Genomic DNA, 56,509 nt, shown 5'->3' on the forward strand with positions numbered 1-56,509 from the left:
CACCCGAAACTGGGGGGTCACTGGTTCAGTGTCGCTTAACCCAGGAAAAGTGAAGGAAATCGAGCGTAATAAAAAGGCTGCTTAAGCTCAGCCATTTGGACAACTGGGTTGAAAATCACCGCACCCTGCGCCGCTTCAACCAGATACGTTGCACTCATTTCTGCTACCTGATCATTCATTGTCTGACTCCTGCTGCTGGAGTTGTTCCACTGCCTGGGCGCGCTCGCGCTCCAGCTCGCGTTTAAGCTCTGCTTCGCTCGGTAAATAGGGCAGGTACTTTGCCGCAAACAGCTGCTTTTGCTCGGCGAGCACCGAGTACTTCACTACCGCCTCGCTTTTTTCGCTGCATAGCACCAGGCCGATGGTGGGGTTGTCGTCGCTACCTTTGCGCTGCTCATCGTACAGGCGCACGTAGGTATCCATCTGGCCGATATCCTGATGCTTGAGCTTGCCGAGTTTTAGATCCACCAGCAAAAAGCACTTCAGTTTGAAGTTGTAGAATACCAAGTCGATGTAGAAATCTTCGTCGTCAAAGCGGATACGCTGCTGGCGCTCGACAAACGCAAAGCCTTTGCCCAGTTCCAGCAGAAACTGCTGCAGGTTGCTGATAATCGCCTGTTCTAACTGGCTTTCCTGGTAGGTTTTACCCTGCAGATTAAGGAAATCCAGAATGTAGGGGTCACGCAGGTAATCCTTAGCGGTTTCTGCCATCGGCTGGGTGTTGTCTTGCGCTTCCTGCTCCACCAGGGCTTTGTTCTGGCTGGCCAGAAGACGCTCGTAGTAGAGGGTGCTAATCTGGCGCTCTAGGGCTCTGGCGCTCCAGCTTTGGTTAATGGCCTCTTGCAAATACCAGTCCCGGGCTTGGGCATTGTCTATTCGCAGCAGGGTGCGATAGTGAGTCCAGCTCAATTCGGTACGCACTGCGTTCCGTTTTGGAAAACTTTGATAAAACTGGCGCATATTGCGTAGGTTGCGGACATCAAAGCCTTTACCCAGCCGTTCGGTGAGCTGATGCGAAAGCTGCTGGAGCTGCTGTTTACCGTATTCGGCACGGCTGCTGCCTTGCTGCTCATGCTCGATTATCAATCGGCCTATTTCCCAGTAGCTTTGTACCATGGCCGTATTCACGGCTTGGCGCACCTGCCCGCGTGCTTGCTCTATCTGCTGGGCAATCGCGCTAACCAGGCTATGCAATGCTGTTGGGTTCTGCTCCGTCATAGGCTTAGCCCCATGGCGCGTAAATGCTGCGCTACTTTGTCACTTAACTGCTCGACCGACTGGGTGATGGTGGGGAGCGGCTCGGCATAGCGCTCTTCCAGCTGTTTCACGCGGTTAGCTAGCTGCTGCGTCACGCGCTCGATCTCTGCCTCGATCTGGCTTTGCAGGGTGGCGAGCCATTTATCTTCGACGACAAGCGTTTTGATCTCGGCTTCGCTAAGCGTTGGGTAGTGCTTGAACACCGCAATATCCAGCGCTTCTTGGGCATCTTTGAGTGCTTTTTTAGCATTGGCTTCGGCATCAAAGCACTTTTTAGCCTGATTGAACGCTGCCTTTTCATCGGGGTCGGTGGCAAGCTTTAGGCGCGCTGTAACCGTGGCCTTGGTGACCTTGTCTTTCTCGTTCAACGCATCATTCAGCAGGCCATCTTCCCCGCTGTTTTCCTCTATATAGCTTTCCAGCGCTTGTGTGGCGGTGTCTACGGCGGCTTGCAGCGTATCAATGTGGGCTTGTTCGTCCGCAAAATAACGCGCAACGATCAGCGTGGGTGGAATAAGCTCGGCCTTGTATTTGGTTTTATTGATGATGAGGTCTGGCGTTTCTTTTAGCTTCTCACCTTTTTTCACCACCAGTTTGCGCATGACGCTACCGGCTGACCAGCCATCCTGTACCAGCACATAGACATCGTCCTGCATCTCTTCTGCCCAGTAGTCCATCAGGATCTGGTAGATGTCGTATTTACTCAACAAAGGCTGGCCGGTGTAGCTTTCCAGCAGGTCTTCGCTAATGGTGTGAATCAGCTCTTTGGGTTTGTCGCCAATGCTTATTTGCTTCAGGGCCGCACGCTCACGCCAGCGTGAAAAGGGCTGCAGGCTTTGGCGGGCAAACGCGGTAAATTCCGGGTGGTTGAGTATGCTGCTTTTTACTTCGGCAGCGGCCACCAGCGAGCGGCAGTATCCAGGGCGTTCATCAGCAAACAGCGTGGCCCGCATGGCGGGAAATACCTGCCAGTAGTCGTTTAGTGCATCTACATCACGCGTGGGGATACCGCCCTGCAAGTGGGCGCTGAGGTCGTGCAGGTCTTCCGGCTCGCTTGAATCGATGTAGCGCGGAATATTGAGGTTGTACTCATTAGCGGCGATTTCAGCTAAAGGCACCATGCGGCTATAGCGCGGCAGTGTTAGCTGCTTGGTAAAGACATCCACAACTTTGTGGATATCCTGGCTGCGCAGACGGTTTTTGTTGCCCTCTTTCATAAAGCCTTTGCTGGCATCGATCATAAAGATACCGCTACGCGCGTGGCTGTTCTCTTTATCAATCACAATAATGCAAGCGGGTATGCCGGTGCCATAAAACAGGTTGGCGGGCAGGCCAATAATGCCTTTGATGTAGCCCTGCTTGATGAGGTTTTCACGAATGCGGGCTTCGGCATTGCCCCGAAATAGCACGCCGTGGGGCAGAATAACTGCACCTTTGCCGGTGCTTTTCAGGCTTTTCAGTATGTGCAGTAGAAAGGTGTAGTCACCGTTCTTTTCTGGCGGTATGCCCCAGGTGAAGCGACCATATTCGTCTTCGTTGGGATTGAGGCCGCTCGTCCAGTTTTTGTTGGAGAACGGTGGATTGGCCACGGCAAAATCGAAGGTTTTCAGCTGGCCGTTAGTGTCCTTCCACTGAGGGGCACTCAGCGTGTTGTCTTGCCAGATTTTGGCCGTGGCGGTGTTGTGCAGGATCATGTTCATACGCGCGAGGGCGCTTGTCGCGTTGTCCATTTCCTGGCCGAAAATCGACAGGCCACGCGGGGCCTCATCACTGACTTTAAGCAGTAGTGAGCCCGAACCGCATGTCGGATCGTACACCGTGGCGTCCTGCGGTGTACTGGCACTAATGCCGATCACCTTCGCCAGAATGCGCGAGACTTCCGAAGGCGTATAGAACTGGCCCTTGGATTTACCGGATTCGGTGGCGAAGTGGCGCATCAGGTATTCGTAAGCATCGCCCAGTAGATCATCGCCATCGGCGCGGTTGGCGGACAGGTTCAGCCCTTCAAAGATGCCGATCAGCTTGGTGAGGCGATCCACCATCTCTTTGCCTTTACCCAGCCGGTCTTCATCATTGAAGTCGGCCACATCAATCACGCCTTTGAGTTCGTTCTGTTCGGCCAGTGCGCTGATGATTTTGTTAATACGGTCGCCAATTTCCTTATCGCCTTTTAGCGCGACCATATCGTCAAAGCTGGCTCCTTTAGGCACGATAATCATGCCATAGGGGTCACCTTTGTATTTGTCTGAAACGTATTTCATAAACAGCAGGGTCAGCACATAGTCTTTGTACTGGCTGGCATCCATACCGCCGCGCAGTTCATCACAGCTTGCCCAAAGGGATGAGTAGAGCTCGTTCTTCTTAATGGCCATTTGGGATCCTTACATTACGGTCGTGTCGGCGCCAAGCGAGCCGCCACACGCTTAAAATGTCGTGTACTTTGCAATCAAACAGCACATAAAGCTAATGGGGCGCTTCAGTATCAGCTTGGCGCTTTGAAAATTGGAGCTGATTATAACTTTTTGGGCGAGCGATAACGCTTGAGTGTGAGGCCGATTTCCCGTTAGTTCTTAATTTTATATGGCACAGCCAATGAGGTTTCTCCATGTTCACCCTACGCCACTTCACGTTAACCCTACTGCTCGCTGTGCTGAGCAGCCTGCCCATCAGCACCCAGGCAAATGAAACAACTTGGCAAGCACTCCAAGAAGGCGGCTTGGTGATTCTTATGCGCCACTCCCTGGCGCCTGGCATTGGTGACCCGCCGGGTTTTGAGATTTCCAGATGCGATACCCAGCGCAACCTTTCGGCCCAGGGGCGCGCCCATGCGCAAGCCGCGGGTCGTGAATTTCGTGCGCGGGGTATTCCCATTACGGCCGTGTATTCATCGCGTTGGTGCCGGGCGCTGGATACCGCTGAGCTGATGGCGCTGGGGCCTGTAACGCCTACCCCCTGGCTGGATTCATTCTTTCGCGGGCGCGGTGATCAGGCGGCCATCACCCAAACGGCTCAAGAGCAGATCGCTGCCTGGCAGGGGCCGGGCAATTTGTTGCTGGTCACTCATCAGGTGAACATCACGGCGTTGGTGGGCAGCGGTGTTGGCTCGGGTGAGATGATCGTGGTGCTCCCCACGAATAATTCGTTTCAAGTAGTGGGGCGGTTAAACGTTAGCGGTAACTAATTCGCTTCTTACCCATGTAAGCAGTTATAAAGTAAAAAAAGCGAAACCGTTTAGGAGACCTTGATGAAAGCCGTTGTGTTTGAGCAGTTTTCCGCCCCTCCCAGCATCCAGCAGGTGCCTGACCCTTCACCAGCGCCTCATGGGGTGGTGGTCAAGGTGATGGCCAACGGAGTATGCCGCAGCGACTGGCATGGCTGGGTGGGGCATGACACGGATATCCAGCTTCCCCATGTGCCAGGGCATGAGCTTGCTGGCGTTGTGGAAGCCGTGGGTAAAGACGTCAAAAAGTGGCGTATTGGTGACCGTGTGACGGTGCCCTTCGTTGGCGGTTGCGGTACTTGCCCTGAGTGCCACTCGGGCAATCATCAGGTGTGCGATAGCCAGTTTCAGCCCGGTTTTACGCACTGGGGCTCCTTTGCCGAGTATGTGGGCATTCACTACGCTGATGTGAATTTAGTAGCGCTGCCGGAAACCCTCGATTTCGCCACGGCGGCGAGCTTGGGTTGCCGTTTCGTCACTTCGTTTCGGGCAGTGGTGGATCAGGGCAAAACAGCGGCAGGCCAGTGGGTGGCGGTTCACGGCTGTGGCGGTGTTGGGCTTTCTGCTGTGATGATTGCCAATGCGATTGGCGCCAACGTGGTCGCTATCGATATTTCAGAAGAGGCGCTTGATCTGGCCCGTCAATTGGGCGCTACTGCCACCGTGAATGCCGCCAAGGTACCCAATGTGGTCGAAGCGGTGGCGGAGATAACCCGGGGCGGCGCTCACGTGTCGCTGGATGCGCTAGGCCACCCAACGACCTGCTTTAACTCCATCAGCAATCTGCGTAAACGTGGCAAGCATGTTCAGGTTGGGTTGATGTTAGCCGAGAACAGTACGCCCGCCATTCCCATGAGCAAGGTGATCGCCAACGAACTGGAGATACTGGGTAGCCATGGCATGCAGGCGCATCGCTATGACGCCATGCTGGCGATGATCGAGTCAGGAAAGCTGGCGCCTGAAAAGCTGATCGGTAAACGCATCACGCTCGAGCAGTCGATTGATGCGCTGATGAACATGGATAAGTTTGAAGGGGCGGGCGTGACGGTGGTGACCGAGTTTTGAGAAAACCGCTCAGCTTGTTAATAACAATTTCCTGCAACGAAACGAGGCAAATTATTCGCTCCTCATCTTTGGGTTGAGGTTTTACGCTGGGCAGTATTGATAAGGAGCAAAATATGCCATCAGACACTATTCAATCAGCACGCCGCGTGATCGCTCAGCATCCGGCCAAGCGCGATGATATCGGCGATTTAGTTACCCGGCGCCCGCTGCCGGGGCCGCAGCTTGAACAGCTCGATCCGTTTCTGTTTCTTAATCACCATGGCCCTCAAACCTACCCGGCTAACAATCAGGGGCTGCCGTTTGGCCCGCACCCGCACCGTGGCTTTGAAACGGTGACTTTTATTTTAGAAGGCTCGCTGGCACATGCAGACAGCGCTAAGCATCAAAGCGTGATCAATGCGGGCGGTGTGCAGTAGATGACCGCGGGCAGCGGCATTGTGCATGCGGAAATTTCGCCACCGGAGTTTCTGCGCGAAGGTGGCCCGCTGGAAATTCTCCAGCTATGGGTCAATCTGCCATCGCGTTTGAAAATGAGCGAGCCGCGCTATGTGGGGCTGCAGCAGGCGGACATACCTGCCATTGCGCTGCCCGGCGGCGGTGAGCTGAACCTGATCGCCGGTGAGTGGCAGGGCAGTGCTGGCCCTGTCGAAACGCTAACCGGCGTGTTCATGTCGACGCTGAAGTTGCCTGCCGGTGCCCATGAACAGCTGCCCGTTGCCCCTGGGCGGCAGGTGTTTCTTTACGTTGTGAATGGTGATGTCGAAGTGGGCGGTGAGCCGGTGCGGCCTCATCATTTAATCGAAGTGGATCGCGACGGCAGTAGCCTAGATATTGAAGCCAGCAGCGATGCGCGTCTACTGTTTGGTCACGGTGATGTAATCGACGAGCCGATCTACTCCCACGGGCCGTTTGTGATGAATACCCGCGAAGAGATCGTTCAGGCGGTCGAGGACTATCAGAACGGCAAATTTGGCGGCCTGGATGCTTAGGCTCTGTCTGAAAAGTCGGCGAGCGAAGGCCAGACAAGGCAAAAATCGGTGAAAAGACGGAGTTTACGTTGTGTAAATGAGTACTTTGAGACGATTTTTAACGCCGTATGGTCGAGCGCAGCCAGTTTTCAGGCTGAGCCTACTGTTTAAAGCGGCTCGCCGCGATAGTAGTGCCATAGAAACAGCGAACCCACGCTTCGCCAGGGCGCCCAGTGTTCGACTAGCTGGCGCGCCTGTTTGGGCGTGGGCTTGTCGTCCATGCCTTTTAGGCGGCCAAGCGCTACCCGCAGGGCAAGATCATCGGCGGGGAAGACATCCGGGCGTTTGAGCGAGAACATCAGGTAGATCTCGGCACTCCAGCGGCCAAAACCGCGCAGCGCGGTAATCGCAGCAATCACTTCCTCATCACTCAGGTGCTCAAGCCCATCGGCGCTAAAAGTGCCTGCAAGTTCCGCTTCCGCCAGCCCCTTGGCATACTCGATCTTACGCCAGGAGAGACCCGCATCGCGCAGTGCTTGGCCCTCCACGTCCATCACTGCCTTGGCGTGCAGCTCAGGCAACAGTGTATTGACGCGGCCCATGATGGCGCGGGCTGCTTCGGTGGATAGCTGTTGGCTGACGATCGTACTGAAAAACGTTGCAAAGCCTTGGTCGCGCTGGCGTGGGCCAGGAGGCCCGACCAATGGGTAGGCGCGGGCAATATCTGGGTCGGCCTGAGCTAATGCTTGCATGGCTTGTTCAATGGTTTCGGGCGTCATCATTGCCTCACGCGTTTAGTAAAAGCCTCACACTAGCAAAGCGAGCGTAGAAGTGGGAAACCGCGGCGCTTATCTTCTTTGCCCGCTAACTTTTTGAGCGCCGTGTGTTTCTACTTTCGTCTAATCCTGCGATCATTTAACGCTAACCGAGATGCCACCAGTGCGATATCCCAAGGAGATAAGCATGCAGGATACGACAGCATCGTCGTCTCAAGGGCTGGCGCGTAACCCGCGCTTGGCCGAATTTGTGTTGGCGCTGGGTGGCTTTGGAATCGGCACCAGCGAGTTCGTCATTATGGGCTTGATGAACCGCGTGGCGGGCGATTTAGCCGTGACCGTGCCCCAGGTGGGCTATGCAATCAGTAGCTACGCACTGGGTGTGGTGGTCGGCGCGCCGCTGATTTCGGCGCTGGCTGCACGGGCGCCCCGGCGGCTTCTGTTGATTGTACTGATGCTGGTATTTGCAGTAGGCAATATCGCCAGTGCCATGGCGCCAGGCTTTTGGTCATTTGTAGGCCTGCGTTTTCTGGCTGGCTTACCGCATGGGGCTTATTTTGGCATTGCAGCGCTGGTGGCGGCGGGGGCGGTGCCGGTCGACCAGCGGGCGCGGGCTATCTCGCGGGTGATGATGGGCTTAACGGTGGCGATTTTGATTGGAGCGCCGTTGGGCACCTGGACAGGAAATCTGTTTGGCTGGCAGATCGCGTTTGTAGGCGTTGGTGGCATTGCGCTGCTAACGGCGCTGTTGATCAGACTTTATGTGCCGATTCAGCCAGTTGATTCGTTTGCGAGCCCTCTGCGTGAACTCTCCGCATTATTAAAACAGCGTGTATTAGTCGCGTTAGCCCTCGCCTGCATTGGCTGCGGCGGTATGTTTGCCATCTTTAGTTATGTGATGCCGACGTTAACCCAGCAGGCGGGCATGAGCGAATCGCTGGGGCCGTTGGTGCTGGTCATTTTTGGCTTGGGTTCCATTGCCGGTAATTTAATCGGCGGGCGTATGGCAGATAAAAACCTGATGCGTGCGATCCCGATCATTCTGCTGTGGTGTGGGGTGGTTCAGGGGTTGTTTTACTTCGCGGCGAATAATGTTTGGACGGGACTACTGTTTGTTGGCCTGGTGGGTACCAGCATGGCGCTGGCACCTTCGTTGCAAACCCGCTTAATGGATGTGGCTGAAGATGCCCAAACCATGGCGGCCTCACTCAATCATGCGGCCTTTAATGGCGCTAATGCTTTAGGTGCGTGGCTGGCGGGGTTGGCGATCAGCGCTGGTTTTAGCTGGTCAAGCACCGGCTTAGTCGGTGCTGGATTAGCGTTCTGCGGGTTAGTGATTTTTGCGGGTGGGCGCTGGCTGGAACAACGCACCTATGGCGCCGTGGCCCAGCGTGTCTAGCGTTGGCTAATTGTGCATAAACTTTGCATCGTTATCGAACAGTGATAATTAATATGGCAAAGACGGCGAATCCTCTCTAAGGTGAAAAAGCAGCAACCCATAAGGAGATGAGTATGCACACTCAAGTATTTAAAATGACACGTTCAGTGACTCTAGGCGCAGTGGTAGCGTTGACTATCGGCTTGGCAGGCTGTGGTACCTCTACCGGCGAGCGGACTGCTAGTGGTGCTGGCGTAGGTGCGGCTGTGGGCGCTGGTGCGGCGGCAGCTACAGGCGGTAGCATGACGCAAGGCGCTGTCATTGGCGGTGGTATTGGCGCCGCCACCGGTGCAGCTACGGATGAAGACGATATCAACCTCGAATAAGGGCGGTTGATACGTTAGCGACACAGACGAAATCCGCGCATGCCCATATGAAAGTGATCGGCATGCGCGGCGTTGTAATCCGGCCCTAATACGTTGCCGAAGGTGTTGCAGGCACTATCCCGCGCGGCGCGTAAAAACTCCCCCGCTGCACCTTCATCATCCCAGTGATTGATCAGCGAAATGTGCTGGCCATTCTCAAACTGAAACCCCACCACATCCAGCGCTTCGGCGGTGGCGTGTTCGCTGCGTCTGCCCGTTTCACGGCCATAAACATTGCGGCAGGCAAAGCTACCCACATGGTTAACCTGGCTCACCCGGCTGCCTATAATTTCCTCGGCGGCGGGCTGTAACGCGTGGCGTTCATACATCACCCACGCCAGCGCCATGGGGCAGGACGCCACGAAGCTCCGATTAAACGCCACATCGCTTGACTGCATGCGCACGACATTGGAAAGCGGGCAGCTTGCCGTGGGGGTGTAATCGGCCAGTGGCGTGTAGCGCAGCTCGCCTTCGGGCACCGTATCTAACGCAGCTAAGCAGCCCGCGCGGTCGTCCGCCAAGCGGCTTAGCTTAAGCTGCGTGACCGGCGTGATGGGGTCGTCAATGTGTAGCGGTGCCCAGAGCGCCCAGTGGCGGGGAATCTCAATAATGCCTTTTTGTAGGGCTACGCCGAGTGCAATCAGGCCTAAAATAAATAGCGTACTGCGCATGCTTACCTCCCTGTATGTCGCTGCCAACGCTACAGTCGCAGCGATGGGTGTGCGATACTGCGCAGCCTTACTGCTCTGCTGCAGTCGCTTTACTGTTCTTTGCTACTTATTTTCGCTACTTATTTTGCCAACTGAGGGGAACGCGCTTCATGTCCCAAGGTACGCTTTTTATCGTTTCTGCTCCGTCGGGTGCTGGCAAGACTAGCTTGGTGCGCGAGCTAATTGAAAGTCTGGATGGGATTCAGGTGTCGGTCTCGCATACCACACGTGCCAAGCGCGAGGGTGAAGTGGATGGCGTGAATTATCATTTTACCGATGTGGCTGAGTTTGAAGCGATGATCGCGCGCGGCGAGTTCTTTGAGTATGCCAACGTCTTTGATAATTACTATGGTACTTCGCGGAAGGCGGTCGAGGTATTACTGGCAGCTGGGCAGGACGTTATTCTGGAGATCGACTGGCAGGGCGCCCAGCAAGTGCGTGAGCAAATGCCTGATGCGGTGTCGATTTTTATACTTCCCCCTTCACGCGAAGAGTTAGAGCGGCGCCTTGCTAGCCGTGGCACCGATGAGCATGCCGTGATTGCCCGGCGTATGCGCGATGCAATAAGCGAAATGTCCCATTACCACGAATATGATTACTTAGTAGTGAATGATGACTTCACCACGGCGCTGCAAGAGTTACAATCATTAGTCATCAGCCGACGTTTAAGCCGCCCGGTAATGTGTGAGCGCCATGCGCCACTGTTAGCTGCACTCTTGTCACAGGCGCCTACGGTCGAGTAATCTATCAGGTTCTACTACTTTCTATTGCGTTGCACTATTTTTGTCGCACCATTTTTTTCACTGGGTCGGCGCCGTTCTCTACGGTGTCGGCCCGGTTCCGTCATAACAGGAAGGCTCCCATGGCTCGCGTAACCGTTGAAGATTGTCTTGAAAATGTTGAAAACCGTTTCAAGCTGGTGATGATTTCCACCCAGCGCGCTCGCCAGCTGGCGCGTGGCTCCCGCGATGCGCTGCTGCCATGGGAAAATGACAAGCCCACGGTCATGGCGCTGCGTGAAATTGCCGCAGGCCTGGTGGATCACACGGTACTGGACGAGCCAGTTGAAGCCGCTGTGCGTCCGCGCCCAGCCATGGCGCCTACTCATATCGACGACTAACGTTGCAACGAACCGATAGAGGCGCGGTAGATGTTCACCATTGATGACCTGGCCGATCGACTCGGCGGCTATTTACCCCCGGATGAAATCCAGCAGGTCAAACGTGCCTTTTATTATGCTGAGCAGGCCCACGACGGCCAGCGGCGGCGTTCCGGCGAGCCTTACGTTACCCACCCGCTGGCGGTAGCGAATATTCTTGCCAATATGCACATGGACCATCAAAGCCTGATGGCCGCCATGCTACATGACGTTATCGAAGATACCGGCGTTTCCAAAAAAGCCCTGGAGGCTCAGTTTGGCAAACCGGTAGCAGAACTGGTCGATGGGGTATCCAAACTTACCCAAATCACCTTTGAAGACAAAGCCGTCGCCCAGGCGGAAAATTTCCAGAAGATGGTGCTGGCGATGTCGCGGGATATCCGCGTTATCATCGTTAAGCTGGCCGACCGGCTGCATAACATGCGCACCCTGGGCGCCTTGCGCCCTGATAAAAAGCGCCGCATTGCCCGTGAAACACTGGAAATTTATGCCCGCATTGCCGGGCGACTGGGCATCAACACTATTCGTGTTGAGCTTGAGGATCTCTCTTTTCAAGCGATTCACCCGATGCGCGCCGAGCGCATCAAGCGTGCGGTGGCTAAAGCGCGTGGGCATAGGCGCAGCGCGATGCGTGAAATCCAGTCATCGCTGCAAAAAAGCCTGGATGAAGATGGCCTGAACGGCACAGTGATTGGCCGGCAAAAACATCTACTGTCGATCTACAAGAAGATGCGCGACCAGCGTAAGCCCTTCGCCGAAATTATGGATGTGTTTGGATTTCGCATCATTACCGAAGATGTGGCCAGCTGTTACCGAATTTTAGGCGTGGTGCATAACCTCTATAAGCCGGTACCGGGGCGCTTTAAAGACTATATTGCGATTCCCAAAGCGAACGGCTACCAGAGCCTGCATACCACCTTGTTTGGTTCTCGCGGTATGCCTATTGAGGTACAGATACGTACCCGTGAGATGGAAGCGATGGCCAATAACGGTATTGCCGCTCACTGGCTTTACAAGGCAGGGCAAACGTCGCACCCGATTGCCGAAGGCAGCCACGCTCGTGCTCGCGCCTGGGTGAAAGGATTGCTGGAGATGCAGCGCCACGCAGGTGATTCGTTAGAGTTTATCGAACACGTTAAAAACGACCTGTTCCCTGATGATATCTACGTGTTTACCCCCAAAGGCGACATCATGGAGCTGCCGCAAGGCGCGACCGTGATCGACTTCGCCTATACCGTACACACGGATATAGGCAATAACTGTATTGCTTGCCGGATTGACCGTCACTTGGCACCGCTCTCGACACGCTTAGAGAGCGGCCAGACGTTGGAAATTATTACCGCCCCTGGTGCGCGCCCGAACCTTGCCTGGCTCAACTTTGTGACCACCGCCAAGGCGCGTTCGGCGATCCGCCATGCACTGAAATACCAGCAGCAGACCGAAGCCGTCATGCTGGGTCGGCGCTTGCTCAATAAAGCCCTGGCGCCGTTTGATACCAGCCTGGAAGAGCTGGATGAAAGCGCCATTAAACGCGCCTTTAAAGAGTTGGATGTCTCTTCAGAAGAGTCTCTATTGGAATCGCTGGGGCTAGGCAATCGTATGACTCACGTGGTGGCACGGCGCCTAGTGGATGCCGCCCACGGTGATGATACTTATGAGCATCCCGCGGGAATTGAAGGCAGCAAAGCCGTGGTGATCAGCGGTAGTGAAGGCATGGTGACCAACTTTGCGCGCTGCTGCCACCCGCTACCGGGCGACCCTGTGGTGGGCCACCTTTCTACCGGCAAAGGCTTGGTCGTTCACCGCGCCGAATGTAAAAACGTTGCGGATAAAAACGACCCCGATAAGCTCTTCGCGCTGGAATGGTCGGATACGATCGATGAGGACTTCCCGGTCGCACTGCGTATCGAAATTGAGAGCCGCCGAGGGCTGGTCGCAGAACTGGCCGGGCTGGTCACCGACGCCGATGCCAATATCGAGCGTATCGGCATTGAAGAGCGCGATGCCCGCCTTTCCACCGTCAATTTGACGCTGTCGGTAAAAGGGCGCGTCCACTTGGCACGCATTATCAAACGTATCCGCAATCTTCCCAACGTGGGAAAAATCACCCGACTCGCCAACTAACACCCAATATAACGTCATGCTGATAAAGCGTCGGCAGTGAACACTATTTTTTAGTATTCAATCATTAGGTATGAATCATTACAGGAGCGAGACATCGCATGAGCAATAAGGCTGTTATCAACACCAGCAAAGCCCCCGCTGCTATTGGCCCTTACTCCCAGGCTATTAAAGCGGGTAACACGGTTTATCTCTCTGGCCAAATCCCGCTCGATCCCGCGACCATGGCGATTGTGTCTGAGGATTTTGAAGCTCAGGCACGTCAGGTCTTCACCAACCTGCAAGCAGTGTGTGAAGAAGCGGCAGGTTCGCTGAGCGATATCGTTAAGCTGAATCTCTATTTGGTCGACTTGGATAACTTTGCGATTGTTAACCAAGTCATGGAAGAGTTCTTCACCGCGCCTTTCCCCGCCCGAGCCGCTGTTGGCGTGAAAGCGCTGCCCAAAGGCAGTCAGGTGGAAGCGGAAGCGGTGATGGTGATTGGCGATTAACCTAATCGGTTAGACCTGGTTCACCTCTAGGAAGCCGCCCTCTTTGAGCACCTGTGAATAGCCTTCGCGGTAGCTGGGGAAGCGGAACTGATAACCAGTGCTCAAGATGCGCTGGTTATCGCAACGCTTGCTGGTCCGACGGCGCAAAGGGGACTGCATGGTCTCGGTGGCCTCTACTTTAAGCTGAGTCGCCAACCACGTCATCACGTTATGCATGGTGACCGGCTCGCAGTCGCTGCCCAGGTAGATATCGGCCAGCGCTTCGCCGCTCTCCTGATAACGAATTAGGTGGGCAATAATGCCAGCACAGTCGTCACGGTGAATGCGGTTGGAGTAAACCACGGGGGTGATCGCCGCCACGCGTCCTTCAGCTACCTGATGAATCAGCCGGTCGCGTCCTGGGCCGTAAATGCCGGAAAAGCGAACGACCGTGCCGGGCAGTGAATGGTTGATGAGTGCCTGCTCGGCTTCGCACATTAGCGTGCCAGAGAAGCTGGTCGAATCAGCGGGGCTCTCTTCGTTAACGACTTCGCCTTCCTGCTGGCCATGTACGCTGGTCGAAGAGACGAAGAATACCCGACGCGGCGGCGCTTTGTGCTGCTCCATCACACTCAGAACGCGCTTTAACCCTTCTGGGTAGGCGGTTTGATAGGCACTTTCTTCGAAACGGTCAGCGCTGACGGTATAAACCACATAGTCTGCTTGGGGAAGGCTTTTGGCATCGGCGTCTTCGAGGTCGTTTAAATCCAGCTTCAGCGGTTTAATACCGGTGCCTTTTAAGGCCTCGACGTTGCGCCGCATCCCAATCACTTGGTGCCCTTCCTCAAGCAACTCGCGCCCAAGGTTGATCCCAATATCGCCACAGCCGATAATCAGTACGGTTAGCTTCACCGTGCTTACTCCTCTTGATTAATATTCCCTATTAGATGCAAAGTCTCTACCAACATTGACAATGAACTGTGTCATTGTCGGGTGAGAAAACCGTCGGCAGAGCTTGCTTGTCCTTTACCATCCCGCTGACTGCTATGATGCTAGGTTTTTCGTACAACACTATTTTCGTACAAACACTGTTTTCGTACATACCCTAGTCACAAGCTGCTACGAGAGGATGCCACTGGCACCGCTATGACTTTAACAGAACTTCGCTACATCGTAACCCTCGCCCAGGAGCGTCACTTTGGACGCGCGGCAGAACGCTGCCACGTTTCACAGCCCACACTCTCCGTGGCGGTGAAAAAGCTGGAGGAGGAGCTTGAAACGCCGCTATTTGAGCGCTCTAAGTCCACCGTACAAGTTACCCCGCTGGGTGAAAAGATCGTTGCTCAGGCGCAGCGTGTGCTGGAACAGAGCACGCTGATTTTCGAGCTGGCTAGTAGCGGCAAAGACCAGTTGGCCAACCCGCTGCGCATTGGGGCGATTTATACGATCGGGCCCTACCTGTTTCCTCATCTGGTCCCTGCGTTGGCCAACGCGGCCCCTCAGATGCCGCTGTATATTGAAGAGGGCATGACCGGCACGCTGCGCGCCAAACTCAGAAGCGGTGAACTGGATGTCATCATTGTAGCGCTGCCGTTTACAGAAACCGATGTGGTGACAAAGGCCATCTACGAGGAAGACTTTGAGATATTGATGCCCGCCAATCACTCTTGGGTCTCGCGCGAAGCGATCAATAAAGAGGATTTACTCGAAGAGCGCCTACTACTGCTTGGTGAAGGTCACTGCTTCCGCGACCAGATTCTGGAAGCCTGCCCGGCGATTACCCAAAAGCTCAACAGCCCTAATAACACGCTGATTGCTGAAGGCGGCTCGCTGGAAACCATTCGCCATATGGTCGCTTCCCGGCTGGGTATTACCGTTCTGCCGCAGTCGGCGCTGGGCACTAATCAGTATGAGAATGCCATGCTGGTGAGTCGACCGTTCGTAGCGCCAGCACCGTCGCGTACCGTGGCGATTGCCTGGCGGGCGAGCTTCCCACGCCCCAAAGCCATTGAGGCGCTGATTCAGGCGATCAGCCACTGCCAGCAGCCTACCCAGGCCGTGAAAAGCGCCCCATGAGCGATCTCTCCGCGCCCATCACCGCGCTGAAAGGCGTGGGCGAAGCGTTGTCGCTGAAGCTTGGCCGGCTGGGGATTGAGCGGGTCAGCGATCTACTGTTTCACCTGCCGCTGCGCTATCAGGACCGTACGCGGCTGACGCCGATTGGCCTGCTGCGGGCAGGGCAGGAGGCGGTGATCGAAGGCGAAGTAACCGCCTGCGACGTAGTAAAGGGGCGCCGCCGTAGCCTGTTGGTGCGCCTGCGTGATGCCAGCGGCATTCTGAGCCTGCGCTTTTTTCACTTTTCGCCCGCCCAGCAGCAACAGCTACGCCCTGGTGCGACGGTACGCGCCTTCGGTGAAGCGCGGGCCGGGGCAACTGGTTTAGAGATCTATCACCCCGAATACCGCCTCAGTGGTGGCAGTGAAACGCCGGTCGATGAGTATTTCACACCCATTTACCCCACCACGGAAGGCTTGAACCAACCGCGGCTGCGCGCTCTGGCTCAACAGGCGCTCGCGCTTCTCGACAGCGCACCCGAAGCGTTGCCCGATGTGATTCCCGAGACGCTGCTTCAGCGCTTTCAACTGCCGGGCTTGCACGCCAGCCTGCACTTGCTACATCAGCCACCGCCCGATGTGAACATTGAGCAACTCACCAGTGGCCAACACCCGGCCACGCGGCGTTTAGCGCTGGAAGAGCTGCTTGCTCACCAGCTTAGCCTGCGCGAGGTTCGCTTGCGTATTCAGGCCGATGGCGCGCCAACGCTACCGTCTGGGCGCAGCCTGCAGGCGCGCTTTTTGGCCCAACTACCGTTTGCGCTAACCGGCGCCCAGCGCCGCGTGCTGGAAGAGATCAGCCACGATTTAAGCCGCCCAGCGCCAATGCTACGGCTGATTCAGGGCGATGTGGGTTCGGGAAAAACCGTGGTCGCCGCCATGGCCGCGCTGAGCGCTTTGGCGGGCAATTGTCAGGCGGCGATTATGGCGCCGACTGAAATCCTCGCCGAGCAGCACTACCGCTCGTTTCAAGCCTGGTTTGAGCCGCTGGGCATCGAAGTAGCATGGCTGGCGGGCAAGCTCAAAGGCAAGGCGCGGCTGGATGCCAAAGCGGCGATTGCCGATGGCCGTGCGCGCATGGTGGTGGGCACTCATGCACTGTTTCAGGGCGACGTGCACTTTGAGTGTTTGGGGCTGGCGATTATTGACGAGCAGCACCGCTTTGGCGTGCATCAGCGTCTGGCGTTGCGCGAGAAAGGCGAAGCGGGCGGGCTTACCCCACATCAATTGATCATGACCGCCACACCGATTCCCCGCACCTTAGCCATGAGCGCCTATGCAGATCTCGATGTCTCGGTGATTGACGAGCTGCCTCCCGGCCGTACGCCGGTGAAAACCGTGGTGGTGCCCGATGAGCGCCGCCCCGAAGTGGTGGAGCGTATTCGACTGGCCTGCAGCGAAGGTCGTCAGGCCTATTGGGTGTGCACGTTGATTGATGAGTCCGACGTGCTGCAGTGTCAGGCCGCCGAAGTTACCCGTGATGAGCTAACGGAGGCGCTGCCTGAGTTGGCGGTGGGCTTGGTGCATGGACGGATGAAATCAAGCGAGAAAGCCGAGGTGATGACTGCCTTCAAAGCGGGGGAGCTGGATCTGCTGGTGGCTACCACGGTAATTGAAGTAGGGGTGGATGTGCCCAACGCCAGCCTGATGATTATCGAAAACCCTGAACGCTTAGGGCTTTCTCAGCTTCACCAGCTGCGTGGCCGGGTAGGGCGCGGCAGCACGGAAAGCTTCTGCGTACTGCTCTACCATCCGCCGCTGTCGAAAAGCTCCCGCCAGCGCTTGGCAGTGATGCGCGAAACCACCGATGGCTTCCGTATCGCCGAGAAAGACCTGGAAATTCGCGGTCCCGGCGAAGTGCTCGGCACCCGCCAAACCGGCTTGGCGCAGATGAAAATTGCCGATCTGGAGCGCGATGCCGACCTTCTGGAGCGAGTGAGCACCATGGCCCAAACGCTGCAGGGCAATCCCGAAATTACCGCCGTGCTGGTACGTCGTTGGTTAGGCGAAGCGGCAGGACGCTATGGACAAGTTTAAGCCGCGGCACTGCTGGCGGTGGGCGCTTCGCTACCTACCAGTCGGTTGGCGGCCTCGCCTAGCGGGGCGAGCTGCTCTGTAATAAGGCGGAGCTGGCTCTGAATAGGGCGATAAAGGGCGACGGTTTTGTCATCCGACATAGCGGTATTCTGCCCTTCTAATTGGGCTAACAGTTCAGCGGCTTGATCCGCTAGCGCCTCTATCGGCTGGCGTTTATTCAGCTGTTCTGCGATCTGACCCAACAGCTCTCCAATGCGTTTTGCTACCGGCACCAGCGTGGCGTCGTCTTCATCATCTGCCAACTGATGGCGGTGGGCGCCTAGCGCTGAAAGGTGGCTAAGCAGGGTATTGGAGAGCACTAGAAAACGCAGCCCGTTATCTGCATCCAGTTTCCGGTAGTGCCCTGGTTCGTGGAGCATATTGGTGAGTAGAGTGGAGAGTGCCGCGTCAGCGTTATGAGCATTGCGCCGCGCCAGGCGATAGGCCAAGTCATCCTGCTTGCCTTCCTCGTACTGGTGGATAATCTCTTCCAGGTAGCGGCGGTGGTTATTCAGCGCGTTGGCGGCTTCGCGATAGAGCCTGCGCCCATGCCAGTCGGGCAGAATAAAAAACACCGCTAAGCCCGCGATCAGCGAGCCAATCAAGGTATCAAACAGGCGGGGCAAGATCAGGTCAAAACCATCCCCTACCTGGTTGAAGCTGCACAGCACCAGTAGCGTGATGGAGGCAGTGGCAATCACGTAGTGTTTTTCGCGGTTGGCGAAGAACGACACCCCAGCGGCCACGGCGATCATGCTCTGCACCAGCGGGTGCGGGAAAAGGCTGATCGACGCCCAGCCCACCAACAGCCCCAGGACCGTGCCCATAATCCGCTGTGATAAGAAGCGTCGCGTGGTAGCGAAGTTGGGTCGGCAGACAAACAGGGTGGTGAGCAGAATCCAGAAACCCTGTTCGGGGTCGATCCATTGCAGAATCCCGTAGCCCGTCATTAACGCAATCGAGAGCCGCACGGCGTGACGAAAGGTGGGCGAGCCAAGGGTAAAGTTGAGGCGCACCCGCTTCCATGCTTCCAGCACACTGGACGGTGAGCGGTCATAAAGCGAGCTGTCGCGCCGTTCATCGCTGACACCAGGATTGTGGGCACTGGCGAGCTGGTTTTCCAACGTGGCTAGGTTATCTGCCAGCGCACTTAGTGGATAAAGTAGCGGACGCCACTCGGGCTTACCTCGGTCGCGTAAGTTCTCAATCGAAGCGTGTAAATCGGCCAGCGCCTCTTCACTCTGCTGATGGTCAAACGGCCGGTTGAGTAGCAGCGATTTGGCTAGCTGGCGACAGGAGCGCCCCTGCTGATCCAGCAGCCTTTGGCAGCGAAACAGCACATCATGATGGAAGAACGCTTTGCTGAGCGCGCTGTACGGGTAGTGAGTGGAGCTGGCGCGTTCATGAATGTCCTGAGCGATAAAGTAGATACGCAGGTAGCGGTTAAGCTTGCGGTCTCCGCGCTGGCCTTCAAGCCGTCTAAAAATCATCTCTTTGGCTTGATTCAGGGCATCGACCACTTTGCCGTTCTGGCGTGCCAGTGCTACCCGGCGCGCCTCCACGTCTACGCCCCGCACCGGCTCGAATAGCGCCGACTTCAGAATCAGAAACTCGCCCAGCGCCTTGTACACTCGCGCCATGCTCTGCTTCACCGGTTGGCGCGAAAATAGCGCGCACCATACGATCGAAATTAACCCGTACCAGACCGCCCCCGCCAACAGCAGCAGTTGGCGCGTGGCCACATCTTCATCAACGCCGCCGTGCTGCTCAATATTGATCATCGAGTAAATCGACAGGATTAACGTGCCGGAGGCTATCGTGGCGTAACGCTGCCCGATAGCGCCGAGCATAATGAGGATAAACGTCGAAACGCCCAGGCCAACCACAAACAGCCACGGCCAGGGAAACAGCCACTGCACGATAAAAGACGCCGACGTAAAACACACCAGCGTGACCTGCAGGGCTTGAAAGCGACCTTGCCAGCTGTCGTCAGTTTCAGACAGCGCGCAGGCGATAATGCCCAGAAAGAGGGGAATCACCAGAGCCACATCGCCCATTAAGCCGCTAAACAGCAGCGCACCGCTGAAGGCTATAAACACGCGCAGGCTGTAGGCGAATTTATCCAGCGTCCAAAGGCGCCGCAGCGGCAAAGAAATGGGCATAGGGTCTCTTAGGATGTTGTTTAGACTTTAGTATAAGTTGCTAGTATAGAGGGTGGCCGGGGCGTTTGTCGCTACCGGTTCAATCAACGTTTAGCGACATGCGCTTATTCTGCTGCTTGCCATACCTTAAATTGCTATACGTTGAAATTCAGCTGTCCTACTCACGTACTGGGTTGGTATAAGATATTGCTGTCATTGTTGCTTCGCGCGGCTTGCCTGATGCTGATGGTAGCCACATTTTGATCGGTAGTCGTTGTGATAGGAACATCCATGAATAATAAGCAGCCTGCCGTTTTACGCTCGACGCGTGCATTGTCGCTGGTAAATTTTTCGCTGGCCGATGTGCGCGATGGCCTCGGCCCGTTTTTAGGCATTTATCTTGTTGCGCTGGGGTGGTCGCCCGCTGAAATCGGCTTCGTGATGACCATTGCCGGGTTTGCTAGCCTGATAGCGACAACGCCCGCCGGTATGTTAGCAGATGCCACACGCTATAAACGTTTGTTAGTGGTGGGCTGTGCGGTATTGGTAGCCACCGTCAATCTGGTTCTATTGTTCTGGCCGCAAACCTGGTTTATTGCGTTTTCACAGATTGCCACGGGCATCGCCGCGGCGGCGATTGGCCCGGCCATTCTCAGCTTAACGCTAGGCTTGGTGGGCCAGACGGGGCTCGCCCACCAGTTGGGTCAAAACCAGGCCTATAACCATGGCGGCAATGCTACCGCCGCCGTGTTGGCGGCCTTGGCGGGCTATTTTTACGGCGTTGAGGCGGTGTTTTATTTGATGGCTTTTATGGCCGCGTTAACCATCTTTTTGGTGCTTAGGATTAACCCCGCCGAAATCGATTATGAAGAGGCCCGTGGGCTGGATAAAACAACGCACCAAACGATCAACATCGCCCAGGTGTTTCGTGATCACCCCATGTTGATGGTCGTGGGGCTTACGCTTTTGCTGTTTCATCTAGGCAATGCCGCCATGTTGCCGTTGTTGGGTCAGCGCGTGGCCACCAATGAGCTGATGAATCCTGCTGTTTATACCGCTGGTACGGTCGTGATCGCTCAAGCAACGATGATTCCGATGGCCCTTCTGGCTGCGTGGTACTCGCACAAGAACGGCTATTGGCTGCTGTTTTTGGTGGCGCTACTTGTGTTACCTGTCCGCGGTGTTTTGGCGGGCACGGTGCCGGGGCTCTGGAGTGTGGTGCCCGTACAAATACTGGACGGTGTCGGCGCGGGGTTATTGGGCGTAGCAACGCCGGGCATTGTGGCGCAAATACTGCGCGGTACCGGGCGTGTGAACATGGGGTTAGGCGCGGTGATGACGATTCAAGGCGTCGGCGCGGCGCTCAGCGCTAGTTTTGCGGGCGTGGTGGCGAGCTGGTTGAGCTACGAGGCGGCGTTTTTTGCCCTGGCAGGCGTCGCGGGCGTTGCCGTGGTGGTGTGGTTGTTGTGTTTTAATCGCGAGGTCTCTTCAGCACCGCTTGAGGCGAGTGCGTAGCCGCCACAGGCTAGCAGCACTGTGGTCAGCTAGGTGTTCTAAAAAATAGCGCACTAAAGCACTATGATTGGAACGGCAACCTTTCGATACTCGGAGTGACACTAAAAAAACAGGGAACACTCCAATGGATCTCAAGCTGCTGCTGGACTGGCGTCTGCACCTGACGGTGATCGTGACGTCGATGTTTGCCGAGTGGATAGGCATTGTGCGCATTCCACTCGGACCGGGAACACTGCTGTTACTACCGCTGCTTTACGCCTTTATCATTGGCGTTATTTTCAATCCCCACCTTTTTTCGACTATGGGCAAGGTGATTCCCAAGCCGGTCAGCAATGCGGCTGGCCCCATCATCCTTATCGCCATCCTGCCGTTTATTGCTAAATTCGGCTCTACTATCGGGCCTGCCATTGAGCAGATCATTGCCGCTGGCCCCGCGCTGATTCTCCAGGAGCTAGGTAATCTCGGCACCATGTTGATCGCGCTGCCCTTTGCCGTCCTGGTGCTCAAAATGGGCCGTGAAGCGATTGGTGCTACCTACTCCATCGCCCGCGAACCCAATATTGCCATTATTTCAGATCGCTACGGCCTCAGAAGCCCTGAAGGCATCGGCATTATGGGCGTGTACGTGGTGGGCACCATGTTCGGTACGCTCTATTTCGCCTTAATGGCGGGGTATATCGCCTCGCTGGATATTCTCGATATTCGTGCTCTGGCCATGGCCTGCGGGGTGGGCAGTGGCAGTATGGTGGCGGCGTGTTCGGCCGCATTAGCCGAAGCGGTACCAGCATCCAAAGATGAACTACTCGCCTTTGCCGGGGCAAGCAACCTGCTTACCTACGCCACCGGTCTGTATATCTCGCTATTTATCGCGCTCCCAGTCACTGAGTGGATGTACAAGCGCTTAAAAGGCTCGCGCCAGGAGGTTAGCCATGAAAACTCATGAGAGCCCAATCGATCAGTTCGATGCTGAGGCGTTAAAAGAGCTACGTCCCGAAAACCAGCTAGGCAAAACCGCGTTGGTACTGGCAGCCGTGTGTGTGGCGGCATGGTTTAGCAATATCGTCAACGGTTCGCCTTTATTAGACGCACTGCCCGGCATGTTGATTCTGTATGTCATGGTCATTATCGGCTTGGTCATCGGGCGCATATGCCCCTTTTACCTGCCCAGTGTGGCCTGGGTATCGCTGATCAGTATTATCGCGACGCTGCCATTCTTCCCTGGCAATGGCTGGATTATCGCACGGCTCGCTGAAGTGGATTTCCTGGCAGTGGTCACGCCGGTATTGGCCTATGCAGGGCTGGCGCTGACCGGACGTGAGTTTGCCATGTTCAGGCAGACCGGCTGGAAGCTAGTGATCGTGGCCTTACTGGTATTCACCGGCACCTTTATCGGCTCTGCCGTTGTCGCTCACATAATGCTTTAAGGATAGGACGATGACTGCCTCAGTAAACTTGCCGGATAGCGAAACATTAAAAGCGTGGCGTCACGATTTCCACCAGCATCCGGAAACCGCGTTTGAGGAGCACCGTACCAGTGCGCGTATTGCAGCGCTGCTGACTGAGTGGGGCTTTGAGGTAATTACCGGGATTGCTGGAACGGGTGTGGTCGCCGCTCTGGATGGTCAACAGGGGGAAGGCAAAACCATCGGCCTACGGGCCGATATTGACGCCCTGGATATCCTCGAAGAGACGGGGCTTGCCTACGCCTCGCAAACGTCCGGCAAAATGCACGCCTGTGGCCACGATGGTCATACGTCCATGCTGCTGGGCGCCGCCTGGGCGTTAAAGCAGCAGCCGGATTTCAAAGGCCGGGTGGTGTTTATCTTTCAGCCCGCTGAAGAGAGCGCTGGTGGTGGACGCGTCATGGTCGAAGAGGGCCTGTTTGAGCGCTTTCCCATGGATGCCGTATACGGTCTGCATAATTGGCCGGGCCTGCCGGTAGGTGAGGCAGCGGTGCATGACACCGATGTGATGGCGGCTTTCGATATTTTTACCCTAAAACTGATTGGCAAGGGATGCCACGCCGCGATGCCACACTTGGGCATCGATACGGTGCTGGCAAGCTGCCAACTGGTCAGTCAGTTACAGGGGTTGGTGAGCCGTGAAACGCCGCCGGATAAATCGGCGGTGCTGAGTATTACCAGCATTCACGCCGGGGATACCTTCAATGTGATTCCGGAGCAGGTCGAGCTGCGCGGTACGCTGCGCTGCTTTGATATGACGCTTAAAGAGCATTTGGAAGCACGCTTTAAACAAGCGATTGGCAGTTTGGCAGAGTTTCACGGCTTAGCCGTTGAACTGGATTACCAGCGCTGCTACCCGGCTACTATCAATACCCCGGAACATGCCCAGCACTGCGCGACGGTGCTGGAAAGCTTGCTCGGCAGCGACAAAGTAAAGCGCAACCCGCCGCCCAGCATGGCCTCTGAAGATTTTTCGTTTCTGCTAGCCGAGCGACCAGGCGCCTATATCTGGATGGGCAACGGCGAAGATTCTGCCTCGCTGCACAACCCGCGTTATGACTTCAACGATGCGCTGCTGCCGCTAGGGACGCGCTACTGGGTGGAGCTGGTAAGGGCGCTGCTCGTCTAAGTCGCCCCCTTTTTCTCAACGAAAAGCGTTATGCGCTCTCTGATGCCCACTGGGTAGGGGAGCGTCTACGCCGAACATAGCGTCTTTCAAGTATTAGGGCGTTCAAGGAGCATTTACGATGTCTTCACCTATGTCTTCAACAACAGCGTTATCGATCGTGGTGATTGGTCTTGGGCAGATGGGTGGCAATATGGCGCTCACCCTCAAAGCAGCAGGATTTGAAGTAACGGGTAGCGATGTGTTTGAGCAAGCGCGATCTCGCCTTGCTGCTCAGGGACTAACCGTTGTGGCGCCCGATGCGCTGCCCGCAAGCGATGTGTATCTGCTTTCGCTGCCCACTTCTGTCCATGTACGTGAGGTGATTGAGCAATCCCCAGGCTTACTCACCCTGGCGCCTAAAGGCAGTGTGATTGTCGATACCTCGACCAGCGACCCCGCCGTGACTCGTGAATTGGCCGAAAAAGTAACCGCAGCGGGCCTACTGTGGTTGGACGCTCCAGTTAGCGGTGGGCCTAAAGGTGCTGCCAGCGGCAAGCTGGGAATGCTGTTAGGAGGCGATGAAAGCACCATTGAACGGGTATTGCCGATGTTGGAGGCGATGTCAGCCAAGCGCACCCATGTGGGCGGCCCTGGTAGCGGCCATGTAGTGAAACTTGCCAATAATTACCTGTGTGCCGCGCACTTGTTAACCACCGCCGAAGCCGTAGCTATGGCAGCCAAAGCCGGTGTGGATCCTGCCGCCTGTTTAGCGGGCCTCAATAGTGGCTCTGGACGCAGCGCGGTCAGCGAAGTCAACTTCCCCGAGTGGGTGCTGAGCGAGCGCTTCGATTCTGGCTTTACCACCGGCTTGATGCGCAAGGATCTGCGTTTGGCACGGGATGCCGCTGAGCAGTTGGGCTGGCCGTTACCGCTGCTGCAAGCCGTTGTCGATGCGTGGCACGCAAACCCCGAGCAGCCAACTGATAGCGATGACTTTAACCATATCACTACGCCGATATTAGCGCGTGGCAGCCAAACGGAGGGCAACCAATGAGCTCACTTAACCAACAAGCCTGCGACCATCTTGCACAACTGCTTGAAGGATTCGGCTTGGCCGCTGCCACGCCGCTAAGTAACTGGGTTGATGGCGCATTAGTCGCAGGGGAGGGTGAGGAAATCAACTTGATCAATCCGGCCACCGGCGAAGCGCTGGTGAGCTATCGTGATGCGGGTGCGGCGTTAATTGAGCGTGCTACTCAAGCGGCTACGCGTGGGCAGCGTGAATGGATGGCGCTTACCGCCAGCGAACGTGGACGGCGCATGAATGCGGCGCTGCGTGGGCTAGAGGGCCATGAAGAAGCACTGGCGCAGTTGGAGAGCGTCGTTGCCGGTAAGCCGATTCGTGACTGCCGGGCTGAAGTAGGCAAGGTGCGTGAGATGTTTGAATACTACGCGGGCTGGTGCGACAAGCAGCACGGCGAAGTGATTCCAGTGCCTACCTCGCACCTTAACTATGTACGTCATGTCCCCTATGGCGTGGTGGGGCAGATTACCCCCTGGAACGCTCCAATGTTCACCTGCGCCTGGCAAGTGGCCCCGGCCATAGCAGCGGGCAATGGGGTAGTACTTAAGCCTTCCGAACTGACGCCCTTCTCATCGGTGGTGATTGCTAAGCTACTTGAAAGCGGCGGGCTTCCTAAAGGGCTGATCAATATCGTCAACGGCCTAGGCCAGTCGACCGGCGCAGCGCTGACCGACCACCCCACTATCAGCAAGCTGGTATTCGTGGGCTCTCCCCAGAGTGGCCGCATGATTGCTGAAGCCGGCGCCCGCCGCTTGGTGCCCAGCGTGTTAGAGCTGGGGGGCAAATCCGCCAATATCGTGTTTGCCGATGCCAAGCTGGATGAAGCTGTCGCGGGGGCCCAGGCGGCAATTTTTGCTGCCGCCGGCCAGAGCTGTGTGGCGGGCTCACGGCTGCTGATCGAGCGTTCGGTGTTTGAGCAGGTTACCAGCCGTTTGGCCCGGGCCGCGGAACAGATTGCGGTCGGCCTTCCCAGCGATGAAGCGACGCGCATGGGGCCTTTGCAGAATCGCCGTCAATTTGAGCAGGTCACCCGGATGATTGAGGCCGCCGAAGCGGCAGGCGCGAGAGTGTTAACGGGTGGCAAGCGTCCCGAAGGACTGCCAGATGAGGCTCATGGCTATTTTATCGCCCCTACCGTGTTGGTCGATGTCACGCCGGATATGGAGATCGTTCAGCAAGAGGTTTTCGGCCCGGTGTTGATCGCCATGGCCTTTGACGGCGAAGCCGAAGCCATTCAGCTCGCCAACGAAACTCGCTTTGGTTTGGCTGGCGCCGTTTGGAGTCAGGATGTGGCGCGAGCGCATCGTGTGGCGGGGCAATTGCGTGCTGGCACGGTATGGATCAATAGCTACAAGGCGATCAGCGTGATGTCGCCGTTTGGTGGCTTTGGCGATAGTGGCTTCGGTCGCTCAAGCGGTTTGGACGGCCTGCGTGAATACACGGTGCCGCAAAGCGTCTGGGTGGAAACGGCACCGGAAGCCAGCGTGGCATTTGGCTACGGTAGTGGCGTTGGTTAATCGCTTGCTGAGGCCGGGTCGCGAAAGGCCTGCATCCAGCGCTGTAAGTGTCTGAGCAGCAGAATGCTAGCCTTGGGCTGTTGGCGGCCTACGCGCGTGACCATGTGGGCCTGGGAGCGCTGAAAAAGGGGATTATCTACCTTACGCGCCACTAGCGTGCCAGCTTCTAAATCGTGTGCGACGGCAAAGGAGGGCAGTAGGGTAATGCCCATGCCGCTGCGCACATACTGTGCTAATACCACCATGGAATTTGTATTCATTGCCATGCGCGGGACTATACGAGACTGCTGAAATGCTTGGTCGACCATTTGACGCACCCCATGTGTGGTGTCCCACATGGCCATCGGCTGGGCGCTAAGCTGAGTCAGCGTGAGAGGTGACGTCTGGCTGGTCAATGGGTGATCCGGCGGCAGAATAGCCATCAGTGGCTGAGGACTGGATGACCAGAAACGCAGCTGGGGATGGGTACGCTCATGGAACATCAAGCCGATATGACTGTGATCGCCGACAATGGCGTCAATAATGCCCGAGGTGCCTGCGGTATGGATGTCGAGCTGAATGCCCGCATAGCGTTGGGTAAATTCGTGCAGCGGCGACGCTACTAGGTCACTGACAAATCCTTCACCGACGGTGAGCGATATCTTGCCGGTTTCCATGCGCTGGTAGGCTTCAAGTGACGCGATAAAGCCTTCGTCCAGTGCGCCGCGACGTTCGCAGTATTCAAGCAGCATTTCACCGACCGGGGTCGGTGAAATGCCGCCGCGCTGACGCTCCATGAGGGTGGCTCCCAAGGCTTCTTCCAGCAGCGAAATTTGCCTGCTGACTGCCGAGGGAGCAATGTCCAGACGCGCCGCAGCACGGCGCACTGAACCAGACTCCAGGGTAACGCGGAAGTACACTAAGCGTTGATGAGGTATGTCCATCGATAGCTGTTATACCTCTGCCTGGTTTACCCTTTGCTGATCGCTCAATACTGCAAATACTGGGCTACAAATATTTGAGCAGCTTCTGCAGCTTGTTCATATCGGCGGAGTCGCCCACTAAACGCACGTTGCCACTCATCATGCCGTCAAGAAAGGCCTGCTGAGTTGGCTTTTTGAGCACTTTTAACGCGGTGGCTTGGTCTCGGAAACGCAGTTCAAGGTCTAAGTCGACGGGCAGCCCTTTACCGGTGCTGATGCCTTTCGGCGTCATCCGGTAGTGGCGGGCTATGCTTAGATCTTCCGTGGCAATTCCCCAGTCCAGGCCGCGCATGCGTTCTAACTGTTCACGAAAGCGCGGCTTGCGGCGCAGGGCACGTTTGAGCAATATGCCCAGCAGCCACAGCGTCAGCTTGAGCTTCATTAGGAAACGGCGTCCTTAAGTCCTTTGCCTGGCTTAAAGGCAACATTTTTGCTGGCCGGAATTTGTAGTGGGGCACCGGTTTGTGGGTTTTTACCGGTACGTGCTGCGCGCTCACGTACCGTAAAGGTACCGAAGCCGATTAGAGCGACATCTTCGCCCTTAGCAACGCTGTTAGTGATTTCATCCAAAATAACGTTCAGTACTTGGCCTGCTTTGTCTTTTGACAGGTCGGCACTTTCAGCGATGGCAGCAGCGAGTTCAGGTTTGCGCATAAGAAATCTCCCTTTAGTAAACAATCGAACTTTTGTTAAAGAATCGAGCGTAAAGCAAATGCAGGTTGTTGGGCGGTCATTAGCACTAGGTAGCTTCTCTAGCCTAGTCGTGAACGCGACGAAAATCAGCCTAGCAGCGTAGGTGCTGCTCTGGAAAGCTCCACTTTCCTTCTCACGCAGCCCCCTGTCAACGCAAAACCAATCAAACGTCCGTCTTTATTTTCGGCTAACGCACTGATATCGCCACCTTCGCCTTCAATTCGCCAGCATTCAGGTGGGGTGGTTGGCGGGTAGGCTACCACTGGCAGCAGGGGTGTTTTAACGACTATTGGCCAAGCGCCAAAGCTGACCGACGTGGGAGTGCCCGCAAGCGTTGCCGCCAATGCCTTGGCGCTCGCTTGCAGCGGCTGCACGTACATGGCGTTAACGCCATCGACGCAGGCGACATCGCCCAGGGCGTAAATATCGGGGTGTGAAGTACTCAGTTGGCGGTCAACTTGTATGCCGCTCGGCGATACGTTAAGACCCGCGGCTTCGGCAAGCGCCGTACGCGGCGTTAGGCCAGTTGCCATTAGTACGAGATCGGCGCTGATAGCCTCGCCGTTATCCAATCGTAATACGATGTCATCACCGCTGCTGGGTGTTAGTGAATCTATCGTGCGGCCTAAGCAGAGTCGGATGCCTGCCTCATTGAAGGCATCGCCCAGGGCGTTGCCCAGTGGCGCGGGCAGCAGGCGGGGCAGTAGCGTGGCTTCAGGCGCTATGACGCTGACGTGATGACCTCCGGCGTGCAGATCATTTGTAAATTCACAGCCGACCAGCCCGGCGCCAACAATCGCCACCCTTGCTGGGCCTTGGCCTAACGCCTGATGAAAGCGTCGGTAGTCGTCTAAGTCATTAATGGTGAAGCAGCGTGGGGCTACGCTGGGGTCGATGCTGAACGGCATCCTGGGGGCAGCGCCGGTGGCTAATACCAGTGTGTCGTAGCTAAGTTTTTCAGAGCTTAGTTTTTCATAGTTGGGCGCTTGTCCAGCGTCGAGAAGCAGTGTCCGGTTATCCACATCCAGTGCCGCCACGGGGGTGTGGGTAATGATGCGGGCGTTTAACTCATCGCCCAGCTCGGCAGCGTTTCGCTGGGCCAGTTTGTTGGGCGCTAGGCCTTTAGCGAAGCCGGTGGAGAGTAACGGTTTGCTGTAATCGTCACCGCTGCCAGCACTAATCAGCGTGATTGACCGCTGATCACCGAGACGGCGCAGTGCGCGGGCTAAGCCAATCCCGGCCATTCCCGTGCCAATAATGACCAGCGCAGCGTGGGATGAAGAGAGCTCTGGTTGTGAGGGGGGCATGCAGACACCAAAAAAGTCGCTGAAACAAAAGCCTGTTAGTGCTGCATGTTACACTAGCCGACCCGTTTATTGCCCTGGAGAACTTGGTGACGCCTGCAGCTTTTCGGCAAACTCCTCACTTTTCGCGCTGGCGCCCCGTTGATGCGGCGCGACCTGCCATGAGTACTTCCTGGTGGCAGTGGGTTGCTTCAACCGACTCATTAACTGCTCGCTTAATCGCCGCAGGAGGTGAAAAGCAGTTTCGCGTTCGACTGCTACGCCAGGGCGTAGGCTGGCCGCGAGAGGATGAGGCACGGGCGTTGGGCATTGCTCCCAAACGCTACGCATGGCTGCGTGAAGTAGCGCTGTGCTTGGATGAAACGCCGTGGGTGGTGGCGCGCTCCGTCGCCCCGCTCACGCAGTTAAAGGGCCAGCGTTTGGAAGGGTTAGGTGAGCGCTCGCTCGGCAGTTGGTTATTTCGCCAGCCCGGTTTAATTCGCGGGCCGCTTGAGGCCACTACCCAATCCCCCTTATTTGCTCGTATGAACGGTATCGAGAGTGACTGTACCTGGGGCCGACGTTCAGTGTTTTATCACGGCGGGCTGTCGTTGTTGGTGCAGGAGTATTTTTTGCGTGCGATGGCGGATGACCTTGATCTGCCATCGCGCTAGGCTAGCGCCTGCATCTTATTTTTCGTGAGGTAAGCATGGATCGTTCACTGTTGCGGCCGAAGGGATGGGCTCGCGTGGCAGATTTTATACAGCTGATGCGTTTGGATCGACCCATTGGCACGTGGCTGTTGATGTGGCCGACGCTTTGGGCGCTGTGGATTGCCGCTGAAGGGGTACCCGGCCGTGATGTACTGCTGATTTTTGTGGCCGGTGTTTACGTCATGCGCGCGGCTGGCTGCGTGGTGAACGATTATGCAGATCGCCATTTCGATGGCCATGTGAAACGCACTAAGCATCGCCCGCTCGCCACAGGTCGAATCAGCGAAACCGAGGCTCAATTGCTGTTTATTGGTTTGGTGGCCGCAGCGTTTATTCTGGTGCTACTGACTAATTGGTTTACGGTGCTGCTCTCGTTGGGTGGGGTATTTCTGGCAGTTATTTACCCGTTCATGAAGCGTTATACCCATTTTCCCCAGGTGGTGCTGGGGGCGGCATTCTCATGGGCAATTCCAATGGCCTTTGGCGCCGTGCTGGGCCATGTGCCGTTGGAAGCGTGGCTGCTTTTCTGTGCAAACGTGCTATGGACGGTGGCGTACGACACGCAATACGCCATGGTCGATCGCGACGATGATTTAAAAATTGGCATTAAATCGACAGCCGTGCTGTTTGGCGACGCGGATCGCCTGATAATCGGCCTACTCCAGGTAGCCACCCTGGGGTTGCTGGCATGGGTAGGCTGGCGGGTCGGGTTAGGTGGGTTCTTTTGGCTAGGGCTCGCTGCAATGGCGGCAACTTTCCTGCATCAGCAGCGCTTAATTCGTTATCAGGAGCGGGATCTTTGTTTCCAGGCGTTTCTGAATAATCACTGGTCGGGGCTGCTGATTTTTGCTGGTATTGCGCTAAGTTGGTGGCCTGCGGCGGGTTAGTAACTGCCATTGTCATGTAACTGTCATCAAGTCATGGTGTTATCGTCACTGACATGTCATTGAACTGTTTTCTTTGAACTGGCTTTTTTGCACACCGTGAGGCTCTGGTATGACCGCCAAAACCGTTCTGATTGTCGATGATGAATCGTCGATTCGCGAGATGATCGCGGTAGCGCTGGAAATGGCTGACTACCGTGTGCTCGAAGCAGATAACGCCCAGGATGCTCATGCCATGGTGGTTGACCACCAACCTGATTTATTGCTGCTTGACTGGATGATGCCTGGCACCAGCGGTATTGAACTGGCTAGGCGGTTGAAGCGCGAAGAAGCCACCGCCGAGATCCCCATTATTATGCTCACCGCTAAAGGCGAAGAGGATAATAAGATCCAAGGGCTAGAAGCCGGTGCCGATGACTATATCACCAAGCCCTTTTCGCCCCGCGAATTGGTGGCACGGTTAAAAGCAGTGCTGCGCCGCGCGACGCCGCGTGGCGTTGAAGATCCGATTGAGATTAATGGCCTGCTGCTTGATCCGGTAAGTCACCGGGTAAGCGCACACGGCAAAGCGTTGGAAATGGGGCCGACCGAGTATCGTCTTCTGCAGTTTTTTATGACCCATCAAGAGCGCGCTTACACACGTAGCCAACTGCTTGACCAAGTTTGGGGTGGCAACGTGTATGTCGAGGAGCGTACTGTCGATGTGCATATTCGACGCTTACGAAAAGCGCTGGGCGATGTGCATCAAAACCTGATTCAAACGGTTCGGGGTACCGGATACCGTTTCTCTGCACGGGTGTAAATGTGCGCCTATGGAGCCGTGAACTGTGGCGTCTAGCGTGGCTGGCCACACTGGGTACTTGCTTAGGCTGGTTATTGGGCTCAGCAGGGCTAGGGCTTGCGGCAGGGCTTGCAGTATGTCTGTTTTATCACTTGCGGCAGCTACGCGAACTTTATTTATGGCTAACCCTACATCCTCACGATGAGCCGCCTGCCGCTCACGGTATGTGGGGTGAATTGTTTGATCGTTTATACCGCTATCAGAAAAGCCAGCGTATAACGCAAAGTCGGCTGCGTGCTACTTTGGCCCGTATTCAAGAGTCGTCTGAAGCGATGCGTGACAGTGTGGTCATGCTCGACCGCCACGGTGATCTAGAGTGGTGGAACAGCGCTGCAACGAACATGCTAGGGCTACAAACTGCCCATGATCGTGGTCAGCACATTACCAACCTACTGCGCGAGCCAAGTTTCATCCGCTACTTCAATGCGCGGGAGTATGGCGAGCCGTTAACGCTGACATCGCCGATTGACGAGCGTCGAATCCTGCAGTATCAAATTACCCTGTACGGTGACGATGAACGGCTGGTAATGGCCCGGGATATCACGCGCTTGCACCGCCTGGAACAGATGCGGCGCGACTTTGTTGCCAATGTCTCTCACGAGCTGCGCACGCCGCTAACCGTCCTTTCCGGCTATCTGGAAACCTACAGTGATATTGCTGATCAGTTGCCTCCGCGTTTGGGCAAAAGCATCAACCAGATGCAGGAACAGACGCAGCGAATGCAAAACCTGGTCAATGATCTATTGCTGCTCTCCCGGTTGGAAATCGACCAGGGGGGGAAAGATCACCATCCGCTGTCGCTAGGGCCTTTGCTACAAAGCATCTGTGATGATGCGCTGGCGCTATCGAATCAGCGTCATACCATTACTGTCGCGCTTGAAAGTGACGCACGCCTGCTGGGTAGTGAGCAGGAGATTCGTAGTGCCATCTCTAACCTCGCCTTCAATGCCGTTCGCTATACGCCAGCAGGTAGCCACATCACCTTACGCTGGAAAGCTAGCGCGACTGGCGGTGGCTGTATTGATGTGGAAGACAATGGTGAAGGCATTGATCCCGTCCATATTCCCCGACTAACCGAACGTTTTTACCGTGTCGATAAAGGCCGTAGCACCGCAACTGGCGGCACTGGCTTAGGCTTGGCGATCGTTAAGCACGTACTATTACGCCACGATGCGCAATTACAGATTGAATCCCACCCTGGTAAAGGGGCGCTTTTTCGCTGCTCATTTCCCGCTTCACGTCTTGTATAGGTCTCAGTAAGCGACCTCTCGTACCATACCTGTAAAGGTGTGCAATATTGGCATGTAAGGTTGGTAAGAGTTTACCCATGTGCCATTTTTACACAGCTTTTAAGCTTGGTATTTCGATGTTAACAGAGTGCTATAACTTGACTTTATTTTATTAAGTTATTGATTTTATATGGTTTAATTTTATTCCTGAGTTTTTGGCATGCTAGCTGCAATATTAAAAACAGGTAAGGACGTATTGATAGGTTAGAAAAACATTGTACTTACGATATGACGAAGAGTTTGTATCTGTAAAAAGGATCGGTAAAAATAGCAGTAGCTGACTAATCATTAATTATTTTTTAGATATCAAAGAATGCCCTTTCAACGGATGAAAGGGAGATTGACAGGATGTAAAAAAGGCAAGGATGCTTTTCAGGTTCAAGGATGAATCGTTAGGAAATCAAACGTTAGTCAGGGTTAATTCCAAGGTTGGAGTCCCGCACAAGGAGTGGAAGCTAACGTTAGTTATTACCTATAGTCTATTCTGATATCGGGCCTCGCTAGTCGAGGCCTAATTTTTTTGCTGTCTGCTTTTTGTAAGCTTCTTATATTTACTACTGCATTTCTTTGTTTTTATCCCTACCTCCCTCTCTTTTTGTATTCATGTAATGAGTTATTCTCTCTCCATTCATCCATGAGGGGTCTAGGATTCGATCGCCCTAATGTTATTAAGGCAGAGTCCCATCGTACTAGTGCTCAGGCCGAGTACACGGCAAAAGGTTTAACCCAGGATGAAGGTGATGGAAACATTTGGTAACAAAAGTTTGCAATTATGTTGAAATATATTACGATAGAGGCGTGAGCAAATACGCAGAAGCGTGTCACACCGATAGGGATGCAGGTAGATTCAAGGAATGAATCAAACGACAATCAAAACGCTGGTCAGGGTTAAATTCCAAGGCTGGAGTCCCGCAAAAGGAAAGGAAGCTAGCGTTAGTCATTGTCTAGATATTGTGTCCTTAGACCCCCATTATGCGGGGTCTAATTTTTTATAGGCAGCAACTTTTTTTAGTGATGGTGATGCCCATCCGCGGCTTCACTACCTTCCTGGGCGCTTTGTACCCAGACCTCAATATCCACATCACCTTGTTCAGCAAAGGTTAGCGTGATGGGAAATCGGTCACCTTCCGTTAACGGTTCGCTTAACCCAATCAGCATTAAGTGAAAGCCACCACCAGGACGCATGGTGTAGGTTTCCCCAGCCTCAATAAGAAGCTCGCCGACATGACGCATCTGCATCATGTCGCCATCCATTCGCATATCGTGCAGCTCGACATTGCTGCTTACCGGGCTGCTTGCGCCAATCAAAGTAACTGGGTCTGAAAAGGCGGTAATATCCACATAGGCGGCCCCATTGGTCGCACCCGGAGGGGTCGGTATGGCAAAGGGGTGTGCGATACGCATCGTGTCTGTTTGTACGTCGTGAGCTATCGCTACTGATGCCACCATAGAGAGAGTGCTGACTAAACACACACACAGCCAAGCGATGGGTTTGAACATACGTTTATTCCTTATTGTTGATTGGATGCGGGAGAGCGATTTAAAACGTAAAAGTAGCAAAGTAGCCGAGCGCAGGTAATAAGCGCTACTGCGGCGCGATGCCACGGGCATCTCCATGCACGTCTCTGTAGTGATCATCCCAGAGCAGTACGGCACCTGCCACGGCGCCGGGAATAAGGAAGAGATTGGCCAGCGGAATCCAGGTGATGAGCGTGACTAACCCCCCAAAGCTTAAGCTTTGCCACCAGCGTTTCGAGAGCCGTTGGCGCATATCGGCAAACGTCACCTTATTGTTATCCATTGGGTAGTCTAGATAAGTAATGGCCATGATCCAGGCGGAGAATAACGCCCACAGCAGGGGTGCTATTAAGTTCAGCCCTGGGATCCAGCTAAGCACAAACAGACCGGCGGCACGGGGCAAAATATAGGCGAGCTTAACAAATTCGCGACCAATGGCATCAATGGCTGTTTTAGTAAGGTTGCGGTCATCAATCGGTTCACGGCCAGTCACTTGGGTTTCGACTTTAGCGGCCAAAAAACCGTAAAAAGGCGCGGCGATCAGGCTGGTCACCAGCGTGAAGGTAAAAAACACCACCACTAACAGGCTAATCACGAAAAGAGGCCAGATAAGCCAGGAGAGCCAATCAAGCCAGGTTGGCACCATGTTCATCCAATGATCTAGCCAACCACCGAAGCGGTTGAGCACGAAGCTGAACATGCTGACGTAAACAATCAGGTTGACTAAAATAGGCAGAAAAATATAGCGGCGCATACCTGACTGATACACGCAGCGTGTACCTCGGCTAAGCGCAGTGACAGCATCCAGCATGGTGGGGGAGACTCCTTGTGATTCAAACGTCCAGGCCGCTTAACAGCCTGGACGTATTGCAGGAGGAAACCCCTTTCAGGTCAAGACTTTTTTAGCACTTGCGGGTCAAGGTTATCGGGGTCGCTGTGGCGGATATCCAGCCCTTTGACAAGATAAACCACGTACTCAGCAAGATTGTCAGCGTGGTCGCCCACGCGCTCCAGGGCGCGCAATACCCACATGATGCTGAGTACGGAGGTAATCGAGCGTGAGTCTTCCATCATAAACGTCATTAGTGAACGCATTGCGCTGCTGTACTCATCGTCAACCAGCTCGTCTTCACGCACTACCTGCATCGCAAGGTCGGTGTCAAAACGGGCAAAGGCGGTGAGCGCATCGCGCAGCATTTTGCGCACATGCTCGCTGATGTGGCGCACTTCCACCAAGCCACGAATGGTGCTGGTACTTTCACTCAGCAGCAGGGCGTTACGGGCGATTTTGCTGGCCTCATCGCCGATTCGCTCAAGATCAGAGGTGGCGCGGATAACGGCGAGCACCAGGCGTAGGTCGGACGCTGCAGGCTGACGCCGCGCTAGTACCCGGGTGCATTCGTCGTCGATTTGCAGCTGCAGATCGTTGACCTGACGATCATTGTCGCGCACTTGTTCGGCTAGGCGGGTGTCGCCTTCCAGAAGCGCAAAGACGGCATCCTGCACTTGCTTCTCTACCAGACCGCCCATGGCCATCAGATGGGTTTTTAGCTCTTCCAGCTCCTGGTTGAACTGGCGAGAGATATGCTGGCTGTGAGAGTCGCTAGTAATATCCATGGAGCACTCCTGACGTTTCAGTCGCTAAGGCCTAGGTAATGCGGCCGGTGATGTAGTTTTCGGTGTGTTGCAAACGGGGGTTGGTGAAGACCTGATCGGTAGGTCCGTACTCAACCAGCTCACCTTGATGCAAAAAGGCGGTGTAGTCCGATACGCGCGCCGCTTGTTGCATATTGTGGGTGACCAGTACCAGCGTTAGCTCCGACTTTAGATTACGGATCAACTCCTCAATCTTGAGCGTTGAAATCGGGTCTAGCGCTGACGCGGGTTCATCAAGCAGCAGCACATCGGGCTGTACTGCTAAGGTGCGGGCGATGACTAAGCGCTGCTGCTGTCCACCGGAAAGCTGCCAGGCGGAGCGGTGCAGGCGGTCTTTCACTTCATCCCATAGCGCGGCGGAGGTTAATGCCCACTCAATAATATCGTCCCTTTTGCGCTTGGGAAGGCGCTGCTGCAATCGCAGGCCAAAGGCCACGTTTTCATAGATCGACATAGGGAAGGGATTGGGGGTTTGAAACACCATTCCTACTCGCCGCCGCAGCTCGGTCACGTTCGTTTGCGGATCGTGAATATCCTGCCCTTCCAGCGTGATTTTGCCGCTATGGGTCACTGTCTCATTAAGATCGTGCAGCCGATTAATTGCCCGTAACAGCGTCGACTTACCGCATCCCGACGGGCCAATGAAAGCCGTCACACGATGCCGCGGAACACTGAGTGTTAAGTCGCGCAACGCCGCTTTCCCCGCATAGGCGAGGCTTAAGTGATCAATGCTCAGGCAGCTGTGCTCGGACGAAAAGTGCGCCACTGGTACCTGAGCGGTATTGGCTGAATGTAAAGGCGCTAGCATTCGTTTCCCCGTTGACGCCTAAGATAATGACGCAGAAATATGGCAGTTAGATTAAGCACTAGCACAATCAACACTAAAAGTAGCGCCGTGGCGTAAACCAGCGGGATCGCAGCTTGTACATCTTCGCCGTGAAAGGCGGTATCAAATAAATGATAGCCAAGGTGCATAAACTTGCGCTCTAAATGTAGATAAGGAAACTCACCGTCAATCGGCATTTGTGGCGCTAGTTTGGCAACGCCGACGAGCATCAGTGGCGCCACTTCGCCTGCCGCGCGGGCGACCGCTAAAATAACGCCTGTCAGCATGGCCGGTGCCGCCATGGGCAGTACGATGCGGGTAAGCATCTCAAGGCGAGTAGCGCCCAGCGCCACGGCTCCTTCGCGCTGGGCCTCAGGAATACGCGCGAGCCCCTCCTCGGTTGCCACGATCACGACGGGCAGGGTTAGCAGGGCGAGAGTTAACGAGGCCCACAGCAGGCCGCCGGTGCCAAACGTGGGCGAGGGCAGCGTATCGCTGAAAAACCACTCATCCAGCGAGCCGCCAATGCCGTAAACAAACACTCCCAAGCCGAAAACGCCATACACGATGGACGGCACCCCCGCTAGATTGCGCACGCCAATGCGCACCAGGCGCGTCAGCCGCCCCTGGTGAGCAATTTCATTAAGATAAATAGCGGCCAGCACGCCAAATGGCATGACCATGACGGACATTAAAATCACCATTAGCACGGTGCCAAATATCGCCGGCCACACGCCACCGTCGGTATTGGCTGCTCGGGGCCCTTCGCTGAGAAACCGCCATACCTCATCGCCCCAGACATGGGTTTTCTGCCACCAGTTCATCGCATTTGGGGCTTGAGCGCTAATGACACTGGCCAGCGGCTGGCGCAAGGTTTGGCCATCCACGGTAGTGAGCAGTAGCTGGCTCTCTTGGCGTTGGCTGGCGGGGAGCGCCAATAAAGTCGTTAACCGTTGCCAGGCAGCGTCGCCCTCCCAGCGCTGGTCGTCTTGCTCAATGGCCGCCAAGCGGCCAATAAAATCCCCCCAGGGGCTTCGCTCCAGGCGAACCAAGTCATCAGGCTGCGCGCTTTCGGCAATCTCCTCAATCGCCACCCAGCGCCAGCGGGCGCCCTCTATGTCCTGATTGCCGGTAAAGTACAGCCGTTCATCTCCCGCTTGCTGGGGGAGCTCGACCTCGCGCACGGCATGGCCAGCAAAATTGTCACCCGAACGCAGAGTGACCTCTTCAAGCGTCGCGGGCCAGAAGTGTCCAAGCCCACGCACTAACAGTAGCGCCAGTAGAGCACCCAGCATCAGCAAGGAGAGCGCTACGCTGGCCGCACATAGCCAGGGCCATAAATCATTTAACCAGTTAAAACGAGGGCGGCGAGAGGCGGTGTTGACCGTGCCAGCTTTCATGATGGGCCTCCCATCTGCCGATAACGGCGGCGCAGGCGCTGGCGGACAACCTCGGCTAGGGTGTTAACCAGGAACGTGAAGATAAACAGCACCAGCGCGGCAAAAATCAGTAGATGATAGGTCTGGCCGCCGGGTGACGCTTCAGGAAGCTCGATGGCAATAGCCGCGGCCATGGAGCGCATACCCTCGAAAGGGCTGGCGCTAAACAGAGCGGTGTTGCCACTGGCCATCAGTACAATCATGGTTTCGCCCACTGCACGGCCCGCGCCGATCATCACCGCCGAGAAAATACCTGGCCCCGCCGCCGCCAGTGCCACCTTCCACAGCGCCTGCCAACGGCTGGCACCCAGCGCCTGGGCGCCCTCTATCAAGGTCGAAGGCACATCGGCAAGAGCGTCTTCTGCCAATGAGTAGATGCTGGGGATAACGGCAAACCCCATCGCCAGGCCGACAATCAGGGCATTGCGGGTGGCGTAATCCATTCCAAAACGCTGGTCGAGCAACTGACGCAGATCCCCGCCCAGCCACAGCTGCTCCATCCACGGCGCAAGCCATAGCGCTATTGCCACCATCAGAGCGAGCCACGGTATTAGCCACAGGCCAGCCCAGGAGAGCGGTAAACGGCGGCGCAGCCGAGCTTTGACCAGTTGCCAGAGCAAGCCCGCAAGCCCGGCACTGAGAGGCAGCCAGATTATCAGTACCAAAGCGCTGGCTAGGTGACGCTCTACCCATGGCGCCAAAATGAGCCCGGCAATAAAGCCCACCACCACGCCCGGAATGGCCTCCATCATTTCGAGTGCGGGTTTGATGCGCGCCCGCAAGCGCGCTGACATAAACAGCGCAGAGTAGATTGCCGCCCCTAAGGCGACGGGAATCGCAAACAGTAGCGCGGCCAGCGCGGCTTTAAGGGTGCCCCACGCCAGCGGAGAGAGCTTGGCCAGGGCCAAGCTCTCTCCAATCGCCAGTAGTGGCAGCGTTTCCCATATCAGAAAAACGCCGATAGCGAGAATCGCCAGCAGCACCCCGACACCACCAGCGGTGATTAACCCGGTGGCCACACGATCCTGAAGCAAGCGCAATGGCTGCCGAGAAGAGGTTAACCGAGGTGGGGTCATGTCGCTATCATGACAAAACTAGGCATGGCAAAACCGGGGTGATCACAGTACTGACCAGCATGTATTGAAAGAGTGGGTCGTGAAGAGAGCTTATAGTGAAAACGGTGCATAAAATGACTTCCTACTCTAAGACGATTATGTGTCAATTAGATGACAGCGGCTTACCACCTTTGCTGCGCGTCAAGGACGCTTGGGGTTAAGGGGACAAAACCGGATGCGCGTGCAATTTGCTGGCCTTCATCGGACATTATTAACGCCAGTAGAGCCTGCTCGGCGGGCGGTAAGGTTGCCCCGGGCGGCAGGTTCACGTAGAGGTACAGGTAGCGCGACAGAGGATAATCACCGCTCTGTATTGCTACTTCATCGGGTAGTATGGCGATGCCGTCATCGTCATAAAGGCTTACTGCGCGCACGGCCGGCGTCAGGTGGTTAAACCCGGCATACCCCATTGCATTGGCAGACTCGCCCACCGCAGCGACAACGGCCGATGAGCCTGGGTGTTCGCTAATATCGGTGCGAAAGAGGCCGCCGCACAGCGCCCGTTGTTGAAATAGCCCATGAGTGCCGGAGGCAAGGTTACGCCCATGTAGCGCAATACTGCCAAATGACCAGCCACGCGTTGCCGAGAGCTGATCCCAGCGCCGTATCGGCGCCTCGGCTCCACAGGCACGCGAAGTCGAGAAGATCGCATCGACCTGCTGGCGGGTGAGCGCGCGTAGCGGGTTATGGCGGTGGACGACCACAATCAGCGCATCACGGGCGACCTTTAACTCCAGCGGCGGGTAGCCGTAGCGCTCAATGAAGTTATCACGCTCTTCGGTGCTCATCGGGCGGGACATCGGCCCCAGCCGGGTGGTACCCGCCATTAGGGCGGTTGGCGCGCTGGCAGAGCCGCTGGCTTGGAATTGCAGCTTTACCTCCGGATGGCGAGTAGTCAGCGTTTCGCCCCAGCGCAGCATTAGCCCAGCCATGGTGTCAGAACCGACCGCACCTAATGTGCCGGTTATCGGCTGTGATTGCCCCCAAGTAGGCGGCGTTACCAGCAGCAGGGCCATCATCACCCAGCAACCCAAGTTGTGCCGTAGCGATAAAAGGTAGCTTCTATGAGATGAAAGAGTATGCACCGGAGTATTCAAACAAGCGTCCTCTTATGGTTAACTGAATCCATTCACTTGTGTTGCGACGCAGCAACGCCTCATGGCAATGTGCCTCACTGCAACGTTTACAACAATAAACTGACTAAGCGACTAACTCATGACTCTTCTGGAAACCGATTTGGATGTCGTACCGGCCCCGCAAGGGCAGCTTACTTTAAAATTACTGGCTTCCCGCCGAGATACCAATCTTTATGGTGATATACCCGGTGGTTGGCTAGTCAATCAAATGGACCAGGCAGCTGAGCTTGCAGCCTGCCGCGAAGCGGGTGGGCGAACGGCCACCGTGGCGATTGAAGCCATGGACTTTTTAAGCCCTGTGCGCGTCGGCTCAACGGTCAGTGTCTACACCCAGATACAAGAGATCGGTCATAGCTCAATCAAAATTGATGTAGAAGTATGGGTACGCCCGCCCCATGGGCAGCGGATTGAAGAGCGCCAAAAGGTGACAGAGGCGCGTTTTGTAATGGTCGCATTAGACGATAACGGGCGGATCCGAGCGGTACACAGCGAGTAGCCCCTTTTCTTATTCAACCCCTTCAAAGTTCTCGCCTAAAATAGCAAAAGGGCGCTCAGTGCGCCCTTTGCCGTGCTTGCTGCTTACCTGCCTGGATAATCAGGCACCTACGTTGTCGCGGTTCTTGAGATAGGCGTATTCGCCGACATCACTAAACGGACGTACGAGTTTCTGAAACGCTGAGTAGGACTCATACACACGACGAGAGTCCTCATCGCTATCGACCTGGCGCTGGATGGCATCCTGGGAGGAGGTGTAAAGCGCTGCCATCACGTCTTCAGGGAAGGTACGCAGCTGAACACCATGCTCATCGACCAATGCTTCCAGTGCCTGGGCGTTGCGGAAGGCGAATTCGCTGATCATCGCCAGGTTAGAGGCACGTGCGGCTTCGCGAATGACGTCCTGCAGGTCTTCCGGCAGCGCGTTCCAGGCATCCAGGTTGATCGTACCTTCCAGTACCGCTGAGGGCTCGTTCCAAGCCGACGTGTAGTAGTAATCAGCGACCTGGTGAAGACCGAATGCCAAATCGTTATACGGGCCGACCCAGTCTGCGGCATCCAAAGCGCCGGTTTGCAGTGAGGTGAAAATCTCGGAACCCGGCATGTTGACGGTGCTGACACCGATGCCGTTCATCGCTTCACCCGCGAGGCCAGGCAGGCGTAATTTCAGCCCCTGCATATCGTCTAGCGAGTTGATCTCTTTCTTGAACCAGCCCGCCATTTGCGTGCCGGTGTTACCGACAGCAAAGGGTTTCAGGTTGTGATTGGCGTAGATTTCGTCCCACAGCTCTTGGCCGTCACCATGGTACAACCAGGCATTCATTTCGGTGGTGGTCATGCCGAACGGTACAGCAGTGAAAAATTGTGAAGCAGCCACTTTGCCGCGCCAGTAGTAGGACGCAGAGTGACCCATCTCAGCGGTTCCCGCCGCCACGGCGTCGAATACTTCAAGCGCAGGTACCAGCTCACCCGCGCCATGGACGCGAATCTGCATACGGCCGTTTGAAAGCTGCTCGACCCGGCGGGCGAAGTCATTCGCGCCGGTGCCCAGGGCGGGAAAGTTTTTTGGCCACGAGGTGACCATATCCCAGGTATAGGTCTCTTGAGCGCGTGCGCTAGAGGTGGTTACAAAGGGGGCAGCAGCGACACCGGCGGCACCTAGGCCAACGGTTTTAAGAAAGTTACGGCGTTGCATGTGAGCAAAACTCCAAAAGTCATTATCTGTTTTTATAGGGCGCTAAGTGCGCCGTGTCTGCTGGTTAGTATGCTTTATAGCGAATTTAGCTCGCAAGCCTTCTGACTAATCATCCGCTGCGTCTTTCATACTGTTGCCGTGGCGCACCAGCCAATAGCAGCCGCCTAACGCCAAGACCGCGACCGATAGCGCACCAATTTGCCAAGGGTCGATAACTTCCATATCCAGCACCATAAACTTGCGTACCAACGCCATAATGGCAATTAACACCACTATTTCGACGTGGATAAAGCCCTTGCCACTGGTCATCGTGCGAATGATGGAGTTATTGAATTCCATGGCAATCAGGACGGTAAGAATCATATCGAATAGCGCTTGAAATACGCGGTAGTCGAAGGGGTCACGACTTTGAATGAACAGTAGCTGGATCACGTGAATGACCAAATAATACATGGCCACTAGCACGGCTCCGCCGATGGCGAGGGTGAGCACCAGTGACACCAAGCGCTCAAAACGCTGGTACCCGCTTAGGGCCTGCCAACCGTGACATACTTCTGGAAATAGGCGTTTTAAGCGCTGTTTCATGATGCCCTCCGCAGGAGGCTGACGCATAAGTGAATGTGGCGTAAACGAATGGTGATACAAACAAACAGCTTGAGAGTTTACAGCGGCGTTAGTTTGGCAAAGCCAAGTACCAGCCATTTGACCCCTTCGCCTGCAAAACTAACCTGCACACGGGCGCGGGCACCTTCGCCTTCCGCGTTAAGGATAACCCCTTCACCGAACACCGGATGCTCAACGCCTTGCCCAACATGTAAAGCGGGTAAATCACCACTGCTCTCAACGCTTTGCTGGGCAAAGGAGGTGCGCGATGCGGTCACCGGGCGCGAGATATGCCCGCGCAGGCGAACTTCTTCCAGCAGGTGCGGCGGTAGCTCGCGAAGAAAGCGCGAAGGGCGTGGAAACACCTCTTTACCGTGCAGGCGGCGGGTTTCCGCGTGGGTTAGATAGAGCTTCTGCATGGCGCGGGTGACGCCGACGTAACAGAGCCGTCTTTCTTCTTCGAGCCTGCCTGGCTCTTCGAGCGACATTTTATGTGGAAACAGCCCTTCTTCTACGCCAGCAATAAACACCACCGGGAACTCCAGCCCTTTAGCAGAGTGCAGCGTCATTAACTGTACGCTGTCTTCAAACTCTTCAGCTTCATGGTCGCCAGCGTTAAGAGCCGCTTCTGAAAGAAACGCTTCCAGCGCCGCCATGCCTTCGCCCGCTTCGGGCGCTTCAAAAACGTCGCCCTGGGTAAAGGCGCGGGCAGCAGTGACCAGCTCTTCCAAGTTTTCGACGCGGGCTTGGCCTTTCTCGCCACGTTCACTTTTGTGATGCTCAATCAAGCCCGTATGTACTGTCACGTGATCAATAATTTCATGCAGTGCCATACCAGCAGCATCGTTATCGAGCTGCTCAATCAGGTTGGCAAAGGTTTGCACGGCATTGGCGGCGCGGCCTTTTAAAGTGCCGTCGTTAATCGCATCGTGGAGCGCCTGCCACAGCGGAATGCTCTGCTCACGTGCACGCAGGCGAACAATTTCCACCGTACGCGTGCCAATACCGCGGGTGGGCACATTAATCACCCGTTCCAGTGAGGCGTCGTCATCGCGGTTGAGCAGCAGGCGAAGATAGGCCAGGGCATTCTTGATTTCCAGGCGCTCATAAAAGCGGTGCCCGCCGTAAATACGGTAGGGCATGCCTTGGCGAATCAGCGTTTCTTCAAGTAGCCGCGACTGGGCATTGGATCGGTAGAGAATCGCGATATCCCGGCGGTTGAAGCCTTCATCGACCTTTTCTTTGATGGTGTCAACGATATAGCGGGCTTCTTCCAGGTCGTTAAACCCGGCGTAAATCGAGATCGGCTCGCCTTCGATGCCATCAGTCCACAGGTTTTTGCCCATCCGCTCGCTGTTGTGGCTGATCAGTGTATTGGCGGCTTCAAGAATCGCGCTGGTGGAACGATAGTTCTGCTCTAGACGCACGGTATGGGTTTGCGGGAATTCCTGCTCAAAGCGGCTGATATTCTCCACCTTGGCACCGCGCCAGCCGTAGATCGACTGGTCGTCATCGCCCACCGCGGTCATCGGCGTTTTCATGCCAGTGAGCAGTTTTAGCCAGGCGTATTGCAGCGTATTGGTATCCTGAAACTCATCCACCAGTACGTGACCAAAGCGCTCCTGATAGTGTTTTAACAGTGCTGGGTTATCGCGCAGTAACTCCAGGCTTCGCAGCAGCAGCTCACCGAAATCGACCAGACCGCCGCGCTCGCAGGTCAGTTGGTAGCGCTCATAGAGTTCGACCATCTGACCCATGTAGGCATCGCCATCGACATTTACCTGGTGCGGGCGCAGCCCTTCTTCTTTGCAGCCGGAGATAAACCCCTGCACCTGACGCGGCGGATAACGTTCGTCATCGATCGAGTAATCTTTCAGCAGCCGTTTAACCAGGCGCAGCTGATCGTCGGAATCGATAATCTGGAAGTGTTGCGGCAGCCGAGCATCCTGCCAGTGGGTGCGCAGCAGGCGGTGGGCAATGGAGTGAAAGGTGCCGACCCAGACATGTCGCAGCGAGAGGCTCAGCAGCGTCTCAAGGCGGGTACGCATTTCTTTAGCGGCTTTATTGGTAAAGGTAACCGCCAGCAGCGCGTAGGGAGACAACCCTTCGGCCTGCATCAGCCAGGCGATACGGTGAACCAACACGCGGGTTTTGCCGGAGCCTGCCCCTGCGAGCACCAACAGGTTACCTTGGGGGGCGCTCACTGCTTCGCGCTGTGCGGAGTTGAGCTGATCGAGAATCGCCGTGACGTCGTCCATAGTAGCCGCTGCCGGATCAAAAAATAGGCGGCTAGTCTAGCACAGCCAGCAAACTGGCTGTGTATACAGGTTAACGATTACGACTCTTCAGGAAAGCGCAGCGTATTGAGGCTCTTTTTAACCGCTTTAAGCTGTTCGGCGAGTTTTGGGCCGCGGGTTTTAGCGACCCCGACGGCGAGCACATCAATCAGCACCAGATGGGCAATGCGCGAACTAAGCGGCGTGTAGATTTCGGTGTCCTCGTGAACATCGATATACAGTGGAAGGCTGACCTCTTCAGCGAGCGGTGAGCCGCTGGGGCATAGCCCAATCACGGTGGCACCAGCTTCACGGGCGAGCCGTACGCTGGCGACCAGCGCCTTGGTGCGCCCCGTTTGAGAAATCGCCACCACTACATCGCCCTCTTTTAAGGTCACCGCCGACATATTCTGCATATGAGGGTCGGCGTAGGCAGAGGTGGAAATTTGCAGCCGGAAAAACTTGTGCTGGGCGTCAAAGGCGACTGCGCCTGAGGCGCCAAAGCCGTAGAACTCCACGCGATTAGCCATTGCTAGCGCATTAACCGCTCGGCCCAGGGCGTCGTTATCCAGCCGGTCACGCACAGAGAGCAGCGTGCCCACGGTCGAGTCAAAGATGCTGTGGGAAAACTCAGCGACCGAGTCACTATCGTTCATGGAAAACTGTGCAAACTGGCTGCCGCTGGCCAGCATTTGCGCTAGCTGTAGCTTGAAATCCTGAAAGCCATTGCACCCCAGCGCACGGCAAAAACGCACTACCGTGGGTTCGCTCACGGTGGCTTCGGTGGCCAAATCCACAATACGCATGTGGATGACCTCTTCGGGGTTGCGCAGTACAAACCGCGCCACTTTTTGCTCGGAGCGTCGGAAGTGCTCCATGCGGCGTCTCATCTCATCGAACAGGGCGCGACTCACGTTCAGCTCCTTGGCTCTTTAGCACACACTTGGCTTACTGCTAGCATTTGCCACAGTATGCCTGACTGATGGCGCAAATGGGCATGAAAAGCGTTGTTTAAGGTTAGCGTTAAAATGCCGTTAGACACTTTTTTTAAGAATGTTCATCATTTTGTCAAGTAGGTTATAGTAAGAAGTGAAGTGCCGCACTGCATCAAACAGTCGTCACGGATGCAGGTGGACGAAGGCATATTCACCTGGAGGAACGTCGATTATGAGAAACGTCGAACGCATCACCTCGGTTAAAAGCGAACTGCTCGATATCTTTATGAGTATGCAAGTAGATGAACATGCCCAGCGTCAGCGCAGCGCTGCCCAGCGTAGCCTAAGAGCGCGTCGTGGGATTGAATTGCATCGAGAATTTCAGAAGCTATCGCGGGACATCGCCCCCTTGCCTGATGAAGATCGGCAAGAGAGCGAATTGCACTGAGGTTAGCAAACAGCAGGGAAGTGACGGCTTACCTTAAATAAGACCTGTCACGAACACCGCAATAACGCCAGCGGGCGCTACATAGCGTGCGATGATGTTCCATACGCTTTTACCGGTCGCTGAAAGTTCAAGCTCGGCTTCGACACTTTTACGATCTAGGCACCAAGCGGCGAAGAGAATCGCGCCTAGCCCGGTTAGCGGCAGCATTATTTTGCTGGTCAGCGTATCCAGCAGGTCGAATACGCCCAGCCCAAACATGAGCGGCTCGCTCCAAACGTTGAACGATAGCAGTGCCGCAATGCCGAGCAACCAAGCCCCCACGCCGGCCACAACCGTTGCCATGACACGTCTGAGCGGCGTGCGCTCTTCAACGAACTCAACCACCGGCTCAAGCAGTGAAATCGCTGAGGTCAGCGCGGCAAACGTGAGCAACAAGAAGAACATCAAGCCTAGGATCAAGCCACCATCCATATTGCCAAACGCCAACGGCAGCGTGACGAAAATCAGCCCAGGGCCTGAGGCAAGATCCAGGTTGTTGGCAAACACAATCGGGAAAATGGCTAGCCCAGCGCCTAGGGCAATGACGGTGTCCATGATGATGACCGTGCGGGCGGTTTGCAGCAGGTTGATCTCTTTGCCTAAGTAAGAGCCGTAAGCCATCATGATGCCCATACCCAGTGAGAGGGTGAAGAAGGCGTGACCTAAGGCGGCCAGCACGGTTTCTGCGCTGAGCTTGCTCCAGTCCGGGTTGAACATGTACGTCAACGCTTCACCAAAGTGGCCGGTCGACATGCCGTAACCGATCAGCACAACTAGCAGCAGCGCGAGTACTGGCATTAGAATGCGTACAGCGCCTTCAAGCCCTTTGGTAACACCGCGGGCGACAATGCCAATCACCAGTAGCATAAAGATCGAATGGCCCAACAGCAGTAAGCTTGGGTTACTCAGCATGCCATTAAACAGGGCGCCAATTCCGTCGGCGTCTTGACCGCTAAAGGCACCGCTCACTGAGTTAACGGTGTAGTAGAGCGACCAGCCACCAATCACGCTGTAAAACGACAAAATCAAAAAGGCCCCAACAATGCCGCTAATGCCGACAATGGCCCATGCTTTTGGCTTGTTTGCGGTGCGGGCCAGTTCTGACATCGTGCTGGCAGGGTTCTTCTGGCCACGCCGCCCCAGTAGCCACTCGGAGACGAGAATAGGCAAGCCAATCAGCGCGATACAAAGTAAATACACAAATACGAAAGCAGCGCCGCCGCTTTCACCCACCATATACGGAAATTTCCAGATATTCCCTAGACCCACCGCTGAACCAGCGGCGGCCAGCACAAAGGTCATTCGCGATGACCACTGCGCATGCGCAAGCTTCGCCATACATCACCCATTAAGTCGATTGTTGTGTAAGTCACTACGTGTTGAGCACGCTAGTTTTCGGAAAATGGAGTCATTGCTGACGTCCTTTTCCAAAAGTAAGCGCAATTTATCTGATCAACCGCAAGCATGCCAGTTAGCTCACCTAAAAAGGTGGTCTAAAAGAGTTGGCTTTGCTTTTCACCGGCAAAGGGCTCAAGCGGGGGTAAGGGCGTCTCTTCTCCGAGTGCGTTATAAAGTAGCCGAGCCATGTGAGGAGACTCACGGTTATCTGCAGTATGCACAAATAAGAAAGGGGTTTTCCCCTGATTTATCCACAGCTTTAGACGAGCCTTCCAAGCGGTGAAGTAGTCACTGTTTATGGTTTTGTCAATATGGCCAATAAAGCGAATCACCGGATAATTTGCCGTGGAAAGCACGTGTAGTGGGAGTTTCGGCTTTTCTTGCTGAGCATGAGCCAGGCCGATATGGTCATTTGCTGGGGTTGAGAAGAGCGGACGGACGTCGAGCATCACGCGGTTGGCCGAATAAGTTATCAACAGGCGGTTAAGGGCGATTTCAGCGGCTCCCTTGTGGAAAAAGTCAGGGTGGCGTACTTCTACCGCGCAAGGCAAATGAGCAGGCCAATCGGCGAGCAACGCTTCCAGCTGAGGGAGTTCTTGAGAGCCAAAATCGCGCGGTAGTTGAACCATGGTGGGCCCAAGGCGATCGTGCAGCGGTTCAAGGGCGGCTAAAAATGCCCATGCGTCTTCTAAATGGGTAAGCCGTTGATCGTGAGTGACGCTTGCCGGTAATTTAAAACAAAAACGAAAGTGGGGTGGCGCCTGGCGTGCCCAAGCGGCGACTGTTTCCGGTTTTGGAATACCGCTATAAAACGTAGTGTTACCTTCAACGCTCGAAAACACCGCGGCATAATCGCTTAATAGCTCGGTTTTGGCATGGCGCGGATAAAGACTGCCGAGCCAGTCTTGATTGGCCCACATGGGCAAACCTAAATAAAGCGGAAGCGTCATTGATGGCGTGCCTAGGTTCATAAGTTCAAGCACTAATGTAACAGTTTAAAATACCTACTCGTTAAGGTGAGGGGGGCTTTTAGGTGTAGCAAGGTGCGGAAAAAGTGAAATTGTTAAGGCGCCGATAGCGCTACTATGTAGGTATAGCCTTTTATGGGCAGGTATAGCCGTTTATAAATAGGACAATTCCATGAGTTCAGCGTACGTTAGCAGTGATGAAATCCGCGACCAATTTTCCAGCGCGATGTCAGCGATGTATCAGCAGGAAGTGCCGCAATACGGCACCTTGTTGTCGCTGGTCGAGGCTGTTAATCGAGAGGTGCTAGCTGCTAATCCTGAGCTTAACGGTGCGCTGCAGGAGAGCGACGAGCTGGCCCGCATCAATGTGGAACGCCACGGCGCGATTCGCGTGGGCAGCGCTGACGAGCTTGCCATGCTACGGCGAATGTTCGCGGTAATGGGAATGGAGCCGGTTGGCTATTACGACCTGGCGGCGGCGGGCGTGCCGGTGCACTCCACGGCATTTCGTCCGGTCGCCGATCGTGCGCTCAAGCGTAATCCCTTTCGTGTCTTTACCTCTCTACTGCGCCTTGAGCTGATCGAAAAGGCCGAACTCCGCGAACAGGCAAGCGCCATTTTAAGCTCACGGGATATTTTTACTGCTAATGTGAAAACGCTCATTGAACGCTTTGAGCAGCAGGGTGGGCTTAGCGCCGCCGATGCCGAGCAGTTCGTTCAGGAAGCGCTGGAAACGTTCCGCTGGCATGACAACGCTACGGTTGATTTGGCGACTTATGACCGTTTGCATAATGAGCATCGCTTGATCGCCGACGTGGTCTGCTTCCGCGGCCCACACATTAATCACCTAACGCCGAGAACGTTAGATATTGATGAAGTACAACGGCGTATGCCAAGCGTGGGTATTGACCCCAAAGCAACCATTGAAGGCCCACCCCGTCGCGACTGCCCGATACTCTTGCGCCAGACCAGTTTCAAAGCGTTAGAGGAGACCATCGCTTTTGCGGATGCCGCCGAGGGCAAGCACACTGCTCGTTTTGGCGAGATCGAGCAGCGCGGTATTGCGCTAACTAAAAAAGGGCGCGAGCTTTATGATCGACTGCTGGCAACGGCGCGAGAAAGTGCGCCCAAGGGGGCGGATAATGACGCTCACCAAGCCCATTTAGCGGAAGTCTTTACCGCGTTTCCCGATGATTACGCCACGTTGCGTCGGGAAGCGTTAGCATTCTTCCATTACCACGCGGTGAAGGGCGTGCCGGTGCAGGGGCCGGTTTCGATAGAGCAGGTGGATAGCCTGATTCAGCAGGGCGCCCTGTCAGTCACACCGATGATTTATGAAGATTTCTTACCGGTGAGTGCGGCTGGCATTTTTCAGTCCAATCTGGGCGAAAGCAGCCACGATAACTACGGCAGTAGCGCCAGCCAACAGCAATTCGAGCAGGCTTTAGGGGCTACCGTCATTGATGAGATTGAGCTATACACGCAGCGCCAACAAGCATCGCTTGAACAGGCGCTGGTGCAATTGGCGAATTAGCAGCTGATAGTGGTGCGAATAAGGCGCGCTTTGGACTGGAGCAGGGGCAGGTATTCTTTGAGCAGTGTGTCTAGGTCGATACGTGCTGCGTTGGTACTAATATTGATAGCGCCCAGTAGTTTGCCGTTTGCATCAAAGGCTGGCACTGCCAACGAGCGCAAGCCGGAGTCGAGCTCCTGGTCGGCAACGGCGTAGCCTTGCTGGCGCGCTCTATCGATACACTTTTTAAGCTCACCTTTTGTTGTGAAGGTTTTATCGGTATAGCGCTGCAACGTCAGCCGCTCTAGGTAAGCGTCCAATTCGACTTCTGGTAATTGGGCGAGCAGAACGCGTCCCATGGAGGTATAGGCGGCCGGTAGACGAGTGCCAATCGACAAGGTGATCGCCATTAAACGATGACGCGCCGCTGAGCGCGCGACATAAATGACGTCATCGCCATCAAGCACACCCAGGGAAGAAGACTCTCCGCATTCGTTGGTGATCTCTTCCAGGTACTGTTGAATGGCGCTGCGGTAATTATTGGCGGACAAAAACGAGTATCCCAATTGCAGCACGCGTGGCGCTAACTCAAAGTAGCGCTGCTGTTTGCGGACATAACCGAGCGCGTGCAGCGTCAGCAAAAAACGTCGTGCTTTCGCTCGGTTCATACTAGTACGCGCGGCTACTTCGCTAAGCGTCATACGAGGATGGTTCTCGTCAAATGCTAAAATAACCTCCAGGCCGCTCGCCAGCGCAGTCACGAAGTCGCGGTCATCGGGGGTTAACATTTCATCTTGGAGTTGTTCTTCCATCAGTGTCCACTCATAGAGGTATGCAACATTATAAAAGGCCAATATAGCATATTTGTTCGAATGGCGAACAAATATGCGCTTCCATGGCCTAAATAATACAGGTCAAGCGGCTAATAAAGCGGTATGATTAATATATTTACTTATTGGCATGTCGGAATATTACCAAAGGAGGCCATTCAATGAGTCAACCAAAAGTAACAGTGCTTCACGGTCCGAACCTAAACTTGTTAGGCACTAGACAGCCAGAAATTTATGGCTACGAAACCCTAGAAGATATCAATAAAGCTTTGAGTAAAACTGCGTTTGCAGCAGGTTGGGATATAGTTTGTTTCCAGAGTAATCATGAAGGTGAAATAATTGATGCGATTCATGCTGCGCGTCTAGATGGAACGCTAGCCATCATAATTAACCCAGCTGCGTATACGCATACATCTGTTGCTATATTAGATGCGCTCAACGCATTTGAAGGCAAAGTAATTGAAGTACATCTCTCCAATGTTCATAAACGCGAGAGTTTCCGCCACCACTCCTATGTATCATTGAGAGCTGATGGCGTTATTGCGGGACTTGGAACTGGAGGGTATCAAGCTGCTTTAAATTTAATATTAAAAAATTAAAATATCTACCATAATTCTTATGTTTAATAATAACGAATTTAAAATTTTGAGCTACCTAATGATATTTTCTAATAAGCTTTTATCTAAACCAATTTTTTCGTAATAGCTACGTGCAGCTTCTATTTTAGTAAAAACATCTTCGTACCCTGTTGCTCTCCCCATTTCATCTACATAGGTGTAACCACCTTTTACACTAAACCATGTAATCATTTCATTAACATCTTGAGGTACAAAAAGAGTATGAGTTTCTCCTGGTGGCTCAAAAACAAAAGAACCTTCTTCTGCAACCCAGTCGTGTTCAAGGTAATACCATTTGCCTTTGAGTATGAGAGCCTGCACATCTCCAGAATGACGATGACGTGAAAGAACCCCACTTTTTCTAACTCTTAATAGATTAATATAGTACCCACCACTAGCATGGAGCAGTAAAGGCTTAAAAGATACAAAATTAGTAGTAGGCACCCATAAATTGTCATCATTAACCCACTCACTGAGTACATGGGGAATCATGAGGTCGGAGCTCATATAACTAGGCTGAGGAAGTTGATAAGGAATAGTGTTCATATGAAGTTCATTATTCATTTTTAACCTAACTAATCTAATGTGAAGTGAGTCGCTTAAAGCTAATTTTTTTCTAAAAATTTAATAGTTTTATCGAATATTTTTTCCATGCTTTTCTCTAAAAGTGCAAAGTGAGTCCCATCTTTTATTCCAACGTAAGTTTTTTCAGAGCTTTGAATTGAATCGTAAAATTCTCTAGACGATTTTTCGGTTGATGTTAAATCATGACTAGCTCTAATAACTAGTGACGGAATTGTTATTTTTTCAGGGCAATGTATATTTGTATTAGAAAAAATATCAGCCAAATCTGCTAGTGGTCCTGTAGGCACAAGAAATGACGAGCTTAGTGTTTTAGAGTTCAGCATTGTGTTATTAATAATTGACATTAAAGCTTTATTGTTTCGCCAAGCTGATTTATCGATAACCGGTATTTCTTCATCCCATCTCGAAATGAAGCTATTAGTGTCAACAAAAACATACCCTAATTTTTCACCATTATCATTTATAGGTATAGATTCGTATTTTGTTTTCCAATAATTTGCTGCTTTACAATCATAGCTAATAGGGGCGTAAAATACTGCTTTACTAATATTGTGAGTATTTTCAGTTAAAACTTTAGTCAGGACAACTGTTCCCCAAGAGCAAGCAACAACGCTTATCTTGTCATGAGAAGTAGTATGAAGAATATGATTTATCAGCTTTATAGAATGCTTAGAAATATCATTAGCGCGTGTATCTGATATTTTCAGTAAATCAATATCAGATTTTGACGATCCAAAGCCTAATAAATCACAAGTGAAGACGTGATAACCGCGGCTAGCCAAACGGTGGCACCATGAATATTGTTTATAGTCATTCACCCAAAGCTCAGAAGCAATCGTTGCCCCATGGATTAATAATATAGGTTGCTTTTGATGGTCAAAAGCTTTTTCACAATAAAACTCTCTGACGCATAAGTTATGTACATCATCAATTCTTAAACTATAAATTTTTTCTTTCATAGCAAGAAATCCAATTAAATAGTCTGTGAAATCATAGCTAATACCTAAAGAATGCTAGGTAAAAAAGTTATAATTGCTGGGAAGAAATAGAAAAGTAATATTGACGACATAAAGAGTATTACAACCGGCCAAGAACTTTTGTAAATGTCTGATATTAAAACACTGTCAGCAGAACCTTTTAAGGCAAATAATGTGTATCCAAAAGGTGGAGTTAAACTACCTACTGTTAAGTTGATCAAGAAGATAGTCCAAAACCATATAGGGTCGAAATCATATGCACTTACAACAGGCGCGTACAGAGGTATTGCCAATAATATAAAAGCAAATTGATCAATAAACATGCATAATATAAAAGGTATTAACATTAATACAAAAAACATCATCCAGTCACTAAGCTCTAATGTGCTAACGAAGTCAATCAAACCTGAAGTAGCACCCATAAAGGATAATAATTGGCCGAATAGTTTAGAACTTGCAACAATTATAACAATCATTAAGCTAATTTTTGTAGATGATTGTAAGCTTTCCCATAGCATTTTAAGGTGGAATGATTTGTAAATGGCGGCAGTTATTATAGCTCCTATAACGCCAGTAGCTGCCGCTTCTGATGGAGTCGCAACTCCGAGTAAAATAAGCCCCATAACCGAAAAAATAACAATAAAAAAAGGTGATACTTTAATTATTTCAATTAACTTTTCTTTTATAGAGTAGTTTTTTACAGTCTCATTGTTATCAGGTGAAAGCTCTGGGTTTCGTGCAACACGAATATATACATAGAGGAAGAGAATGAGTGAAATTAGAAGGCCAGGGATGATTCCCGCGATAAGTAACCCTGCAATTGACGTGTCACGAACTAACGAGCCTATTACGATTACGAGAAGGCTTGGAGGAATAATTGGAGCAAGAGATGCACCGCCAAGAATCGTAAAATTTGTTAAGTTAGTATCATACCCAAGTTTTTGCATTTGAGGTAATATAGAGCGACCTAACATTGCAGCTACTGCTGCAGCTGCACCTGAAAGCGCTCCAAAAATAGTCGATAAGGCGATAACTAAATAGTACATACGTCCATTAACACGGCCAATCCACTTATCAAGTGCCGATGACAAGACGTCGACTGAACCAGATCTGAATAAAATCTCACCCATAAGAACGAATAAAGGTATAGTAATAAAACTTTCTGAGGTTAAGGTTTCGTACATGCTGTTACTAAACATGCCAAAGCCTCTTTCTCCTAAAGTTACGAGCACACCTGTGACATTTGCAATTAAAAATGCAACAAAGACAGGGAGACCTGTTGCCATCAAGCCGAGTAAGAATAGAAATGAAACTGTAAGTATCCAATACCATTCCATCTTAAGCTCCTTTTCTAACTAAAGAAATTTCAATTAATTGTCTTTTGAACAATATTATTAATTGCAAAACAGATAATCCAAGCCCAAGAGGAATAAAACTAAATACTATCCATTTAGATATTCGGAATGAACCTAATGTATTAATGCCAGTTTCAAACAGACGTGAGAATTCAATAAACGTAATATACGTAACGTATGAAACAATTAAGAAAGATACCGCGTAAATTACTAATTTTATCTTGTTGGCAATGCTTGGTGCAGAAAAATCTAAAATAATAGAAACAGCAATATTGCCATCCGTTCTTGTGACTTCAGGTAGAGCTAACATTAATGATGCACAAAATAGAAATGTTACCGTATCTGTTGCCCATGACGTAGGAGCAGCAAAAAAATAGCGCATTATAATTTCAAAAGAGAAAATAACAACGATTAGCCCTAAAGCTAATGAAGCCAAGAAAAAAAAGGCTTTAGTAATAGCGTCAATAATCTTTGTAAACATAGTTATAAACCTTTGAGTGGCTGGGGCATATACCCCAGCCAAATGACGGCAGCTATTAGTAGGTCATGTCAGCTGATTTTGCCATTTCTCGTAACTGTCGAGCATCATCGCCACTTTGCTCTTCAGCTACTTTCCATACACCCTCTGCCCATAAGCGTTCATGAGCTTCTGATTCAGACTCACTAAAAGAAGTGATTTGCATACCATTATCAATCAGAAAATCAGCTTCTTCCTTCTGTACAGCATCGAAGTGAGCTACAGAATCAATTTCAATCTGCTTGCCAGCTTCAATCAGCGCATTCTGTGCATCACTATCTAAAGCATTCCAGCGATCAAGGTTCATATAAATCATCACACCAACTTGACCGAACTCAGGATCTGTCATGTAGTCTATGATCTCATGCCATTGGAGATCACTAGCGCCAGTTAAGCCCCATGCAGCTCCGTCAATAACGCCTCTTTGTAATGCCGTGTAGATATCAGTAACAGGCATATTCACTACGGCTCCGCCAAGCTCTTCAATCATAGATTGATATGAAACTGTTCCACGAATACGTCGTCCTTCTAACCCTGGCTCACCAGTAATAGGCTCACGTAAATAGAAACGAAAACCTTTAGTTCCTGTGGAAGGAGCTGAAATTAGCTTTAAACCGAGTTCTTGATAATGTTCATCAATATAATCGATTAACCCCTCTTCGCGGCGCTTAATTGGATCAACATCTATCGCGTCAAGAGAGAGCCCAATGGCCGTTGTACCTGAGTGATAAGCCGCATGAGTAAACAATAGATCAAAAGCCCCAGCTTGTACTGGTTGAAGTTGCTCAAATGCAGGAACGACGTCTGGCCCTTGCACATTGATTTGAACGCTGCCG

General features: G+C 53.9%; 54 protein-coding genes and 1 pseudogene (1 of these 55 cut by a window edge). 25 read left to right on the plus strand and 30 right to left on the minus strand.

Going from position 1 to position 56,509, the window contains the following annotated elements:
* Positions 1 to 35: 35 nt before the first annotated feature.
* From V8L71_RS15265 to V8L71_RS15275, 3 genes are read right to left on the minus strand one after another with little or no spacing between them, the layout of a single operon-like run.
* Positions 36 to 179, minus strand: a complete 144-nt coding sequence (locus V8L71_RS15265; protein WP_336274660.1) for a hypothetical protein — start codon at positions 177 to 179, stop codon at positions 36 to 38.
* On the minus strand, positions 172 to 1,218 hold the full coding sequence (locus V8L71_RS15270) for a PDDEXK nuclease domain-containing protein (RefSeq protein WP_336274661.1): 1,047 nt from the start codon (positions 1,216 to 1,218) through the stop codon (positions 172 to 174). The genes V8L71_RS15265 and V8L71_RS15270 overlap by 8 nt, the downstream gene beginning before the upstream one ends.
* Positions 1,215 to 3,629: a type I restriction-modification system subunit M gene (locus V8L71_RS15275; RefSeq protein WP_336274662.1), complete on the minus strand. Its 2,415-nt coding sequence runs from the start codon at positions 3,627 to 3,629 to the stop codon at positions 1,215 to 1,217. Before V8L71_RS15275 ends, V8L71_RS15270 begins: the two co-directional genes overlap by 4 nt.
* Before the next feature lie 233 nt (positions 3,630 to 3,862).
* Here V8L71_RS15275 and V8L71_RS15280 point away from each other — a divergent pair, with 233 nt between their 5' ends.
* From V8L71_RS15280 to V8L71_RS15290, 3 genes and pseudogenes are all read left to right on the plus strand, one after another.
* Positions 3,863 to 4,438, plus strand: coding sequence for a histidine phosphatase family protein (locus tag V8L71_RS15280; RefSeq protein ID WP_336274663.1), 576 nt, complete (start codon positions 3,863 to 3,865; stop codon positions 4,436 to 4,438).
* Positions 4,439 to 4,501: 63 nt separating this feature from the next.
* A complete protein-coding gene (locus tag V8L71_RS15285; protein WP_336274664.1) occupies positions 4,502 to 5,542 on the plus strand; it encodes a zinc-dependent alcohol dehydrogenase family protein in 1,041 nt (346 codons plus the stop codon).
* A gap of 113 nt (positions 5,543 to 5,655) precedes the next feature.
* Positions 5,656 to 6,531 (plus strand): annotated as a pseudogene (locus V8L71_RS15290) (pirin family protein).
* A gap of 146 nt (positions 6,532 to 6,677) precedes the next feature.
* Here V8L71_RS15290 and V8L71_RS15295 read toward each other — a convergent pair.
* The gene (locus V8L71_RS15295; protein ID WP_431313185.1) at positions 6,678 to 7,289 is read right to left on the minus strand and encodes a DNA-3-methyladenine glycosylase family protein; all 612 of its coding nucleotides are present in this window, start codon (positions 7,287 to 7,289) and stop codon (positions 6,678 to 6,680) included.
* A gap of 184 nt (positions 7,290 to 7,473) precedes the next feature.
* Between V8L71_RS15295 and V8L71_RS15300 the strand changes: the two genes are divergently transcribed.
* A complete protein-coding gene (locus V8L71_RS15300; protein ID WP_336274666.1) occupies positions 7,474 to 8,685 on the plus strand; it encodes an MFS transporter in 1,212 nt (403 codons plus the stop codon).
* A 113-nt stretch (positions 8,686 to 8,798) separates the two neighbouring features.
* Positions 8,799 to 9,050 carry a YMGG-like glycine zipper-containing protein gene (locus V8L71_RS15305; RefSeq protein WP_336274667.1) on the plus strand — a complete coding sequence of 84 codons (252 nt, stop codon included), beginning with the start codon at positions 8,799 to 8,801 and terminating at the stop codon, positions 9,048 to 9,050.
* Between the two features lie 14 nt (positions 9,051 to 9,064).
* On the opposite strand, the gene V8L71_RS15310 is transcribed toward V8L71_RS15305, so the two are convergent.
* Positions 9,065 to 9,760 (minus strand): extensin-like domain-containing protein, encoded by a 696-nt coding sequence (locus tag V8L71_RS15310; RefSeq protein WP_336274668.1) that lies wholly within the window; start codon positions 9,758 to 9,760, stop codon positions 9,065 to 9,067.
* A 149-nt stretch (positions 9,761 to 9,909) separates the two neighbouring features.
* On the opposite strand from V8L71_RS15310, the gene gmk reads away from it, so the two are divergent.
* The 4 genes from gmk (at position 9,910) to V8L71_RS15330 (ending at position 13,570) form a co-directional block, all read left to right on the plus strand.
* Entirely contained in the window at positions 9,910 to 10,542 is a 633-nt protein-coding gene (gene gmk, locus V8L71_RS15315) for a guanylate kinase (RefSeq protein WP_336274669.1), read from the plus strand.
* Between the two features lie 119 nt (positions 10,543 to 10,661).
* Positions 10,662 to 10,919, plus strand: coding sequence for a DNA-directed RNA polymerase subunit omega (gene rpoZ / locus V8L71_RS15320; RefSeq protein ID WP_007112267.1), 258 nt, complete (start codon positions 10,662 to 10,664; stop codon positions 10,917 to 10,919).
* 30 nt (positions 10,920 to 10,949) lie between these two features.
* Positions 10,950 to 13,082 (plus strand): RelA/SpoT family protein, encoded by a 2,133-nt coding sequence (locus tag V8L71_RS15325; protein WP_336274670.1) that lies wholly within the window; start codon positions 10,950 to 10,952, stop codon positions 13,080 to 13,082.
* Positions 13,083 to 13,180: 98 nt separating this feature from the next.
* A complete protein-coding gene (locus V8L71_RS15330) occupies positions 13,181 to 13,570 on the plus strand; it encodes a RidA family protein (protein WP_022521094.1) in 390 nt (129 codons plus the stop codon).
* Positions 13,571 to 13,579: 9 nt separating this feature from the next.
* On the opposite strand, the gene V8L71_RS15335 is transcribed toward V8L71_RS15330, so the two are convergent.
* Entirely contained in the window at positions 13,580 to 14,461 is an 882-nt protein-coding gene (locus V8L71_RS15335; RefSeq protein WP_336274671.1) for an SDR family oxidoreductase, read from the minus strand.
* Positions 14,462 to 14,695: 234 nt separating this feature from the next.
* Here V8L71_RS15335 and V8L71_RS15340 point away from each other — a divergent pair, with 234 nt between their 5' ends.
* On the plus strand, positions 14,696 to 15,625 hold the full coding sequence (locus V8L71_RS15340; RefSeq protein ID WP_336274672.1) for a hydrogen peroxide-inducible genes activator: 930 nt from the start codon (positions 14,696 to 14,698) through the stop codon (positions 15,623 to 15,625).
* Positions 15,622 to 17,700: an ATP-dependent DNA helicase RecG gene (gene recG / locus V8L71_RS15345; protein ID WP_336274673.1), complete on the plus strand. Its 2,079-nt coding sequence runs from the start codon at positions 15,622 to 15,624 to the stop codon at positions 17,698 to 17,700. Before V8L71_RS15340 ends, recG begins: the two co-directional genes overlap by 4 nt.
* Here the strand turns inward: recG and yccS are convergent.
* Positions 17,697 to 19,901, minus strand: coding sequence for a YccS family putative transporter (yccS, locus tag V8L71_RS15350; RefSeq protein ID WP_336274674.1), 2,205 nt, complete (start codon positions 19,899 to 19,901; stop codon positions 17,697 to 17,699). The two genes, recG and yccS, sit on opposite strands and share 4 nt — an antisense overlap.
* 270 nt (positions 19,902 to 20,171) lie before the next feature.
* Between yccS and V8L71_RS15355 the strand changes: the two genes are divergently transcribed.
* From V8L71_RS15355 to V8L71_RS15380, 6 genes are all read left to right on the plus strand, one after another.
* Positions 20,172 to 21,395 (plus strand): MFS transporter, encoded by a 1,224-nt coding sequence (locus tag V8L71_RS15355; RefSeq protein WP_336274675.1) that lies wholly within the window; start codon positions 20,172 to 20,174, stop codon positions 21,393 to 21,395.
* A 124-nt stretch (positions 21,396 to 21,519) separates the two neighbouring features.
* The gene (locus V8L71_RS15360) at positions 21,520 to 22,338 is read left to right on the plus strand and encodes a DUF3100 domain-containing protein (protein ID WP_101146930.1); all 819 of its coding nucleotides are present in this window, start codon (positions 21,520 to 21,522) and stop codon (positions 22,336 to 22,338) included.
* Positions 22,325 to 22,819: a hypothetical protein gene (locus V8L71_RS15365; RefSeq protein WP_101146929.1), complete on the plus strand. Its 495-nt coding sequence runs from the start codon at positions 22,325 to 22,327 to the stop codon at positions 22,817 to 22,819. Before V8L71_RS15360 ends, V8L71_RS15365 begins: the two co-directional genes overlap by 14 nt.
* Before the next feature lie 10 nt (positions 22,820 to 22,829).
* A complete protein-coding gene (locus V8L71_RS15370; RefSeq protein WP_336274676.1) occupies positions 22,830 to 23,987 on the plus strand; it encodes a M20 aminoacylase family protein in 1,158 nt (385 codons plus the stop codon).
* 118 nt (positions 23,988 to 24,105) lie between these two features.
* Positions 24,106 to 25,020 carry an NAD(P)-dependent oxidoreductase gene (locus V8L71_RS15375; RefSeq protein WP_336274677.1) on the plus strand — a complete coding sequence of 305 codons (915 nt, stop codon included), beginning with the start codon at positions 24,106 to 24,108 and terminating at the stop codon, positions 25,018 to 25,020.
* Entirely contained in the window at positions 25,017 to 26,567 is a 1,551-nt protein-coding gene (locus V8L71_RS15380) for an aldehyde dehydrogenase family protein (RefSeq protein WP_336274678.1), read from the plus strand. The genes V8L71_RS15375 and V8L71_RS15380 overlap by 4 nt, the downstream gene beginning before the upstream one ends.
* Here V8L71_RS15380 and V8L71_RS15385 read toward each other — a convergent pair.
* The 4 genes from V8L71_RS15385 to V8L71_RS15400 form a co-directional block, all read right to left on the minus strand.
* Entirely contained in the window at positions 26,564 to 27,490 is a 927-nt protein-coding gene (locus V8L71_RS15385; RefSeq protein WP_101146927.1) for a LysR family transcriptional regulator, read from the minus strand. The genes V8L71_RS15380 and V8L71_RS15385 overlap by 4 nt on opposite strands.
* Positions 27,491 to 27,554: 64 nt before the next feature.
* Positions 27,555 to 27,911 carry a hypothetical protein gene (locus tag V8L71_RS15390; RefSeq protein ID WP_008957129.1) on the minus strand — a complete coding sequence of 119 codons (357 nt, stop codon included), beginning with the start codon at positions 27,909 to 27,911 and terminating at the stop codon, positions 27,555 to 27,557.
* Positions 27,911 to 28,183: an HU family DNA-binding protein gene (locus tag V8L71_RS15395; RefSeq protein WP_007112276.1), complete on the minus strand. Its 273-nt coding sequence runs from the start codon at positions 28,181 to 28,183 to the stop codon at positions 27,911 to 27,913. Before V8L71_RS15395 ends, V8L71_RS15390 begins: the two co-directional genes overlap by 1 nt.
* A 125-nt stretch (positions 28,184 to 28,308) precedes the next feature.
* Positions 28,309 to 29,529, minus strand: coding sequence for an NAD(P)/FAD-dependent oxidoreductase (locus V8L71_RS15400; RefSeq protein WP_336274679.1), 1,221 nt, complete (start codon positions 29,527 to 29,529; stop codon positions 28,309 to 28,311).
* A gap of 38 nt (positions 29,530 to 29,567) precedes the next feature.
* Between V8L71_RS15400 and V8L71_RS15405 the strand changes: the two genes are divergently transcribed.
* The 4 genes from V8L71_RS15405 to phoR all read left to right on the plus strand — a co-directional run bounded on the left by V8L71_RS15405 (position 29,568) and on the right by phoR (position 33,193).
* On the plus strand, positions 29,568 to 30,179 hold the full coding sequence (locus tag V8L71_RS15405; protein WP_336274681.1) for a chorismate--pyruvate lyase family protein: 612 nt from the start codon (positions 29,568 to 29,570) through the stop codon (positions 30,177 to 30,179).
* 35 nt (positions 30,180 to 30,214) lie between these two features.
* Complete coding sequence (gene ubiA, locus V8L71_RS15410) at positions 30,215 to 31,105, plus strand: 4-hydroxybenzoate octaprenyltransferase (protein ID WP_336274682.1); 891 nt, start codon at positions 30,215 to 30,217, stop codon at positions 31,103 to 31,105.
* A 109-nt stretch (positions 31,106 to 31,214) separates the two neighbouring features.
* On the plus strand, positions 31,215 to 31,904 hold the full coding sequence (gene phoB / locus V8L71_RS15415) for a phosphate regulon transcriptional regulator PhoB (protein WP_008957133.1): 690 nt from the start codon (positions 31,215 to 31,217) through the stop codon (positions 31,902 to 31,904).
* 2 nt (positions 31,905 to 31,906) lie between these two features.
* On the plus strand, positions 31,907 to 33,193 hold the full coding sequence (phoR, locus tag V8L71_RS15420; protein WP_008957134.1) for a phosphate regulon sensor histidine kinase PhoR: 1,287 nt from the start codon (positions 31,907 to 31,909) through the stop codon (positions 33,191 to 33,193).
* Positions 33,194 to 34,240: 1,047 nt separating this feature from the next.
* Here the strand turns inward: phoR and V8L71_RS15425 are convergent.
* The 7 genes from V8L71_RS15425 to V8L71_RS15455 all read right to left on the minus strand — a co-directional run bounded on the left by V8L71_RS15425 (position 34,241) and on the right by V8L71_RS15455 (position 40,805).
* Positions 34,241 to 34,732: a copper chaperone PCu(A)C gene (locus V8L71_RS15425; protein ID WP_336274683.1), complete on the minus strand. Its 492-nt coding sequence runs from the start codon at positions 34,730 to 34,732 to the stop codon at positions 34,241 to 34,243.
* A gap of 85 nt (positions 34,733 to 34,817) precedes the next feature.
* Complete coding sequence (cysZ, locus tag V8L71_RS15430) at positions 34,818 to 35,561, minus strand: sulfate transporter CysZ (protein WP_176302977.1); 744 nt, start codon at positions 35,559 to 35,561, stop codon at positions 34,818 to 34,820.
* An 80-nt stretch (positions 35,562 to 35,641) separates the two neighbouring features.
* Positions 35,642 to 36,367: a phosphate signaling complex protein PhoU gene (phoU, locus tag V8L71_RS15435; protein ID WP_008956462.1), complete on the minus strand. Its 726-nt coding sequence runs from the start codon at positions 36,365 to 36,367 to the stop codon at positions 35,642 to 35,644.
* 31 nt (positions 36,368 to 36,398) lie between these two features.
* Positions 36,399 to 37,214: a phosphate ABC transporter ATP-binding protein PstB gene (pstB, locus tag V8L71_RS15440; RefSeq protein ID WP_179914927.1), complete on the minus strand. Its 816-nt coding sequence runs from the start codon at positions 37,212 to 37,214 to the stop codon at positions 36,399 to 36,401.
* Positions 37,208 to 38,632, minus strand: a complete 1,425-nt coding sequence (gene pstA / locus V8L71_RS15445) for a phosphate ABC transporter permease PstA (protein ID WP_336274684.1) — start codon at positions 38,630 to 38,632, stop codon at positions 37,208 to 37,210. The genes pstB and pstA overlap by 7 nt, the downstream gene beginning before the upstream one ends.
* A complete protein-coding gene (locus tag V8L71_RS15450; protein WP_336274685.1) occupies positions 38,629 to 39,747 on the minus strand; it encodes an ABC transporter permease subunit in 1,119 nt (372 codons plus the stop codon). The genes pstA and V8L71_RS15450 overlap by 4 nt, the downstream gene beginning before the upstream one ends.
* A gap of 161 nt (positions 39,748 to 39,908) precedes the next feature.
* The gene (locus tag V8L71_RS15455; RefSeq protein ID WP_336274686.1) at positions 39,909 to 40,805 is read right to left on the minus strand and encodes a PstS family phosphate ABC transporter substrate-binding protein; all 897 of its coding nucleotides are present in this window, start codon (positions 40,803 to 40,805) and stop codon (positions 39,909 to 39,911) included.
* A 196-nt stretch (positions 40,806 to 41,001) separates the two neighbouring features.
* On the opposite strand from V8L71_RS15455, the gene V8L71_RS15460 reads away from it, so the two are divergent.
* Positions 41,002 to 41,418, plus strand: a complete 417-nt coding sequence (locus V8L71_RS15460; RefSeq protein ID WP_336274687.1) for an acyl-CoA thioesterase — start codon at positions 41,002 to 41,004, stop codon at positions 41,416 to 41,418.
* A 99-nt stretch (positions 41,419 to 41,517) separates the two neighbouring features.
* On the opposite strand, the gene V8L71_RS15465 is transcribed toward V8L71_RS15460, so the two are convergent.
* From V8L71_RS15465 to hexR, 4 genes are all read right to left on the minus strand, one after another.
* On the minus strand, positions 41,518 to 42,612 hold the full coding sequence (locus V8L71_RS15465) for a TRAP transporter substrate-binding protein (protein ID WP_336274688.1): 1,095 nt from the start codon (positions 42,610 to 42,612) through the stop codon (positions 41,518 to 41,520).
* Between the two features lie 105 nt (positions 42,613 to 42,717).
* Positions 42,718 to 43,197, minus strand: a complete 480-nt coding sequence (locus V8L71_RS15470) for a phosphate-starvation-inducible PsiE family protein (protein ID WP_336274689.1) — start codon at positions 43,195 to 43,197, stop codon at positions 42,718 to 42,720.
* 77 nt (positions 43,198 to 43,274) lie between these two features.
* Positions 43,275 to 45,473 (minus strand): DNA helicase II, encoded by a 2,199-nt coding sequence (gene uvrD / locus V8L71_RS15475; RefSeq protein WP_336274690.1) that lies wholly within the window; start codon positions 45,471 to 45,473, stop codon positions 43,275 to 43,277.
* A gap of 77 nt (positions 45,474 to 45,550) precedes the next feature.
* Positions 45,551 to 46,405: a transcriptional regulator HexR gene (hexR, locus tag V8L71_RS15480; RefSeq protein ID WP_101146915.1), complete on the minus strand. Its 855-nt coding sequence runs from the start codon at positions 46,403 to 46,405 to the stop codon at positions 45,551 to 45,553.
* Between the two features lie 253 nt (positions 46,406 to 46,658).
* Between hexR and V8L71_RS15485 the strand changes: the two genes are divergently transcribed.
* Positions 46,659 to 46,874 carry a PA3496 family putative envelope integrity protein gene (locus V8L71_RS15485; protein WP_008956472.1) on the plus strand — a complete coding sequence of 72 codons (216 nt, stop codon included), beginning with the start codon at positions 46,659 to 46,661 and terminating at the stop codon, positions 46,872 to 46,874.
* 33 nt (positions 46,875 to 46,907) lie between these two features.
* On the opposite strand, the gene V8L71_RS15490 is transcribed toward V8L71_RS15485, so the two are convergent.
* Positions 46,908 to 48,251, minus strand: coding sequence for a sodium-dependent transporter (locus V8L71_RS15490; protein ID WP_176302984.1), 1,344 nt, complete (start codon positions 48,249 to 48,251; stop codon positions 46,908 to 46,910).
* A 155-nt stretch (positions 48,252 to 48,406) separates the two neighbouring features.
* Positions 48,407 to 49,261: a DUF72 domain-containing protein gene (locus V8L71_RS15495; protein WP_176302985.1), complete on the minus strand. Its 855-nt coding sequence runs from the start codon at positions 49,259 to 49,261 to the stop codon at positions 48,407 to 48,409.
* A gap of 190 nt (positions 49,262 to 49,451) precedes the next feature.
* Here V8L71_RS15495 and hglS point away from each other — a divergent pair, with 190 nt between their 5' ends.
* Positions 49,452 to 50,813, plus strand: a complete 1,362-nt coding sequence (gene hglS, locus V8L71_RS15500) for a 2-oxoadipate dioxygenase/decarboxylase HglS (protein WP_176302986.1) — start codon at positions 49,452 to 49,454, stop codon at positions 50,811 to 50,813.
* On the opposite strand, the gene V8L71_RS15505 is transcribed toward hglS, so the two are convergent.
* Positions 50,810 to 51,604 carry an IclR family transcriptional regulator domain-containing protein gene (locus V8L71_RS15505; protein ID WP_176302987.1) on the minus strand — a complete coding sequence of 265 codons (795 nt, stop codon included), beginning with the start codon at positions 51,602 to 51,604 and terminating at the stop codon, positions 50,810 to 50,812. The two genes, hglS and V8L71_RS15505, sit on opposite strands and share 4 nt — an antisense overlap.
* 179 nt (positions 51,605 to 51,783) lie before the next feature.
* Between V8L71_RS15505 and aroQ the strand changes: the two genes are divergently transcribed.
* Positions 51,784 to 52,221 (plus strand): type II 3-dehydroquinate dehydratase, encoded by a 438-nt coding sequence (gene aroQ / locus V8L71_RS15510; protein WP_176302988.1) that lies wholly within the window; start codon positions 51,784 to 51,786, stop codon positions 52,219 to 52,221.
* Between the two features lie 51 nt (positions 52,222 to 52,272).
* On the opposite strand, the gene V8L71_RS15515 is transcribed toward aroQ, so the two are convergent.
* The 5 genes in view from V8L71_RS15515 to dctP are tightly spaced (at most 59 nt apart) and all read right to left on the minus strand, a layout consistent with a single transcriptional unit that may run on beyond the window.
* On the minus strand, positions 52,273 to 52,785 hold the full coding sequence (locus V8L71_RS15515) for a 2,4'-dihydroxyacetophenone dioxygenase family protein (RefSeq protein ID WP_246286540.1): 513 nt from the start codon (positions 52,783 to 52,785) through the stop codon (positions 52,273 to 52,275).
* A gap of 59 nt (positions 52,786 to 52,844) precedes the next feature.
* A complete protein-coding gene (locus tag V8L71_RS15520) occupies positions 52,845 to 53,783 on the minus strand; it encodes an alpha/beta hydrolase (protein ID WP_176302990.1) in 939 nt (312 codons plus the stop codon).
* A gap of 44 nt (positions 53,784 to 53,827) precedes the next feature.
* Positions 53,828 to 55,138 carry a TRAP transporter large permease gene (locus V8L71_RS15525; RefSeq protein WP_176302991.1) on the minus strand — a complete coding sequence of 437 codons (1,311 nt, stop codon included), beginning with the start codon at positions 55,136 to 55,138 and terminating at the stop codon, positions 53,828 to 53,830.
* A gap of 1 nt (position 55,139) precedes the next feature.
* A complete protein-coding gene (locus tag V8L71_RS15530; RefSeq protein ID WP_176302992.1) occupies positions 55,140 to 55,637 on the minus strand; it encodes a TRAP transporter small permease in 498 nt (165 codons plus the stop codon).
* Positions 55,638 to 55,692: 55 nt separating this feature from the next.
* On the minus strand, positions 55,693 to 56,509 hold the 3' portion of the coding sequence (dctP, locus tag V8L71_RS15535; protein ID WP_176302993.1) for a TRAP transporter substrate-binding protein DctP. 188 nt of this gene lie beyond the right edge of the window; only the last 817 of its 1,005 coding nucleotides appear in the window; the start codon falls outside the window, past its right edge; its stop codon occupies positions 55,693 to 55,695.

The organism is Vreelandella indica (genome assembly GCF_037070225.1).
GTDB classification, from domain to species: domain Bacteria; phylum Pseudomonadota; class Gammaproteobacteria; order Pseudomonadales; family Halomonadaceae; genus Vreelandella; species Vreelandella arctica.

Bases quoted from the DNA above. Each gene is read 5' to 3' on its own strand.
- phoB (WP_008957133.1), top strand. From the start codon at position 31,215: ATGACCGCCAAAACCGTTCTGATTGTCGATGATGAATCGTCGATTCGC.
- V8L71_RS15300 (WP_336274666.1), top strand. From the start codon at position 7,474: ATGCAGGATACGACAGCATCGTCGTCTCAAGGGCTGGCGCGTAACCCG.
- rpoZ (WP_007112267.1), top strand. From the start codon at position 10,662: ATGGCTCGCGTAACCGTTGAAGATTGTCTTGAAAATGTTGAAAACCGT.
- V8L71_RS15280 (WP_336274663.1), top strand. From the start codon at position 3,863: ATGTTCACCCTACGCCACTTCACGTTAACCCTACTGCTCGCTGTGCTG.
- V8L71_RS15285 (WP_336274664.1), top strand. From the start codon at position 4,502: ATGAAAGCCGTTGTGTTTGAGCAGTTTTCCGCCCCTCCCAGCATCCAG.
- V8L71_RS15375 (WP_336274677.1), top strand. From the start codon at position 24,106: ATGTCTTCACCTATGTCTTCAACAACAGCGTTATCGATCGTGGTGATT.
- pstB (WP_179914927.1), bottom strand. From the start codon at position 37,214: ATGCTAGCGCCTTTACATTCAGCCAATACCGCTCAGGTACCAGTGGCG.
- V8L71_RS15370 (WP_336274676.1), top strand. From the start codon at position 22,830: ATGACTGCCTCAGTAAACTTGCCGGATAGCGAAACATTAAAAGCGTGG.
- V8L71_RS15505 (WP_176302987.1), bottom strand. From the start codon at position 51,604: ATGGAAGAACAACTCCAAGATGAAATGTTAACCCCCGATGACCGCGAC.
- V8L71_RS15330 (WP_022521094.1), top strand. From the start codon at position 13,181: ATGAGCAATAAGGCTGTTATCAACACCAGCAAAGCCCCCGCTGCTATT.
- phoU (WP_008956462.1), bottom strand. From the start codon at position 36,367: ATGGATATTACTAGCGACTCTCACAGCCAGCATATCTCTCGCCAGTTC.
- V8L71_RS15455 (WP_336274686.1), bottom strand. From the start codon at position 40,805: ATGATGGCCCTGCTGCTGGTAACGCCGCCTACTTGGGGGCAATCACAG.
- V8L71_RS15425 (WP_336274683.1), bottom strand. From the start codon at position 34,732: ATGTTCAAACCCATCGCTTGGCTGTGTGTGTGTTTAGTCAGCACTCTC.
- V8L71_RS15490 (WP_176302984.1), bottom strand. From the start codon at position 48,251: ATGGCGAAGCTTGCGCATGCGCAGTGGTCATCGCGAATGACCTTTGTG.
- V8L71_RS15460 (WP_336274687.1), top strand. From the start codon at position 41,002: ATGACTCTTCTGGAAACCGATTTGGATGTCGTACCGGCCCCGCAAGGG.
- V8L71_RS15390 (WP_008957129.1), bottom strand. From the start codon at position 27,911: ATGAAGCTCAAGCTGACGCTGTGGCTGCTGGGCATATTGCTCAAACGT.
- V8L71_RS15355 (WP_336274675.1), top strand. From the start codon at position 20,172: ATGAATAATAAGCAGCCTGCCGTTTTACGCTCGACGCGTGCATTGTCG.
- uvrD (WP_336274690.1), bottom strand. From the start codon at position 45,473: ATGGACGACGTCACGGCGATTCTCGATCAGCTCAACTCCGCACAGCGC.
- V8L71_RS15310 (WP_336274668.1), bottom strand. From the start codon at position 9,760: ATGCGCAGTACGCTATTTATTTTAGGCCTGATTGCACTCGGCGTAGCC.
- pstA (WP_336274684.1), bottom strand. From the start codon at position 38,632: ATGAAAGCTGGCACGGTCAACACCGCCTCTCGCCGCCCTCGTTTTAAC.
- recG (WP_336274673.1), top strand. From the start codon at position 15,622: ATGAGCGATCTCTCCGCGCCCATCACCGCGCTGAAAGGCGTGGGCGAA.
- V8L71_RS15270 (WP_336274661.1), bottom strand. From the start codon at position 1,218: ATGACGGAGCAGAACCCAACAGCATTGCATAGCCTGGTTAGCGCGATT.
- V8L71_RS15305 (WP_336274667.1), top strand. From the start codon at position 8,799: ATGCACACTCAAGTATTTAAAATGACACGTTCAGTGACTCTAGGCGCA.
- ubiA (WP_336274682.1), top strand. From the start codon at position 30,215: ATGGATCGTTCACTGTTGCGGCCGAAGGGATGGGCTCGCGTGGCAGAT.
- V8L71_RS15470 (WP_336274689.1), bottom strand. From the start codon at position 43,197: ATGAAACAGCGCTTAAAACGCCTATTTCCAGAAGTATGTCACGGTTGG.
- V8L71_RS15275 (WP_336274662.1), bottom strand. From the start codon at position 3,629: ATGGCCATTAAGAAGAACGAGCTCTACTCATCCCTTTGGGCAAGCTGT.
- V8L71_RS15525 (WP_176302991.1), bottom strand. From the start codon at position 55,138: ATGGAATGGTATTGGATACTTACAGTTTCATTTCTATTCTTACTCGGC.
- V8L71_RS15360 (WP_101146930.1), top strand. From the start codon at position 21,520: ATGGATCTCAAGCTGCTGCTGGACTGGCGTCTGCACCTGACGGTGATC.
- V8L71_RS15530 (WP_176302992.1), bottom strand. From the start codon at position 55,637: ATGTTTACAAAGATTATTGACGCTATTACTAAAGCCTTTTTTTTCTTG.
- V8L71_RS15380 (WP_336274678.1), top strand. From the start codon at position 25,017: ATGAGCTCACTTAACCAACAAGCCTGCGACCATCTTGCACAACTGCTT.
- V8L71_RS15450 (WP_336274685.1), bottom strand. From the start codon at position 39,747: ATGACCCCACCTCGGTTAACCTCTTCTCGGCAGCCATTGCGCTTGCTT.
- aroQ (WP_176302988.1), top strand. From the start codon at position 51,784: ATGAGTCAACCAAAAGTAACAGTGCTTCACGGTCCGAACCTAAACTTG.
- V8L71_RS15265 (WP_336274660.1), bottom strand. From the start codon at position 179: ATGAATGATCAGGTAGCAGAAATGAGTGCAACGTATCTGGTTGAAGCG.
- V8L71_RS15385 (WP_101146927.1), bottom strand. From the start codon at position 27,490: ATGGACATACCTCATCAACGCTTAGTGTACTTCCGCGTTACCCTGGAG.
- cysZ (WP_176302977.1), bottom strand. From the start codon at position 35,561: ATGCTGGATGCTGTCACTGCGCTTAGCCGAGGTACACGCTGCGTGTAT.
- yccS (WP_336274674.1), bottom strand. From the start codon at position 19,901: ATGCCCATTTCTTTGCCGCTGCGGCGCCTTTGGACGCTGGATAAATTC.
- V8L71_RS15465 (WP_336274688.1), bottom strand. From the start codon at position 42,612: ATGCAACGCCGTAACTTTCTTAAAACCGTTGGCCTAGGTGCCGCCGGT.
- V8L71_RS15365 (WP_101146929.1), top strand. From the start codon at position 22,325: ATGAAAACTCATGAGAGCCCAATCGATCAGTTCGATGCTGAGGCGTTA.
- V8L71_RS15325 (WP_336274670.1), top strand. From the start codon at position 10,950: ATGTTCACCATTGATGACCTGGCCGATCGACTCGGCGGCTATTTACCC.
- V8L71_RS15395 (WP_007112276.1), bottom strand. From the start codon at position 28,183: ATGCGCAAACCTGAACTCGCTGCTGCCATCGCTGAAAGTGCCGACCTG.
- gmk (WP_336274669.1), top strand. From the start codon at position 9,910: ATGTCCCAAGGTACGCTTTTTATCGTTTCTGCTCCGTCGGGTGCTGGC.
- V8L71_RS15295 (WP_431313185.1), bottom strand. From the start codon at position 7,289: ATGACGCCCGAAACCATTGAACAAGCCATGCAAGCATTAGCTCAGGCC.
- V8L71_RS15515 (WP_246286540.1), bottom strand. From the start codon at position 52,785: ATGAACACTATTCCTTATCAACTTCCTCAGCCTAGTTATATGAGCTCC.
- V8L71_RS15520 (WP_176302990.1), bottom strand. From the start codon at position 53,783: ATGAAAGAAAAAATTTATAGTTTAAGAATTGATGATGTACATAACTTA.
- V8L71_RS15340 (WP_336274672.1), top strand. From the start codon at position 14,696: ATGACTTTAACAGAACTTCGCTACATCGTAACCCTCGCCCAGGAGCGT.
- V8L71_RS15495 (WP_176302985.1), bottom strand. From the start codon at position 49,261: ATGACGCTTCCGCTTTATTTAGGTTTGCCCATGTGGGCCAATCAAGAC.
- hglS (WP_176302986.1), top strand. From the start codon at position 49,452: ATGAGTTCAGCGTACGTTAGCAGTGATGAAATCCGCGACCAATTTTCC.
- V8L71_RS15485 (WP_008956472.1), top strand. From the start codon at position 46,659: ATGAGAAACGTCGAACGCATCACCTCGGTTAAAAGCGAACTGCTCGAT.
- V8L71_RS15400 (WP_336274679.1), bottom strand. From the start codon at position 29,529: ATGCCCCCCTCACAACCAGAGCTCTCTTCATCCCACGCTGCGCTGGTC.